The sequence below is a fragment of the Kluyvera sp. genome (genome assembly GCF_965301105.1).
Window position 1 is genome coordinate 1 of the sequence record NZ_CBDKZX010000026.1, and the last position, 47,893, is coordinate 47,893.

The following is a 47,893-nucleotide window of genomic DNA, read 5'->3' on the forward strand; positions in this document are numbered from 1 at the left end:
ACAACCCGTTCCTGAGCCTGGTGCCGGAACAGGGCGTTAAGCTGACGCCGCGCCATTACGCCTATCTGAAAATATCCGAAGGCTGTAACCACCGCTGCGCGTTCTGCATCATTCCGTCGATGCGTGGCGATCTGGTGAGCCGTCCGATTGGCGAAGTGCTGGCTGAAGCAAAACGTCTGGTCGACGCTGGCGTGAAAGAGCTGCTGGTGATCTCTCAGGACACCTCAGCCTACGGGGTGGACGTGAAGCACCGTACCGGTTTCCACAACGGCGAGCCGGTGAAAACCAGCATGGAAAGCCTGTGTGAACAGCTGGCAAAACTCGGCGTCTGGGTGCGCCTGCACTATGTGTATCCGTATCCGCACGTTGACGACGTGATCCCGCTGATGGCGGAAGGCAAAATTCTGCCGTATCTCGATATTCCGCTACAGCATGCCAGCCCGCGTATCCTGAAGCTAATGAAACGTCCAGGCTCGGTAGACCGTCAGCTTGCGCGCATTAAACAGTGGCGTGAAATCTGCCCGGACCTGACTCTGCGCTCGACCTTTATCGTCGGTTTCCCGGGCGAAACGGAAGAAGATTTCCAGATGCTGCTCGACTTCCTGAAAGAAGCCCGCCTCGACCGCGTCGGCTGCTTCCAGTACAGCCCGGTTGACGGCGCCTCCGCGAACGATCTGCCGGACCAGGTGCCAGACGACGTGAAGGAAGACCGCTGGAACCGCTTCATGCAGCTGCAACAGCAGATTTCCGCCGAACGCCTGCAGGAAAAAGTCGGCCGTGAAATTCTGGTGATGATCGATGAAGTGGACGAAGAAGGCGCCATTGGCCGCAGCATGGCCGATGCCCCGGAAATCGACGGCGCGGTTTACCTGAACGGTGAAACGAAGGTGAAACCGGGCGACGTGGTGCGTGTGAAGGTAGAAAACGCCGACGAATATGACCTGTGGGGTAGCCGGGTTTAATCTCGCATGCCTTTCCCCTGACGGGGAAAGGCATGTTTCATGCGCTACAAAAAATACTTCTGCGACCGCGACATAAACGCGGGATAGCTGGCGCACTGACTCAGTACGTCAATCACGTCATCATCAAGAATGTTGGTTAAATAATCATAAATCAGCATGCTATCGACAAACGCATCCTCGCTAATCGCCAGCATAAAGACCATCTTCACCGTTTTCCCGGCGTCCCATTCAATACCGTTGGGGAATACCGCAACCGTCACCATGGTGCTCAGCGCGACTAAGCCCAGCGGATGGGGGATGGCGATTTTATCATCCAGCAGCGTTGAGGCACGCTCCTCTCGTTCCAGCACTGACGCCAGATAGCGTTCATCCACCCGCCCCTGACGAACCAGTTGAGCGGACAGAAAGTGAATTAACGAAGCTTTATCATGCTGATGCTCGGTAAAAACAAAAAAATGCTCTGGCGAAAAATAGTTCACCATGGCGGTCGGCGTGGTCTCCGCATGCAGAAAGTACTTCATATTTTCCAGTTGCCAGCGCTCGGGCAGCGGCGGCAGATGAATCACCCGCCGGTTTTTCTCCGCCACCGTGACGAAACTAATAACCAGATTCTCATCAATGCTTTCTGCGGCATTGTATTGTTCAACCGAGATGTAACGCGCAATCGCCAGTTGCGGATACATACGGGTTATTTTCTGGCACACCAGTCTTGCCGATGCGCCGCCCTGCTCGCTGACCACCAGCGTGCTCAGAGTCGCCTCCTTAAGATGCGTCTCTTCCAGGATGGCGCCAATATGCATCACCAGATAGCCAATTTCGTCATCGCTGATACGCCCGGAGAAAAAATGTTCCAGTTCGCTGAATGCCGCAAGCGTCATTTCATAAATGAGCGGATAGTGTCGTTTAATCTGTTCTATCAATGGGTTAACGATGGTGATACCGTTGTTAACCCGAATGCGCATCGCTTTAATATGATTGAGCAGGCTGGAACGCGACGCTTCGTCATAGAACACATCGCAAAACCATGAGGCGCTCACATAGCTGAGAAAATGATTCATCACCGCGCACTCGGCGGCGCAGTTTTCCGACAAGTCGTCCCCCGCGTGCGTACAAAACGCAGCAAGGTTCATCGCGATATAGTCGATTTCACTTTGTAGCCCCGACGCGCCCTCACCGCAGAGCAAAGCGAAGATCTCTGCTGCCGCCGTTTTTATCGTCGGTTCGCCGCCGTTGAACGTAAAGTCCAATAGCCAGCTGCCGCGCTGCATGCGTCCGGATGCGATCGCGCAAATCAGCGTAAAAAAGCGCAGGTTCACATCGCTAATTTGTCGCCCATGCGCCACGACATAGCGGCTGAGCGCCTGTTTGATATCCGCCACTTGTCCGCGATTGTCGAACAGCGCGGCGAACTCCTCCTCCGGCTCTCTGGCCCGCAGTAAATGATCGTAGATACAACGACGCAGCGCGATTTCACTGCCCTGTAGCTTATAGCGCTCGGCGCCCTCGCAGTTGACGGCGATATCGTAAAGGGCAAAGTGACGTTTGAGCAGCGTGATGTCGTTGCGCAGCGTATAGAGGCTGATAAACCACGTCGACTCCAGCTGCTCCAGCGAAACATCTTTATCCTGGCGCAACAGCGCCGTGAGCAACGCGCTACGCCGCTCGCGGGTAGAGCGCGTCTCTTTCCATGGTTTTTGCGACTGTTCCAGCAGCCTGCGGTGGCCCGCCGGGTTATCCACCTGAATAGAAAACCCCACTTTACGATCGTAGATGAGACGATTACCGGCTTGCATGATGATTTCGCCCAGCGCCTTCAGATCGCTACGAATAGTGCGGGTAGAAACATGCATCGCGTTTGCCAACGACTGCTGCGTCACCGTCCCCTGGGCTATCTGGATAAAGATATCTCTGACTCGCTTATTGGTGAACAGTCTCATCTTTCCCTCTTCAGGCGATCTCGATATAGAGCGTCTGCACATCGTTTGGCTTCAGCATGCGTCTCTCCGGCGCTGGCGTTTGCTCATCCAGCAGCACGTAATGCGCGTTTTCCAGCGCGGGAATCGCTACCGACGCCGCCAGATTCGGGTTATAGAAACGGCACACCAGCCCATTGCCGTTTTCAGCGCATTTGACCACGCTCAACTGGGCATCCTGCGGACCATCAGGCAGCGCCAGCACGCTGTGCTCCAATGGATAAGTGCGCTTTTCATCACTCAGGCAAAAACGCAGGCGACCGTTGAGGAAATCGCTGTCCTGATACACCGGGAACGCGGTCAGTAGCGCTTTTGAGATCTGCGCGTGCCGGGCATCATCAAACCACCCCTGATAAATACGCCAGCTAAAATTAAAGCGGAGCGTTCCCATCAGTTGGGCATCCGGCGTTGCCACGACCGTTTCACCCGATGCTCGCCCCGGACGATAGAGCAGATTGGTTTTTCCCATGTAACCGAAAGAGCGGAACAGGGTGACGGCAATGGTATCAAAACGATCGCCGACGATTTCATACTCGCGCACGCCGTTGGTGTGCAGAGTAAAACCGTGACTATCATCATGCAGGTTAACGTAGCTCTGCATGGGCTCGATAGCGACAGGCTTCTCGTGCCAGCATTCATCTTCCCATACCCGCAGCGCGTCGCTGAGCTGTACAGGGCGAGTGACCGCGCCAAACAGCTGATCGGCACAGGAGACATGAGCCATAATATCGGTGGCAAAATGCACGCACAGGCGATGACTCCGCACCCGGTTTTCCACCTCGACGGTAAAGTGAATGAGCGTATCCTGTCGCAGCGTAATCTGCACCGTCACAGGCATGACGCCATCAAGCTCGCCACGAGCGCGCGCCTCAAGATCGACGGGTACCGGCATCCGATAGTTAAGGCTCAGCGCCTGCCGTACATCGCTGCATTCCCGCGACACTGCGGTGAGATGTCCTTCCGAGGTCACGGTCAGATCTTCACGCGGCGGCGAATAGTTATAGGAGTCGCCGTCATCACCGTTCTCGACCAACAGCATTTGCCGCGCATAGCGCTTACCGCTGGCTTTATCAGCGATCGTCAGCAGGCCATTTTCTTCAACATCAACACGATAGTGTTCATTTTCAATAAATGGTCGCGTATCGCGCTGCCGCTGGCTCTCTCCGTCGGCGCTAAAATCCAGATGCCAACTTGTGTAACCCAAGGCAGGCAGCTCGCTGCTGTTTACCGTTACCTTGCTGCGGTAAACCTGCTGCGGTTTATGGTACGGTTTGCCCGGGTTAAGCCGGATGGTCTGATTGAGCACATAATCGGTCAGTTCCGTCTGCTCTTCAATCACGTACGGCAGCGCGCGCCCTGTCGCATCACGCAGCGTAAAAGGCACGCCCGGCACCCAGGCTTCAAAGGTTATCTGCGGCGTCGCCGCCACGGTCAGCGGATTAAATACCGTAAAACAATAATCGTGTTCGCGCGGCGTACGCATCGCAATCTGCCGGGTATGAAGCTCCAGCAGGTTGCTGGCGAGATCGCGCGCCTGCTTATAGCGGGCGGCAATATCCCGGTTCGTGTCGTCGCTATTGCAGCCGCCGATGCTGTCATGCGCGGCATTGAAAAACATCAGCTTCCAGATATCGGCCATCACCCGGGCCGGATAGTCATGCCCCAGGCTACGGCCAATCGCCAGCACCGGCTCCAGCGTATTAACCAGCAGCGCTTCGATATCGTTATTCATCTGCTTCAGGTCAGCCCGGCACGAAAAGATGGTTTTATGTACCCTCGAGTGTTTCCCCTCCGTCAACTCTCCCTTCAGGACGCGAACGTCTGCGCCCGCCTCCTGTTCCAGTGCGGTAATAAAGTCGAGCGGGCTACTGATTTGGTAATGACGCTGGTTGTCGCAGGCGTTGAACTGACGCACCAGTTCCGGCAAATTCTCGCGGATCGGCGCCTGGTCAAAACCATGCGGATACAGCAGGTTGGCACGGGCGCTACGCGCTTCAATTGGCGTCATTTTTTCGTTCAAAAATGCCGTAAGGCTATCCGGCATTTCATCCAGCAGGCCACCGTAGTGGTATCCCCAGGGCATCTGCACGGCAAACACCGTATCGCCGTTGTCGCCCTGCCAGCAGAATTCCGTCTCATGCAGCGTATTGTCGGCAATTCCGCGCCAGAACAGCGCATGGTGAATGCCGAACTGGCGGTATATTTGCGGCATATTGCCGCCCTGGCCAAAGCAGTCGGGCACATAACCCAGCGCCATGCAGCCGCCCGCCTCTTTGGCGATTTTCATTCCGTACCACAGGTTACGCACCACCGACTCCTGGTGAATCACCAGTTGATCGGTTTGCGTGTACCACGGCCCGGTCAGCAGACGCTTCGCCGCGATCAGGGCACCGAGACGATCCTTATCTTCCGGCGCCCATTGCAGGTAGCTCTCAATTAAGGCGCTTTGCGCATCGAGGAGGTAACAGGAGAAATCGGGGTTATTCTCCAGCACGCGCAGCACATTCTTCACGTGATTTAACAAATAAATACGCGAACGTGACGAGGTAAAATACCACTCCTGATCCCAGTGAGTATGGCTGTAAACATGCACAACTTTCTCTTTCATCCCACCCTCCCTTCAGCGGCCTGAGCCGATTAATCAAACTTAATGTCAATCTCTTCGCTGACCGCTGGCGCAGCGGCGTTTTCGTCAGCTGATTCGTCGTTAAAATTCACCAGCAGATTGGCGCCGATGGCGATGACTGCGGTTCCTACCAGCGCGCCAAGAAAATAGGCCCACGGATGGCCGACGGTGAAACCACCGTACAGCCCGCCCAGCGGCGGCATGATCGGATAGGCTTTGAACAGCGCCACGGTCATTGCGCCCAGCGCACCGGCCAGTACGTTAATCGGGATAAGCCTTGCGGGGTTACGCAGCGTGAAGGGGATCGCGCCCTCGGAAATACCGAGAATGCCCATAATGACCGCGCCGTTACCGGCTTCTTTCAGCGTCTGGTTAAAGTTATGGGGGCGCAGGAATCGCGCGGCGGCATAGCCGAGCGGCGGGATAATAATGGCCACGTTGACCAGAATCGCAGGCAGGTAGACGCCGCTCAGGAACAGCACGTTGGCGGTACCCCAGGCGGCTTTGTTGACCGGCCCCCCAAGATCAAAACAGATCATTCCCCCGAGTACCGCCGCCAGCATGACGGTGCTGGTGCCATCCTCGGTCATCTGCTGTATCCAGCCCATCAGGGCGGCATTAATCCAGCTCAGCACATCGCCAAGCAACAGCAGCATGATCACCACCTGTAAACCCACGGTGATAAACGGCAGAATAATCAGCGGGACGGAGCTGGACGCCGAGCCGGTAATACGAATTTTGCTCCCGACCCACTCCGACGAATAGCCCGCCAGCAGCCCGCCCAGCACCGCGCCAAGGAAGCCGGAGCCGGTCATCGATGCAATCAGCCCGGCGGTAAAACCGGCTGCCAGCCCTTTTTTCCCGGCGATCGAAAAGGCCACATACGCGCCAAGCACGTAGTTCATCAGGCCGATAATTTTGAAGCCCACATCCTGAGTCAGGTACAGCCAGTTCATTAACCCATCGCTTTTGGCAAAAGCGTCCAGGTTAGGTTCGCCGACAATCAGGCCAATAATCTTGGCCACGGCCACCATCAGTGAACCGGCAATAATGACCGGTAAAGCGTAGGAAATCCCGGTCATTAAATGGTTTTTTATGTCTATCATTATCTTTTTCATGACATCACCATCTCTGTTTTATTGATTGCGACGCGCCTCAACGGCCGAAACGCATTTGGTAATCACGTCGGCCGCATGGCTGACGCATTGCCCAATCTTGACCCGAATAATGGTTTTTCCCGCAAACCGTTCTTCTTCTTCAATGGCGCGGTCGGCGGCAATCAGCACAAAATCAGCGTCGGCAATATCCTGCTCCGAAAGGCGGTCCATAATGCCCAGCGCCCCCTGCTGCTCAATATTGACCCGATGCCCGAGACGCGCCCCCTCTTTTTCCAGCGATTTAGCGGCCATCGGCGTATGGGCCAGACCGGCAATACAGGAAGTCACTCCCACAATATTCATATCTGCTCCTTTATTTCGATGCGTGACTGCATAAAGTGAAACAACTCGTCTTCATCGTTGGCGGCGAATAAATAGGCTCTGAATTCGTCTTCAACAATTTGGCTGGCAAGGCTATTGATGATTTTTAAATGCAAAAACTGCGCGCCGGATTCCGGCACCAGCAGGCCGAAAATAATCTGTACCGGCTGACCGTCGAGGCTTTCCCAGGGAATCGGCTGCTGCAGGCGGATAAAAATCACCCCGGCCCGGGAGACGTTGGCGGTTTTGGCGTGAGGAATGGCTATCTGGTTCTCAAAACCGGTGGAGTATTGCTTCTCTCGCTCCCACAGATCGGCTTCAATTTGCGCTGCGCTTTCGGCCCAGCCCTGCGCCACGGCATGGTGGGCCAAAAAACGGAAAATAGACTGCTTATCGGCGAAAGTCTGGTTGAGAAAAATGTTGTCCCGAGCAATGAGCATTGACCTACCTCTCCATGCGTTTATTCCCGATTAGATTGCGTCAATACTAGGCTTTCTGGTGCACGCAAACTGAGCGCCGTTTTCCGCCCGCAGGAGGAAACGCGTTCTTTATCACGAGGGGAAAAAAGCGAGCGGAGTCAAAAAAATGCCGCGATTTGTGATGGGAAACAGGTTTGCCCGGCATCGCTATGCTCGGCCGGGCTACGGGAAGAAATAGAGAGATTACCCTTTCAGCTTCGGATCCAGCGCGTCGCGCAGCCCATCGCCCAGCAGGTTAAACGCCAGCACTGTCAGGAAAATGGCCAGCGCCGGGAAGACCGCAACGTGCGGTGCAATCACCATATCAGCACGCGCTTCATTGAGCATCGCTCCCCATTCCGGCGTTGGCGGCTGTGCCCCCAGGCCGAGGAACGACAGGCTGGCGGCAGAGATGATCGACACGCCAATACGCATGGTAAAATAGACCACAATCGACGATACGGTGCCCGGCAGAATATGCTGGAAAATGATCGCGCTGTCGCTGGCGCCAATGCTGCGCGCCGACTCGATAAAGGTCTGTTGTTTGAGAACCAGCGTATTGCCGCGCACCAGACGGGCAAATGCCGGGACGGAGAAAATCGCCACGGCGATAATCACGTTGGTCATGCCGCTGCCCATAATCGCCACCACCGCGATGGCCAGCAAAATACCAGGAAAGGCGAACAGCACGTCGCAGATACGCATGATGATGCGATCCCACCAACCTTCGTAGTAGCCCGCCACCAGCCCCAGCACGGTGCCGATAAGCGAACCCATCAGCACCGCGAAGACACCTGCAGTCAGCGAGATCTGCGCACCAACCAGCACGCGACTGAAAATATCGCGCCCCAGCGAATCCACGCCGAACCAGTGAATCAGCGACGGCCCTTGATTTAGCCTGTCGTAGTCAAAATAGTTTTCCGCATCGAAAGGCGCAATCCACGGCGCAACCACCGCCACCACAATCAGCAGCAGCACAAAAATGCCCGAAGCCATCGCCACCGGTTGCTGGCGAAAGCGCCGCCAGAACTCCCGCCACGGCGTGCGCTGCGAGGCTGCCTGCATCACCGGCATGGCGCTCAGAACAGCCTGTCGACGCCAGTTGAATAATCGCACGTTATTTATACCTGATAGCCGGGTTAATGGCGGCGTAAAGCACGTCCACCACTAAGTTGATAAGAATAAACTCCAGCGAAAACAGCAGCACCTCGGCCTGAATCACCGGGTAGTCACGCATTTCCACCGAATCGACCAGCAGGCGTCCCAGCCCCGGCCAGTTAAACACCTTTTCGACCACGATCGAGCCGCCGAGCAGAAAGCCGAACTGCAGCCCCATCATGGTGACCACCGGGATCATCGCGTTACGCAGCCCGTGTTTGAGCACCACCACCTTTTCGCTGACGCCTTTGGCGCGCGCGGTACGCATATAGTCCTCATTCAGCACGTCAACGAACGAGGCGCGGGTGAAGCGTGCCATTACCGAAGCGACTGCGGCGCCCAGCGTTAATGAAGGCAAAATATAGTGTCGCCAGCTGTCGGCGCCCACGGTCGGCAGCCAGCCCAGTTCGACGGAGAAAATCTGCATCAGCAGCATCCCGAGGGCAAAGGCCGGGAACGAAATACCGGTCACCGCCAGCGCCATGCCCAGGCGGTCCGGCCAGCGGTTGCGCCAGACGGCGGCGGCAATGCCCGCGCCCATGCCGAACAATACCGCCCAGCCCATGCTGGCGAGCGTCAGCCACAGCGTGGGGAAAAAGCGGCTGGCAATCTCTTCCGATACCGGACAACGGGAAACCATCGACGTGCCAAAATCGCCCTGCACGGCATGGCTAATGTAATGCCAGAACTGCACGTACAGCGGCTGATCCAACCCCAGCTGTTGGCGTACCATGGCAATCACCTGCGCGTCTGCCTCCGGGCCAGCAATCAGCCGGGCCGGGTCGCCGGGCAGCATGTGGACAAACAAAAACACCAGCACCGCCACGATAAACAGCGTGGGAATCAGGCCGAGCAGGCGTTTAATCACATAGTTGAGCATGACTCTCCTTGCCGATGACTCCCTGCCCCTTCATGAGGCAGGGAAACGTCGCTTACTTCAAATCCGCGTCGTCAAAGCTAAACCCGGTATCCGGCATAATATAGAATCCGGTCAACGACTTGCTGTGCGCTGATACCAGTTTCTCCACCACCAGCGGCACCCACGGCGACTCTTTCCAGATAGTATCCTGAACCGCCTTATACAGCCGCGCTTTTTCGTTGCTGTCGGTGGTTTGCAGCGCGGCGCTGAGGTCTTTATCGACTTGAGGGTTGCCGTAGAACGCGGTGTTAAACTGCGTTGGCGGCCAGTTTGAGGAGGCAAACAGCGGCGACAGCGCCCAGTCGGCTTCACCGGTCGAGGCCGACCAGCCGGTGTAGAACATTCTCACACCGCTCTCTTTCTGCCCCTTGCCTTCCACTTCCGCCGCACGCTGCCCGGCGTCCATCGCGGTGACCTGCGCTTTAATGCCAATTTGCGCCAGCTGCTGCTGGGTAAACTGCAGCACCTTCTGCGCAGTGCTGTGATTATGCGATGACCACAGCGTGGTGCTAAAGCCGTTCGGATAACCCGCCTCTTTCAGCAGTTCACGGGCTTTCGCCGGGTCGTACGGCCACGGTTGATATTGCGTTGCGTAGGCAATCGACGGCGGCACGACGCCGGTAGCCGGTGTCGCGTAACCCGCAAAGGCGACCTTCACCAGCGCCTGACGGTTAATCGCGTAGTTGATGGCCTCGCGTACCTTTGGGTTATCGAACGGTTTTTGCGTCACGTTCATGCTGATGTAGCGCTGCATGATTGACGGGCTGGCCACCAGCTCAAGCTGGCTGTTTTTCGCCAGCAATGCCGCCTGCTCGTAAGGGATCGGGAAGGCAAACTGCGCTTCACCGGTTTGCAGCATTGCCGCGCGGGTATTGTTGTCGACCACCGGACGCCAGGTAATGGAGTCCAGCTTCGGCAGCCCTTTTTGCCAGTAATTGGCGAACTTGCTGACCTTCACGAAGTCGGTCTGATTCCAGGTATCCAGCTGATACGGCCCGGTCCCTACCGGATGGAAGCCAATCTCGTTACCGTATTTTTTCAGCGCCGCTGGCGAGATCATCGCCGTTGCCGGGTGGGCGAGAATATTGATAAACGCCGAGAACGGCTGCTTGAGGGTGATTTTCACCGTCTGCGGGTCGACAACTTCGGTCTTATCAATGTTCTTGTACAGGTTATATCGCTTGAGGTGGCTTTCTGGATTGCTGGCGCGATCGAGGTTGACCTTCACCGCCTCGGCGTTGAAATCAGTGCCATCCTGGAATTTGACGCCCTGGCGCAGCTTGACGGTATAGACCTTACCATCGTCCGACACCGTGTAGCTTTCCGCCAGCACGTTCTTCAGCTTCATCTCTTTATCCAGGCCGAACAGCCCCTGATAGAAGGATTTCGCCACCGCCTGCGACAGCGTGTCGTTAGCGTCATACGGATCGAGGGTGGTGAAGTTGGAGCCTACCGCCACCACCACATCTTTGGCCGCGAACGAGGAAGCGGAGGCCAGCGCTGAAGCCACCCCCAGTGCAACCAGCCATTTACGTGAAACGCGTTGTGTCATGTTGTCCCCTGCCTATGGTTTTATTATCGATTTATCAGCGCACTGCTTGCCGGTTCGCGGGCCACATAGTGTCCCGGCGCCACCTGTTGCAAACTGATCGGTTCTACCTCTTCGCCCCGTCTGTAGATATTGCCCGGCAGCTCATCCGACAACAGCACGCGCTGCGGACGTTTGTGCGCCGGATCGGCCACCGGCACGGCGGCCAGCAGCTTGCGGGTATAAGGATGCTGCGGATTTTCAAAAATTGCGCGTCGCGGGCCAATCTCCACAATTCTCCCGCGGTACATCACCGCCACGCGATGGCTGATGCGTTCCACCACCGCCATATCATGGGAAATAAACAGAAAAGCGATGCCCATCTCCCGCTGCAACGACAGCAGCAGGTTGATAATCTGTGCGCGAATGGAAACATCTAGCGCCGACACCGATTCATCAGCAATCACCACCTTCGGTTGCAAGGCCAGCGCACGGGCAATGCAGATACGCTGGCGCTGGCCGCCAGAAAACTCGTGCGGATACCGCCAGGCGTGTTCCGGCTCTAATCCGACGCGCTGCAAAAGCCATTCAACTCGCTGCTGGAGCGCTTCGCCTTGCAGTACCCCGTGCACGCGCAGCGGCTCCATGATCGAAAAGCCAACCGTATGGCGCGGATCGAGTGAAGCGTAAGGGTCCTGGAAGATTATCTGAATATCGCGGCGCAGCGGCTGAAGCTGGTGAGCGGAGAGCAGATCGATACGCTCGCCGTTGAAGGTAATCGTGCCCTTCTGCGATTCCACTAACCGCAGCAGCGCACGCCCGGTCGTGGATTTGCCACAGCCAGATTCGCCCACCAGCGCCAATGTTTCGCCGCCCCACAGGTCAAAGCTGACATTTTCCACCGCATGCACTTCACGGGTGACGCGGTTAAGCACGCCGCCGCGTAGCGGAAAGCGCGCCACCAGGTTACGCACCTGAAGAATCGGCTTGCCCTCCACCACCGTTTTTTGCTGCTGAGGCTCAATCTCCGGCGCGTTGAGTTCAGGGAAACTGCGCGGATAGTCGCTGCCGCGCATCGCCCCCAGCCGGGGAACCGCCGCCAGCAGACGACGGGTATACGGATGCTGCGGCGCGTTAAAGATAGCCTCAACGCTACCGGTCTCCACCACCTCCCCCTGATGCATCACCAGCACCCGGTCGGCGATTTCCGCGACGACGCCCATATCGTGGGTGATAAAAATCACCCCCATCGACATCTCTTGTTGCAGCACGTTGATAAGCTGGAGAATTTGCGCCTGAATCGTGACGTCCAACGCGGTCGTCGGCTCATCGGCAATCAGCACCGCCGGGCGGCATGACAGCGCCATCGCGATCATCACCCGCTGACGCATACCGCCGGAAAGCTGGTGCGGGTAGCGCGACAGCATGGTCTGCGCCTCAGGAATGCGCACTTTATCGAGCGTTTTTTTCGCCTCAATCAGCGCCTCTTCGCGGCCCAGCCCCTGATGCAGGCGGATAGACTCGGCAATCTGCTCGCCGATGGTAAACACCGGGTTAAGCGACGTCATCGGTTCCTGAAAAATCATCGCGATGTCGGCGCCGCGCACGCTGCGCATCTGCGCGGGCGTTTGTTCCTGCAGTTCGATCACTTCGCGATTGCGCCGCCGCAGCAGCATTTGGTCGCACTGCATCTGGCTGTTGGACTGTTCCAGCAGCCGCATCAGCGCCAGCGCCGTCACGGACTTGCCCGAACCGGACTCACCGACAATCGCCAGCGTCTCTCCCCGGTTCAGATGAAAAGAGAGTTGATGCACGGCGCGCACGGACTGCTTGTCCTGGCGAAACGCGACGTTCAGATTCTGAATACTCAGCACCTGCGTGACATCAAGCTCGTCGGAATGCGGCACGGTGACTCCTTCTATTCGCGATAAATGCCAATCGTAGGCGTATCCCCGGCATAGGCCCAGGCGCGATACATCCCCTCGCTGTTAAACGGCAGCACGACGTTGCCCTCGCGATCGATGGCAATCAGGCCACCGCTGCCGCCCAGCGCGGGCAGTTTTTCCATCACCACCCGTTCGCAGGCTTCCAGCAGGCTGAGATTGCCGTATTCCATTAGCGCGGCAATATCGTAAGCCGCCAGCGTGCGGATAAATACCTCGCCGGTGCCGGTACAGGAGACAGCTACGCTTGCGTTGTTGGCATAGCATCCCGCGCCGACCAGTGGGCTATCGCCCACCCGCCCTGGCAACTTGTTGGTCATGCCGCCGGTCGACGTCGCCGCGGCAAGATTGCCGTTGAGATCTAATGCCACCGCGCCGACGGTGCCCATCTTCTGCCGTTCATCAAGCGGCGCGTCGTGGTCGAGAATAAACTCGCCGTTGCTGCGAGCCTCGATAAGCTGCTGAAAACGCGCGTCGGTGGAGAACAGCGAATTCTCGACCAGCTCGACGCCCTGCGCCTGAGCAAAAGCCTCTGCCCCTTCGCCAATCAACATCACATGCGGGCTATTTTCCAGCACCAGCCTGGCCGCCAGTACCGGGTTACGCAGGCGCTTTACCCCAGCGACGGCGCCCGCCTGCAGCGAATTGCCGTCCATCACGCAGGCGTCAAGTTCATGCGTTTCATCAGCGGTAAACACCGAGCCGATCCCGGCGTTAAACAGCGGGCACTCCTCCAGCTGGCGAACCGCTTCGGTCACCGTATCCAGCGCGCTGGCACCGGACTCCAGCATCCCCTGCGCATGCTCGACAATGCCGGACAGCGCGGTGACATATTCGCGCTCTTTTTCCGCTGACATCTGCTGGCGGCTTATCGCCCCTGCTCCGCCATGAATCGCAATGACTGCCTTACCCATTCGTTATCCCTTACGTCATTTTATTTATAAATATCATTATAGTGACTCTGTTCCTATATCAATTTTGAATATAGAAAGAGCGTCCGGAAATGTCAGGGTACATCACAGGTGGCATACAGTCTGCGGGGGTTTTCTGCCATAATGTGCGGATTCGAACGTTTCCCGCAGGAGTTTACCCATGGATTTTACCGCCGGACTGATACCGCTTGATACCGCGCTCGCCCAGATGCTTGAGCAGATTAGCCCGCTTCGTGAAAGCGAGTCGGTGCCGCTGTTACAGGCCTTTGGCCGTATTACCGCAGGCGATGTCATCTCTCCATTGGACGTGCCGGGTTTTGATAATTCGGCGATGGATGGCTACGCGGTGCGCCTCGCCGACCTCGCGGCGCAAACGCCGTTGACAGTAGCGGGTAAAGCCTTTGCCGGGCAACCGTTCCACGGAGAATGGCCTGCCGGAAGCTGCGTGCGCATTATGACCGGCGCGCCGATTCCCGCAGGCTGTGAAGCGGTAGTGATGCAGGAAGAGACCGAGCAGACCGACGCTGGTATCCGTTTCACCGCGCCGGTGAAGCCGGGGCAGAATATTCGCCGTCGCGGCGAAGACATCGCCAACGGCGCGGTGGTTTTCCCGGCGGGTACCCGCCTCACCGTCGCCGAGCTGCCAGTGCTGGCGTCTCTCGGCATTGCCGAGGTGAACGTGGTGCGTAAAGTGCGCGTCGCCCTGTTCTCCACCGGTGACGAACTCCAGCTACCGGGCCAGCCGTTGGGCGATGGGCAAATCTACGACACCAACCGCCTGGCGGTGCATCTGATGCTCGAACAGTTGGGCTGCGAGGTGATTAACCTCGGGATTATCCGCGATGACCCGGAACAGCTGCGCCAGACCTTTATTCAGGCCGACCAGCAGGCGGACGTGGTCATTAGCTCCGGCGGCGTTTCCGTGGGCGAAGCGGACTACACCAAAACGATTCTCGACGAGCTGGGTGAAATCAGCTTCTGGAAGCTCGCCATCAAACCGGGCAAGCCGTTCGCCTTCGGTAAGTTAAGCCACAGCTGGTTCTGCGGTCTGCCGGGTAACCCGGTCTCCGCGGCGCTCACCTTCTATCAACTGGTGCAGCCGTTGTTGGCCAAACTGAGTGCGGGCAGCAACGCCACGCAGGCTCCGCGCCTGCGCGTGCGAACTACCGATCGGCTGAAAAAATCCCCAGGCCGCCTCGACTTCCAGCGCGGCCTGCTGACCCGCGACGCCAACGGCGACCTTACTGTGTCCACTACCGGTCATCAGGGCTCGCACATTTTTAGCTCCTTCAGCCAGGGCAACTGCTTTATCGTACTGGAGCGTGAGCGCGGCCACGTCGAAGCTGGCGAATGGGTAGAGGTTGAGCCCTTTAACCATCTGCTGGGAGGCCTGTAATGGCCGCCGAACTCAGCGATGCCGAGATGCTGCGCTACAACCGGCAAATCATCCTGCGAGATTTTGATTTTGACGGCCAGGAGCAGTTAAAGGCATCGCGTGTACTGGTTGTCGGTCTGGGTGGGCTGGGCTGCGCGGCGGCGCAATATCTGGCCGCCGCGGGAGTTGGCCAACTCACCCTGCTTGATTTTGACACCGTGGCGCTCTCTAACCTGCAACGCCAGACGCTGCATAGCGACGCCACTATCGGTCAGCCAAAAGTCGACTCCGCCCGCGACGCGCTGGCGCGCATTAACCCACACGTCACGCTGGTGACCCACAACGCATTGCTGGAAGAGGCGGCGCTATGGGCGCTAATTGCGGAACATGATTTAGTGCTCGACTGTACCGATAACGTCACCATTCGTAACCAGCTGAATGTGGGCTGTTTCCGGCATAAAGTCCCGCTGGTTTCCGGCGCGGCGATTCGCATGGAAGGGCAAATTTCGGTGTTTACGTATCAGGAAGGCGAGCCGTGCTACCGCTGCCTGAGCCGTCTGTTCGGCGAGAATGCGCTCACCTGCGTGGAAGCGGGCGTGATGGCCCCGCTGGTTGGGGTGATTGGCGCCATGCAGGCGATGGAAGCGATTAAGGTGCTGACCCACTACGGTACGCCTGCGGCGGGGAAAATCGTGATGTATGACGCGATGCGCTGCCAGTTCCGCGAGATGAAGCTGATGCGTAGCCCGACGTGCGAGGTGTGCGGGGAGGCTTCGGCGTAACCCCCTCACCCTAACCCTCTCCCCGATGGGGAGAGGGAACCGATCGTGCCAATAGAGAAAGTATTACAGCGACGTACGACCAAACGCCGTTTGCCAGTCCTGCTCAAACTTCGCCACTGCGGCATCCACCGCCGGATAGCTGATCAGCTGCTGCGCGACGTCCAGCGGCAGGGTAATCGACTGGCAGCCTGCCAGCAGGCAGTCCAGCGCCTGACGCGGAGTCTTAAAGCTCGCTGCAAGTACCTTCGACTGTGGCGCATGCAGAGTCAGCAGATCCTGTAATTCACACACCGTCTGAATACCATTTCCTCCCTGCGCATCGACGCGGTTAACGTAAGGCGCGACATATTCGGCCCCCGCCAGCGCCGACAGCAGACCCTGCGCTGCGCCGTAAACGGCGGTGCCCAGCGTCGGAATTCCCTCTTCTTTGAGCAATTTAATGGCCGCCAGCCCTTCCGCCGTCACCGGCACTTTGACCACCAGGTCCGGAATAATCGCCCGCAGCTTATGCGCGTCCGCCACCATGCCGTCGGCGGTTGTCGCCATCACCTGGGCAAATAAACGGCCTTTACCGCCCATCGCTTCCAGCAGTTCCGGCAACAGCACATCCAGCGGTTTTTTACCCGCCGCCACAATGCTTGGGTTGGTAGTCACGCCCGCCAGCGGGAAAACACGCGCCAGCTTTTTAACTGCCGCCACGTCAGAGGTGTCGAGATAGAGTTCCATGATGATTCCTTAAACCGTGATGTTTAGCATGGAATAACCTTACCACAGCAAAACCTCTTCTTAAGTTGACGCACATCAAGATAACTTTCATTCGAAAGTATTTTAATCTTTATACGAAAGATGAGGGCAGCATATGATTTTCAACATTCAGCGCTATTCCACCCACGATGGTCCCGGTATCCGTACCGTGGTTTTCCTGAAAGGCTGTTCACTCGGCTGTCGCTGGTGCCAGAACCCGGAGAGCCGCGCGCACAAACAGGATCTGTTATTCGATCCGCGCCTGTGCCTCGACGGTTGCGATCTTTGCCAGCAGGCCGCGCCATCGGTTATTGAACGTGCGCTTAACGGTCTGGTTATTCATCGGGAAAAGCTCGATCAAACGCAGCTTGATGCGCTGACCGACTGCTGCCCGACTCAGGCGCTGACCGTCTGCGGCGAAAAGAAAAGCGCCGAAGAAATTATGGCCACCGTGCTGCGCGATAAACCGTTTTACGATCGCAGCGGCGGCGGTATGACGCTCTCCGGCGGCGAACCGTTTATGAACCCGGAACTGGCGCTGGAACTGTTGAAAAGCGCCCATGATCAGGGCATCCACACGGCGGTAGAAACCTGCCTGCATGTGCCATGGCGCTACCTGGAACCCGCGCTGCCCTATATCGACCTGTTCCTTGCTGACCTGAAGCACGTAGACGAAGCACGCTTCAAGCAGTGGACCGACGGTTCGGCCAAACGCGTGCTCGACAACCTGAAACGTCTCGCCGCCGCCGGAAAACAGATAACCCTGCGCGTACCGCTGATTCAGGGCTTTAATGCCGATGAAAACTCCATCAAAGCGATTGCTGATTTTGCCGCCGACGAGATGCCGGGCGTGCGCGACATTCATTTTCTGCCGTATCACACGTTGGGTATCAACAAATATACCCTGCTCGGCCTTCCCTACTTTGCACCCGACAAGCCGCTGAACGACCCGGCGCTGCTGGATTTTGCCCAGCAGTACGCCCGCGAAAAAGGGTTAACGGCGACACTACGAGGATAAAAACCATGACCACTCTGACTCTCGACAAACTGACCGACCGCATCAAAGCTCACAAAACCGCGCTGGTACATATTGTTAAGCCGCCGGTCTGCACCGAACGCGCACGCCACTATACCGAAGCGTACCAGCAGCATCTGGATAAACCGATTCCGGTACGCCGCGCGCTGGCGCTGGCCCACCATCTGGCGGAACGCACCATCTGGATTAAACATGACGAACTGATTGTCGGTAACCAGGCAAGCGAAGTGCGCGCCGCGCCCATTTTCCCGGAATATACCGTCAGCTGGATTGAAAAAGAGATCGACGACCTGGCCGACCGCCCCGGCGCCGGATTTGCGGTGAGCGAAGAGAACAAACGCGTACTGCATGAAGTGTGCCCATGGTGGCGTGGCCAGACTGTGCAAGACCGCTGCTACGGCATATTTACCGATGAACAGAAAGCGCTGCTGGCCACCGGCATTATTAAAGCCGAAGGTAATATGACCTCCGGCGACGCCCACCTGGCGGTGAACTACCCGCTGCTGCTGGAAAAAGGCCTCGATGGCATGCGCGCCAAAGTCGCCGAGCGTCGTACCCGCATTAACCTGACCGTACTGGAAGACCTGCACGGTGAGCAGTTCCTGAAAGCCATTGATATCGTACTGGAAGCCGTGAGCCTGCACATTGTGCGTTTCGCCGAGCTGGCGCGCAAAATGGCCGCCGAAGAGTCTCGCGAAAACCGCCGCGACGAGTTGCTGGCGATCGCCGAAAACTGCGATGTGATTGCCCATCAGCCGCCGAAAACCTTCTGGCAGGCGCTGCAGCTGTGCTACTTCATCCAGCTGATTCTGCAAATTGAGTCCAACGGTCACTCGGTGTCGTTCGCCCGTATGGACCAATATCTGTATCCGTACTACCGCCGCGACGTTGAGCTGGAACAGTCGTTGGATCGCGAACACGCTATCGAACTGCTGCACAGCTGCTGGCTGAAGCTGCTGGAAGTGAACAAAATTCGCTCCGGCTCGCACTCCAAGGCCTCTGCCGGTAGCCCGCTGTATCAGAACGTGACCATCGGCGGCCAGAAACTGGTCAACGGCGAAGCGCAGGACGCGGTCAACCCGCTCTCTTACGCGATTCTCGAATCCTGCGGCCGCCTGCGTTCCACGCAGCCAAACCTGAGCGTGCGCTATCACGCCGGGATGAGCAACGACTTCCTCGACGCCTGCGTGCAGGTTATTCGCTGCGGCTTCGGCATGCCGGCATTCAACAACGATGAGATCGTGATTCCAGAATTTATCAAACTGGGCGTTGAACCTCAGGATGCCTATGATTATGCGGCCATCGGCTGTATTGAAACCGCCGTTGGCGGTAAATGGGGCTACCGCTGCACCGGGATGAGCTTTATCAACTTTGCCCGCGTGATGCTGGCCGCGATGGAAGGCGGTCGCGATGCCACCAGCGGCCAGGTCTTCCTGCCGCAGGAACACGCGCTGTCGCAGGGTAACTTCGCCAACTTCGAGCAGATGCTGGCCGACTGGGATACCCAGATTCGTTACTACACCCGTAAATCCATTGAGATTGAATACGTGGTCGACACCATGCTGGAAGAGAACGTGCACGATATTCTGTGCTCGGCGCTGGTTGACGACTGCATTGAGCGGGCGAAAAGCATTAAACAGGGCGGCGCGAAGTACGACTGGGTTTCCGGCCTGCAGGTGGGGATCGCCAACCTCGGCAACAGCCTGGCGGCAGTGAAAAAACTGGTCTTCGATCAGGGGCTGATTGGTCAGCAGGAGCTGGCAAAAGCGCTGGCGGAAGACTACGAAGGGCTGACCCACGAGCAGTTACGTCAGCGTTTGATTAACGGCGCGCCGAAGTACGGCAACGATGATGACAGCGTCGACGCCCTGTTGGCCCGCGCCTATCAGACCTATATCGACGAACTGAAGCAGTATCACAACCCACGTTACGGTCGCGGCCCGATCGGCGGCAACTATTACGCGGGTACATCTTCCATTTCAGCGAACGTACCGTTTGGCGCGCAGACCATGGCAACCCCGGACGGCCGTAAAGCGAAAACCCCGCTTGCTGAAGGCGCCAGCCCGGCTTCCGGTACCGACCATCTTGGCCCAACGGCGGTGATTAGCTCCGTCGGGAAGCTGCCGACCTCGGCGATTCTCGGCGGCGTGCTGCTGAACCAGAAGCTGAACCCGGCGACGCTGGAAAACGAAAGCGACAAGCAAAAGCTGATGGCGCTGCTGCGTACCTTCTTCGAAGTGCACAAAGGCTGGCATATTCAGTACAACATCGTGTCGCGCGAAACGCTGCTGGAAGCGAAAAAACATCCGGATCAGTACCGTGATTTGGTGGTGCGCGTAGCGGGGTATTCGGCGTTCTTTACCGCGCTGTCGCCGGATGCGCAGGACGATATTATTGCGCGTACTGAGCATACGCTTTAAGTCGGCGCATTTCCCCCTCACCCTAACCCTCTCCCCTCAGGGGAGAGGGAACCGATCGGTGCCATTGGTCAATCCCCCCTCTCCCTTCCAGGGAGAGGGCCGGGGTGAGGGTCCAACGCGCACAGCGACCCACCGCCTTTCTTTCAAATGAAATAAATTTGTGCTTTATCTCACATTGTAATTAAATTGTTTCTGGCCGAAGTTACACCAGGAGCATCCCGTATGACCGTTAAAGTTATCGTCACCGATATGGACGGAACTTTTCTTAATGACGCCAAGACCTACGACCGTTCGCGGTTTCTGGCGCAGTTTGAACAGCTTCAAGCACGTGGTATTGAGTTCGTTGTCGCCAGCGGCAACCAGTATTACCAGCTGATTACCTTCTTTCCTGAAATTCGGGATCGCATCTCTTATGTCGCGGAAAACGGCGCGCTGGTGTACGAGCACGGGCAGCAGCTTTTCCACGGTGAGCTCACGAAACATGAGTATCAGACGGTGATTGGCGAACTGCTGAAAGATCCGCAGATGTATTTCGTCGCCTGCGGTCTGGAAAGTGCTTATATCAGCGACAGCGCGCCAGATGCGCTGGTCGAACTGATGTCCAAACACTACTACCGCTTAAAGCGCGTGGCGAACTTCCACGACGTCGACGATAAGATGTTCAAATTCTCCCTAAACCTCCCGGACAGCGATATTCCCGATCTGATTGATAAGCTGCACGTCTCCCTCGACGGCATTATGAAGCCCGTCACCAGCGGCTTCGGCTTTGTCGATCTCATCATTCCCGGCCTGCACAAAGCCAACGGCATTAGTCGCCTGCTGAAGCGCTGGCAGCTTTCACCGCAACAGTGCGTGGCAATTGGCGATAGCGGCAACGACGCCGAGATGCTCAAGCTGGTGAAATATTCCTTCGCCATGGGCAACGCGGTCGACAGCATTAAGGCCATTGCGGACTACCGGACCGACGACAACAACCACGACGGTGCGCTGAACGTCATTCAGTCCGTGCTGGACGGCACCGCCCCCTTCTAATTCTCTTCCTTTGCAGGCCTGATAAGCGCAGCGCCATCAGGCGCCTCCGTGCACATTGCCGGATGGCGTCGTTGCCTTATCTGGCCTACGTATTCATCTTCCTTTCCCTTCGTGATCCAACGCAAGAATTTAAACTTGCATTAACTTTATTTTAACTTAAAGTATCACCTGTAATGCATTTTACTTTCGAATGAAAGATTGCGAGGTTGATATGACGATTACCTTTACCCACGAAACCCTCCCAGCCGACCCGAAAGCGGCCATTCGCCAGATGAAACAAACGCTACGCGCGCAGATTGGCGACGTCCAGGCGGTGTTCGACCGTCTGAGCGCCACCATTGAAGCGCGGGTTGCGGAAATTAACGCCCTGAAGGCGCAGGGACAGCCGGTGTGGCCAATCATTCCCTTTGCCGATCTGGCGGCGGGCAACATTAGCGAAGCCACCCGCGCCGAGGTGAAGCGCCGCGGATGTGCGGTGATTAAAGGTCACTTCCCGCGTGAACAAGCGCTGGCGTGGGATCGTTCAATGCTCGACTACCTCGATCGCAACCATTTCGATGACGTTTATAAGGGGCCGGGCGATAGCTTTTTCGGTTCACTTGATGCCTCACGTCCGGAAATCTACCCGATTTACTGGTCGCAGGCGCAAATGCAGGCGCGTCAGAGTGAAGAGATGGCGCAGGCCCAATCGTTCCTCAACCGCCTCTGGAAAGTGGAAAGCGAGGGTAAGCAGTGGTTTAACCCGGATATCAGCGTCATTTATCCGGACCGTATCCGCCGCCGCCCACCGGGCACCACCTCCAAAGGGCTCGGAGCACATACCGATTCTGGCGCGCTGGAACGCTGGCTGCTGCCAGCCTATCAGCAGGTCTTCGCCAGCGTCTTTAACGGGAACGTTGAGCAGTACGACCCGTGGAACGCGGCGCACCGCACCGAGGTGGAAGAGTACACCGTCGATAACACCACCAAATGCTCGGTGTTCCGCACCTTCCAGGGCTGGACGGCGCTGTCGGACATGATCCCGGATCAGGGGCTGCTGCACGTGGTGCCGATTCCGGAAGCGATGGCCTATGTGCTGCTGCGCCCGCTGCTCGATGACGCACCAGAAGATGAACTGTGCGGCGTAGCGCCAGGGAAAGTGCTGCCGATCTCCGAGAAATGGCACCCGTTGCTGATAAGCGCACTGACCTCTATTCCGGCGCTGGAGGCCGGTGATTCGGTGTGGTGGCACTGCGACGTGATCCACTCGGTGGCGCCGGTGGAGAATCAGCAGGGCTGGGGGAACGTGATGTACATCCCCGCCGCGCCAATGTGCGAAAAAAACCTCGCTTACGCCCACAAGGTGAAAGCGGCATTAGAACGCGGCGCATCGCCGGGCGACTTCCCGCGTGAAGACTACGAAGCCGACTGGCAGGGCCGCTTTACGCTCGCGGACCTCAATATTCACGGTAAACGTGCGCTGGGCATCGACGTCTGATTATCGTACAACCCCTCCCGTTCAACGGCGGTGTGCCCTTTTCCGGGGCGCACCCGCCGCACCGATTCCCGAACCGCCAGCCGCCCGTGCAGCAGTAGCGATCCTACCGGCGCGTCGGGGCGAATCAGCCGCTGTTGCAGCATCTGCACCGCCTCAACGCCCAGTTCGTCGCGAGGCACGTGAACCGCGGTGAGCGGCACGTCCTCAATGGCCGCCAGGTTGAAGCCGTCGATACTCATGACCGAAACATCATGCGGCACCCGCAGCCCGCGCTGGCGCAGGGCGTTAACGGTCCCTGCCGCCATAAAATCACCGCCCACCAGGAAGGCCGTCGGCAATGGCCGGCCATCGAGCGCATCCAGCCACGCGCCAACCTTTTCCTCGGCAACTTTGGCGCTAAAGCTGCTGATATTCAGCAGGTCGCGCTCGTGCTGAAACTCAAGGTTGTGCTGACGCCACGCCTCCTTAATGCCAGCCAGTCGCTGTTCCATGGTGTAACGGCGCAGACACATGACATTCATGACCTCCCGATGGCCCATTTCAAACAGGTAACGCGCGGCGAAAGCGCCAATCATCCGATGATCCGGCGCAATGGCCGGCAGACGCATGCGTTCATCGCGGCAGTTAATCAACACACAGGGCTTCGCGAGATCGGCAGCAAGATCGTGAATATGCGGATCGTCAATGCCCAGCAGAATGGCCGCCTGCGTCTCCGCTTCGTTCATGCGCGACAAAAACAGCGTAGGATCGCTGTCGTTCTCTTCCAGCGCGCAGTAGCGCAAACGCACCTCGTGTGGCGAGAGCGCTTTACTGATGCTCTGGATCACACGGTAGTAAAAGATGTCGGACCGCTCATCGAACGCCCGCGGTGGTGCAAAGACAATCAGGCTATTGAGCAGCATCCTTCCTGCCGCCATACCGTCCATCACCCCAAGCTCACGCGCGCAGGTCAACACCTGCTCGCGGGCGCGAGCGCTGGTATTCGCTTTACCCGCCAGCACGCGCGAAACGGTGCTGGCAGACAGCCCGGTTCGGGCAGCAATCTCGGCGATTTTCAGCTTCTTTTCCATTTTGTGATCTGTCTCTAATTCGAAAATGAAAGAATTTTCATGACAAAAATGCCTTATTTGGCAAGGCATGAAAGACATATACGTAATGTATATCAGTCATTCATGAAAAAACGTGCACAAAACCCGCTTTTCCCAACCTTTCATGTCTTCTAAGGTGAATTGGTAGAACAACTTCCATACAAGAACGGTGGAAGTGAATAACAACAAAATTGATAAATATCAAAATCTTACCAAAAGTGGTGTGACAACTCCCCACGTAGTTGCCCACCGTTTCTGACATCATCCTGTGGAGATCCCTATGAGTCAGGGCATCAATAATGAAATAACAACCAGCAAAACTCGCCGCGTTGTCAAAAATCTGCGCTGGTGGATGCTGGTGCTTTTTTTACTCGGCGTCACCGTCAACTACATCACCCGTAACTCGCTGGGGATCCTGGCACCAGAGCTGAAAGACAGCCTCGGGATCACTACTGAGCAATATTCCTGGATCGTCGGCGCTTTCCAGATCGCCTATACCCTCTTCCAGCCATTGTGCGGCTGGCTGATTGACGTTATTGGCCTGAAGCTGGGCTTTATGATCTGCGCCAGCCTGTGGGCACTGGCCTGTTTACTGCACGCCGGTGCCGGTAACTGGCTGCATCTGGCGCTGCTGCGCTTCTTTATGGGCGGCGCGGAAGCGGCGGCTACCCCGGCCAACGCCAAAACCATCGGTGAGTGGTTCCCGAAATCGGAACGCCCGGTCGCAGCGGGTTGGGCTGGCGTAGGTTTCTCGATTGGCGCGATGCTGGCACCGCCAATCATCTATTTTGCCCACGCCTCTTTTGGCTGGCAGGGCGCGTTCATGTTTACCGGTATTCTGGCCCTCGCATGGGTCGTACTGTGGTGGGCGTTCTACCACAACCCGGATAAACACCCGAACCTGGGCAAAGCCGAGCTGGACTATATCCGTCAGGACAACGAAGCGCCGCCGGTGAAGCTGCCATTCCTGACCGCGCTGAAAACCGTGGGCAAAAACAAACGCTTCTACGGTATCGCTATCCCGGCCTTTATGGCGGAACCGGCATGGGCCGTGTTTAGCTTCTGGATGCCGCTCTATTTTGCCAAGCAGTACAACATGGATCTCAAGCAGATCGCCCTGTTCGCCTGGCTGCCCTTCCTGGCTGCCGACCTCGGCAGCGTCGCGAGCGGCTATTTAACCCGCCTCTATGTACGCCTGTTCGGCTGCTCACGCGTCAACTCGACCGTGGCCAGTTCCGTCACCGGGGCATTCCTGATGGTGTCGCTTGCCGTCGTGGCGGTGACGAAAGATCCGATCATCGCCGTGGTGCTGATGTCGATTGGCGGCTTTGGCCACCAGATCATCTCCTGCATGCTGAGCGCACTGGTTGTTGAATCGTTCGATAAAGGCCAGATGGCGACCGTTAACGGCATGCGTGGTTCCGCCGCATGGATTGCGAGCTTCCTGTTCTCACTGATTATTGGGGTGACTGCCGACAAAATCGGTTTCAACCCGCTGTTTGTCGCCATGGGTTTCTTTGACCTGATTGGCGCCGTCTTCCTGGTCGCATTTATTGCTGAACGCCGCGCGAAACGCGCCTGATAGTGGATGTAAATATGAAAACGCTGAAAAACTGGACTCTACAAAAACAGTCTTCCCACCACGTCGAGCTGCTGGTCGACGGCCAGCACACGCTGTGTCTGTATGTGCTGGAGGAGAATCTGTTCCGCGTACTGTTGAAACGCAAAGGCGAACTGGCGCTGGACCGCACCTGGAGTATCGCCCCCGAGCAGGACGTCCCCTGGGAGGGCCGCAGCCGTGAAGATCTCAGCGGTTTTAGCCTGCCTGCCTGGACGCTAAACCAACAGGACGATAGCGTGATTATCGCCACTCAGTCGCTGCGCGTCACCGTCCACCAGCCGCTGTGGCTGGAGTGGCACTACCGCAACGCCGAAGGCGAGTGGCAGCCGCTGGTCAATGATCGTCCGACCAGCGCCTATCTGGTGAATGCCCACGGCGATGGCGTGGCGCACTACCAGAGCCGCCGTAAGGACGAGCGTTTTTATGGCCTGGGGGATAAAGCCGGTGATTTGCAGCGTAACGGCAAGCGCTACGAGATGCGTAACCTGGATGCGATGGGCTACAACGCGGCCAGCACTGACCCGCTGTACAAACACATTCCGTTCACCATTACCCGCCGTGATGACATCAGCTTCGGGCTGTTTTACGACAACCTCAGCAGCTGCTGGCTGGATTTAGGCAACGAGATCGACAACTACCACACCGCTTATCGCCGCTGGCAGGCAGAAGCCGGTGATATCGATTACTACCTGTTTACCGGCGAGCGCGTGCTGGATGTCACCAAAGCCTTCGTACGCCTGACCGGTAAAACGCTGTTCGGGCCGAAATGGAGCCTGGGCTACAGCGGCTCGACCATGCACTACACCGACGCGCCGGACGCGCAAAATCAGCTGATGAACTTTATTCGTCTGTGCGACGAGCATGCTATCCCATGCGATTCGTTCCAGCTCTCTTCCGGCTATACCTCCATTAACGGCAAGCGCTACGTCTTCAACTGGAACTACGACAAAGTGCCGCAGCCAAAGGTCATGAGCCAGGCGTTCCATGATGCCGGTCTACATCTGGCGGCTAACATCAAGCCATGCTTGTTGCAGGATCACCCGCGTTACAACGAGGTGGCGGAGAAAGCGCTGTTTATTCGCGACTCGGAAAGCGACGGTCCGGAGCGTTCCAGCTTCTGGGACGATGAAGGTTCGCACCTCGATTTTACCAATCCGCAAACCGTGGCCTGGTGGCAGGAGGGCGTCACTACACAGCTGCTGGAGATGGGTATCGATTCCACCTGGAACGATAACAACGAGTTTGAAGTATGGGACGGTGAAGCGCGCTGTCACGGCTTTGGCGATGAGATTGCGATTAAGCATATTCGCCCGGTGATGCCGCTGCTGATGATCCGCGCATCAATGGAAGCGCAGGAGCGCTTTGCGCCGAACAAGCGCCCGTATCTGATCTCCCGTTCCGGCTGCGCCGGGATGCAGCGCTACGTGCAGACCTGGAGCGGCGATAACCGCACTAACTGGGACACGCTGCGCTACAACATCCGCATGGGGCTGGGGATGAGCCTGTCCGGTCTGTACAACCTGGGCCATGATGTCGGCGGCTTCTCCGGCGACAAACCGGACCCGGAGCTGTTTGTCCGCTGGGTACAGAACGGTGTAATGCATCCGCGCTTTACCATCCACTCATGGAACGACGACCACACGGTGAACGAACCCTGGATGTATCCTGGCGTGACCCCGGCGATTCGCAGCGCGATTGAGCTGCGCTACCGTCTGCTGCCGTATCTCTACACGCTGCTATGGCAGGCGCATGCCGACGACGAGCCGATGCTGCGTCCGACTTTCCTTGATCACGAACACGATGCGCAGACGTTTGAAGAGTGCGATGACTTCCTGCTGGGCCGCGATATTCTGGTCGCCAGCGTGGTGGAAGCCGGCGAGCGCGAACGCCGCGTCTGGCTGCCGGACAACGAAACCGGCTGGTACGATTTCTACACCGGCGCGTGGTACAGCGGCGGACAGTCGATTGTCGTCGATGCGCCGCTGGAGAAACTGCCGCTGCTGGTCCGCGCGGGCGCAGGCCTACCGCTGAGCGAACGTATTACCTACGTGAAAGCAGAAGAAGATACCTTGCGTGAGCTGAAGCTGTTCCCGGTTAAAGGAATCGGCCGCTCTTCGGGCCTGCTGTTTGAGGATGACGGCGAGTCGTGGGGCTACAAAGAAGGTAACGCGCTGTGGCTGGAGTGGGAGATGGTCTGCACCGCCAGGACGATTGACCTGAAGGTGAACGCACGCGGCGATTATCGCCCGGCATGGGAAGCGTTAAAAGTGACGCTGCCAGAAGGAGAAAAACGTCAGCTGTTGATTAACGGCGAAGAGAAAAGCGAGTGGGTACGAGGATAACCCCTCACCCCGACCCTCTCCCCACTGGGGAGAGGGAGCAAACCGCATTGTGCGGCTTGCAGGAGCAAGGTGTTTTAATTTGCACCTGACGGTTCCCTCTCCCTTTGGGAGAGGGCCAGGCTGAGGGAAATTACTCCACCCCTTTGCTACGCAGGTAATCTTCGTAGTTACCGCTGAAGTCCACCACGCGTTCCGGCGTAATCTCAATCACGCGAGTCGCCAGCGAGCTCACGAACTCACGGTCGTGAGAAACGAAGATCAGGGTACCCTGATACATTTCCAGCGCCATGTTCAGTGATTCGATCGATTCCATATCCAGGTGGTTGGTAGGTTCATCCATCACCAGAATGTTCGGTTTCTGCATCATCAGCTTACCAAACAGCATACGGCCCTTCTCACCACCGGAAAGTACCTTCGCCGGCTTCTTGATATCGTCCTGGCTGAACAGCAGACGACCAAGGAAACCGCGCACTACCTGCTCGTCATCGCCTTCCTGCTTCCACTGGCTCATCCAGTCGAACACGCTCAGGTCGTTATCGAAATCTTCGGCGTGATCCTGCGCGTAGTAACCGATGCTGGCATTTTCGGACCATTTCACGGTGCCGTTATCCGGCGTCAGTTCACCGACCAGGGTTTTCAGCATGGTGGATTTACCCACGCCGTTGGCGCCGATGATGGCAATCTTCTCGCCAACTTCCATCATCAGGTTGAAGTTTTTAAACAGCGGGCCGTTTTCAAAACCTTTGGCCAGCGCTTCCACTTCCAGCGCATTACGGAACAGTTTCTTATCCTGCTCGAAGCGGATGAACGGGTTCTGACGGCTGGATGCCTTCACTTCGTCGAGCTTGATCTTGTCAATCTGACGGGCGCGGGAAGTCGCCTGGCGTGATTTAGAAGCGTTGGCGCTAAAGCGGCTGACGAAGGATTGCAGGTCGGCAATTTGCGCTTTCTTCTTGGCGTTATCGGCCAGCAGACGTTCACGAGCCTGGGTAGCTGCTGTCATGTATTCGTCGTAGTTACCGGCGTAGACGCGCAGTTCGCCATAGTCGAGATCCGCCATGTGGGTACAAACCATGTTCAGGAAGTGACGGTCGTGCGAGATGATGATCATGGTGCTGTCGCGTTCGTTCAGCGTCTGCTCCAGCCAGCGAATGGTGTCGATGTCCAGGTTGTTCGTCGGTTCATCGAGCAGCAGGATGTCCGGGTTAGAGAACAGCGCCTGCGCCAACAGCACACGCAGTTTCCAGCCCGGCGCAACTTCGCTCATCGGGCCGTAGTGCTGATCCAGCGGAATGCCGACACCCAGCAGCAGTTCACCGGCGCGCGCTTCAGCGGAGTAGCCGTCCATTTCGCCGTAGAGCACTTCGAGATCGGCCACTTTATAGCCGTCTTCTTCGCTCATTTCAGCCAGACTATAGATACGGTCGCGCTCTTGCTTCACTTCCCACAGCTCGCTGTGGCCCATGATCACCGTATCAAGTACGGTGAACTCTTCAAAGGCGAACTGATCCTGACGCAGCTTACCGATACGCTCATTGGGATCGAGAGACACGTTGCCCAGCGTTGGCTCTAAGTCGCCGCCGAGGATTTTCATAAAGGTGGATTTACCGCTCCCGTTGGCGCCAATCAGGCCGTAACGGTTGCCGCCGCCAAATTTGACGGAGATATTTTCGAACAGCGGCTTACTGCCAAACTGCATGGTGACGTTGCTGGTAACTAACACGGGAGTATCCTGAAGAATGTGACAAACTCCCTATTATGCCACACTTGCGAATAAAAAGCGCCCGCCTTCGCCAACGGCTAAACTGTAACGCAAGTGAAAAAAATGTGATTTCGTACACATCCGAATTCCCAGTCGCATCGAATGCACATATAATGCGCTGCAACCAACAGTCTGAATTCTCAAACAACCGCCGTAATGGCACTGATACCTCGCACAACATGAACATGAAATTAACAACGCTTTTCGCTGCGGCGCTCGCTGTCGTAGGTTTCTGCAATTCGGCCTCTGCGGTGACGTATCCGCTGCCGACCGACGGCAGCCGTATTATCGGACAGAATCAGGTCATCACGATTCCTGACGATAACAAACAGCCGCTGGAATACTTCGCCGCCCAGTACCAGATGGGGCTTTCCAACCTCCTGGAGGCTAACCCAGGCGTCGACACCTACCTGCCGAAAGGCGGCAGCGTGCTGAATATTCCTCAGCAGCTGATCCTGCCGGACACCGTACATGAAGGTATTATCATCAACAGCGCGGAAATGCGTCTGTACTACTACCCGAAAGGCACCAACACGGTGATCGTGCTGCCAATCGGTATCGGTCAGCTGGGTAAAGATACCCCAATCAACTGGACCACCAAGGTAGAACGTAAGAAAGCCGGCCCGACCTGGACGCCGACGGCGAAAATGCACGCTGAATATGCCGCAGCAGGCAACCCGCTGCCGGCAGTGGTTCCGGCTGGCCCGGACAACCCGATGGGTCTGTACGCTCTGTATATTGGTCGTCTGTATGCCATTCACGGCACCAATGCCAACTTCGGTATCGGCCTGCGCGTGAGCCACGGTTGCGTGCGTCTGCGTAACGAAGACATCAAATTCCTGTTCGAGAACGTGCCGGTCGGCACCCGCGTACAGTTTATCGATGAACCGGTCAAAGCGACCACGGAGCCAGACGGCAGCCGCTTCATTGAAGTGCACAACCCGCTGTCTACCACTGAAGCGCAGTTCGAAGGCGGTGAAACTGTTCCGGTTGTCCTGACCAAAGCAGTACAGGCGGTGACCAGCCAGTCCGACGTTGACCAGAGCATCGTTGACCAGGCGGTGAAAAACCGTTCCGGTATGCCGGTTCGTCTGAACTAAGTCAACCAGACGATCAAAAAGGGCGGGTTAATCACCCGCCCTTTTTTTATCCGTTATTGACGATCACAATCCCCCCGTGATCGTAGCGATAGTGGCAGTGCGCATACTCCAGCGGCGTGCCGTCATCCAGATAAATCACCTGCTCCACTTCCAGAATCGGGTCACTCGCGTCACAGTTCAAATGCTGCTGATCCAGCTCGCTGGGCTTCAGCGCGCGCACCACGCGATAAGACCCCATCATCTTCAGACCAAGATTGTCCTGCACGTAGCGAAAGACCGAGTTTTCGAGATGTGATTTACTCAACCCCGGCACCAGCGACACCGGCATGACCGTAATATCCAGCGACAGCGGCTCGCCGTTAAGCAGACGCAGGCGCACAAAATCGTACACCGGTGAATCGGCGTCAATCAGCAGCGATGCCTGCTCTTTCTCGCTGGGAAAACGGAGCTCAAAGCGAATCACCTGGCTTTCCACCTTGCCCAGATGTCCCCAGGTTTCCGTCGCCCCGGCGTAGTCGCTGCCGTGAATGTCCCACTGTGAGAGCTGGAGGAAGTTCTTGCGAATAAATGTCCCCTGCCCCTGGCGGGTATAAACCAGCCCTTCAACAATCAGCTGGCGCATCGCCTGCTGAATGGTCATCCGGCTGGTACCAAATTCGGCGGCCAGCGCAAACTGGTCGGGCAATGGCTCAGCGGCGGGATACTGCCCACTGATAATCCGTTTTTTAATTTCCCGCGCTATCGCGATGTACTTCGCTGCCATCACCCGCTCCTGTTGTTACATCTCTTCGCCATTGCTATGAATGGCCCGTTTCAGCCAGTCATAGCTTTTCTTCGGCACACGTTTGAGGTCTTTTAAATCGTGGTTTTCACGGTTGACGTAGACCACGCCATAACGCTTACGCATGTCGCCCTGCGAGCTGAGAATATCAATGAGCCCCCAGCCCAGATAACCAATGACCTGCGCGCCATCTTCAAAAATCGCCTCTTTCATGGCGTTAATATGGTCGCGATGATAGGCGATACGGTAATCGTCGGCGATCGGATTTTCTCCATCCCAGTGTTCTATCACCCCAATACCGTTCTCAATCGGGAACACCGGCAGACGCCAGTCATTGTAATAGCGGGTAATGATACTGCGAAAACCGAGCGGGTCTATCTGCCAGTTCCATTCGGTGGCCTTCAGGTGCGGGTTTGGTTTATCGCCGAACAGCATATAGTTGTTCACCGGCGTACCTTCCGGGATAGGATCACTGTCGAGGGTACGGCTGGCGTAGTAGCTGAAGGCCATATAGTCGTTCTTCATCGTCGCCAGCACCGCCAGGTCTTCCTCGCGATAAATATCGTCAAAGCCGGACTGCTTAACGAAGTGCATCACTTCCGGGCTGTAGCCCTCACCCGCAAAGACGCGCAGCAAATTCTGATTGAAGAATTCGTCCAGTTGCTGCGCACAGAACACATCGCGCGGCTTGCAGGTAGCCGGATAGACCTGGGCGTGCGCCAGCATGCCCCCCATCAATTTACCCGGTTTGGTTTCATGCAGATAATTCGTCAGATGCGCGTGCGCCATCATCACGTGATGCTGAATTTCATACAGCTCACGTAGGGTTTTCTCACCGCGCATATAGCCGGAAATCAGGAACGTTTCCGGCATATGGTAGAGGTTCTGCTCGTTAAAGGTCAGCCACCATGTCACCTTGTCGCCGAAGCAGTCGATCACTTTTTTACCGTAGCGGATAAAGGCTTCCATCACGCGGCGGTCGGTAAAGCCGTTGTATTTTTCCGCCAGCGCCAGCGGCATATCAAAGTGGTACAGGCAGATCATAGGCTCAATGCCGCGTGCAATCAGGGCATCGATAAAGCGATCGTAGAAGGCGATGCCCTCTTCGTTAAACTCGCCATCACCGGTTGGGCACACGCGGCTCCAGGCGATCTGGAAACGGTAGCAGTTCATCCCCAGATCTTTCATCAGATCAAAATCTTCTTCGTAGCGATGGTAGGAGTCAGTCGCGACCTTCCAGTCGGAAGCAAACTCTTTTGGCTCGCGGATATCGTATACCGACATCCCTTTGCCGCCTTCATTCCAGGCACCTTCGGTCTGCATGCTGGAGACGGAATTCCCCCACAGGAAGTTGGCGGGCAGTGATGGTTTCATGATTCGACTCCTATATGACTAGTCATTTAAATTTCATGACTAGTCATATACCTCAAAGTCGAAAAAGTGCGCAACCCTGAAGATCGTTTTTTGTGAGATGAGTGAGAGTGTGGGCACAGAGGAGGGGGTGATGTAGGCCGGATAAGGCAGCGCCGCCATCCGGCGATGGTACATGGCGCTGCGCTTATCAGGCCTACACGCGGTTGACGAGCAGGAAGAGCCCATACCCCGCCGCCGCCGCCCACAGCAGCATTGGGATCGAATAGAGATGGAAACGCCACCAGATACGTCGGTCTGCGGCCATACGCAGGGCAATCAGGTTGGCCAACGACCCCGGCAGCAAGCCAAATCCGCCGACGTTCACCGCCCACGCCAGCAGCATCGACGGCGGGACATAGTTAATCAGCAGGATGGTTGACGGCACGTTGCTAATCACCTGCGACAGGCCAATGGCCGTTAACCACAGCGGCACGCCGGACAGCGTACTGACGCCGCCGAGAGCGTGTTGCAACACCGGCAGTTGAGTCAACAAATGCACGTCGATAAACATCGCCATAAAGACCAGCAGCAGCGCCCAATCGACGCTGAGCACCACGCGACGCGCAAGCAGCAGGAAGCCCGCTGCGACAATTGCCAGCCCCCACAACTCTTGCTTCATCTCCAGCGCGGTCAGGAAAATCAGATAAAACGCCAGGCAACTCCACACCAGCAGCGGCTGCCATTCAGGTGTGCGATCGCTGCTTTGAAACACCAACTTTTTCGCCGGGAAGCAGCACCAGCACAGCACCAGCAGGGTGGCCATCATCGCCAGCGCCAGCGGCAACATCTGCAGAGTAAACGCAGGGAAAGACAGCCCCGAACGCCCCCACAGCAGAATGTTTTGCGGGTTACCGATCGGCGTAAGCAGCGAACCGGCGTTAACCGCCAGCGCCTCGAAGATAATCAGTCGATTAATTGGTAGTGCGCACCACTTTTTCAACGTCAGGGTGAGCGGCACGACGATAAACAGCGCCACATCATTGGTCAAAAAGGTCGAAAGCAACGCCGCCGCCAGCACCATAAAGAGGGCCAGCTGACGCTCGGTGACAAAACGGCGCGCCATTTTTCGCCCCAGAACATCAAAATAGCCGCTCTGCTCAACCCCTTTGGTTAGCAGCATTAGCCCGCTTAGGGTAATGATGGTGTGCCAGTCAATCGCCGCAGGCCAACTTGCGGGGGCGAAAGGAACAAAAAAGCTCAGCAGGATGCCGACGAGAATGAGCAAATGCAGAAAACGGTCGTGCGCCAGCGAGCGTATAAAAGGAAGGTTCATTCCACGAATTGCCCGTGCTTCAGGGTAAACTGACGGAACATGTCCAGCGTCTCTTCGCTAACATGGTGCTCAATACCTTCAGCGTCACGACGGGCGGTATCCGCGCTGACGCCAAGTACCAATAGAAAGTTTTCGACCACCTGATGGCGTTCACGGCTCTCCTGAGCCAGCTTTTCCCCTTCCGGCGTCAAAAATACGCCGCGCCAGGGGATCTGTTCGATCAGCCCAACGCCAGCCAGACGCTTCAGCATTTTCGCCACCGTTGGCTGAGAAACGCCCAGACGCGCTGCCATATCGACCTGACGCGCCTCACCCACTTCACGAATTAAATCGGAAATCAGCTCAACGTAGTCGTCAATCAGCTCGCGGCGATGCGCTTCACGCACCTGGCGAAACCCTTCCACGTGCTCTTCAACGTTAACCAGTTGCGTCACTTTTTTTGTGATTGGCGTACCTGCGCGACGGCCCATAAAGCTTCCTCATCTGTGCGACGCCTGAACGCGTCATATCAAGTCCGCTCATTGTAATGGATTGTGACCCAAGCACAAAAATTTAACGTTTTAGCCATAGCTATAAAATATAGCCTGTGCTATATCTGTATGTAATGCGAACGCTCATCACGGATTGACGGGCCAGAAGGCAGGAGGAACCATGAACGAATTCAAGAGGTGTATCAGCGTGTTTAGCCACTCTCCTTTTAAAGTACGCTTGATGTTGATCGGTATGCTGTGCGACCTGTTCAACAACAAATCCAAACAGGACACTCCGTCCCGCTAAGCGGCGTCGCGACGCCGCTTCATCATGCTGTCATCATGTGCTGGCAACCTACCCGTTTGCGCCCAAAAACCGCGTTTATTTTCTGGTTTTGTAAGCGCCCTCCCAAAACAATTCGTTATCAGTAGTTGACCCAATAATAAGCTCGCTTTATCTTCTTGCAGCCCTGTACTTTGCATCCCCCTCTTCACGCATCGTCTGGCCAATAAAGACCCCTTGACGCCAGGGGACGCACATGGCGTTTTGATAGTTGTAATCTATGAATCTAACCCTGAAAGAAACCCTTGCTGCACGTGGGCTGGCCGTTAGCCCGTGGACGGGACTTTATTTTTTACAGTCGATCCTGATAAACCTGGCGCTGGGCTACCCGTTTAGCCTGCTGTACGCGGTGGCATTTACCTGCGTGCTACATCTGCTGTGGCGCACGCTGCCTAAAGTGCAGAAGGTGGTGCTGGGGGTTTATTCGCTCGTGGCCGCGCTCTATTTCCCCTTCAGTCAGGCCTATGGCGCGCCGAATTTCAACACGCTGCTGGCGCTACACTCCACGAATGTGGAAGAGTCGACGGAAATCTTCACTATTTTCCCGTGGTATAGCTACCTCGTGGGCCTGTTTATTTTCGTGCTCGGCGTGATTGCCGTTCGCCGTAAAGCCACAGATAAAAAACGCTGGGGCGTGATAGAGACGCTGTGTCTGCTATTCAGCATCGGCGTGTTCTTCGTTCAGCCGATTCAAAACAAGATTGATGGCTGGGGGTTTAAGCTGAAAGATAGCGGCTACCCGGCCTTCCGCTTCGTGAAAGACATCATCGTTAATAATAACGAGGTGATTGACGAACAGCAGCGCATGGCGCAGCTTTCCGGGCTGAAAGACACCTGGAACGTGGTGGCCGTGAAGCCGAAATACCATACTTACGTGGTGGTGATCGGTGAAAGCGCGCGACGCGACGCGCTGGGCGCATTCGGCGGTCACTGGGATAACACGCCGTTCGCCAGCTCGGTCAATGGCTATCTGTTTACTAATTATATTGCCGCCAGCGGCTCTACGCAGAAATCGCTGGGGCTGACGTTGAACCGTGTCGTGGATGGCAAACCGCTGTATCAGGATAACTTCGTAACTCTCGCCAACCGCGCCGGTTTCCAGACCTGGTGGTTCTCCAACCAGGGGCAGATTGGCGAGTACGACACGGCTATCGCCAGCATCGCCAAACGCGCCGATGAAGCACACTTCCTGAAAAGCGGCGACTTCGAAGCGGATAAAAATACCCGCGATGAAGATCTGCTGAAAATGACCGCTCAGGTACTGTCGACGACGCGTAGCCAGCCTCAGCTGATTGTGCTGCATATTATGGGCTCGCATCCGCAGGCCTGTGACCGCACCCAGGGCAAGTATGCGCAGTTCGTGCAGTCAAAGGAAACGTCATGCTATCTGTATACCATGACCCAAACCGACAGCCTGCTAAACCAGCTTTACGATCAGCTACGACGTAACACCGACAGCTTCTCGCTGGTTTACTTCTCCGATCACGGGCTGGCGTTTAAAGAGCGCGGCAAAGCGGTACAGTATCTGGCGCACGATGATAAATATCAGCAGAATTTCCAGGTACCGTTTATGGTGCTGTCCAGCGATGACAAAGCGCACAAGATTATCAAGGCACGTCGTTCCGCCAACGATTTCCTGAGCTTCTTCTCGCAGTGGACCGGGATCCAAACCAAAGAGATTACGCCGAAGTATCGCTTTATCTCCTCGCAAAAAGCCGGCAAGGTCTACATCACCAACTTCCAGTTACAAAAAGTGGATTACGATACGCTGAAGACCGATCTATTTGATCCCAAAAGCTAATTTCGCCCCTCCTCCGTCGCTATCCGTTTGCCTTTCACGCCGGTAAACGGATAGCGAATCGCCCCGGCGTTGGATGACTATACTTGCTGCTTGCCATAGTTCCGGACACGGTAAATTCACCGTCGCCACTTACCTGGGCAGCAGGAGATATTCGGGAGCATTTCGGAAGGCGCTGGTTAGCGGTATTGCGGCGGGCGGTTGAATCTGGCGGGAAATAGGTTTACAAAGGGCATTAAAAAAGGGGCCATAAAGACCCCTTTTTTGTATCACCGAAGTGATTAGAAGCGGTAACCTGCACCTACGATCCAGGTACCTACGTCAACGCTACGAATACGAGACTGTTCGTAAGATACGTCCAGTGCTACGTTTTCGATCGGGTTGAACTGCAGACCGGCACCGTAGGAGAAACCGTAGTCGCTGGTGCTGTCATTGTTCGGGAACTGGTTGCCCTGTGCTTTACCGTAACCAACACCGACTACACCGTAGATGCTTGCCCAGTCGTTGATGCGGTAAGCAGGACCCGCAGTGATGCCGTAGTACTGACCTTTGGTGTAGACATCGTTCTGAGTGTCGCTCTTAGACGTGTAGGTGAATGAGCTGATCACACCCAGCGGGCTGTTGTCTGCTTCGTAGCGATATTTCAGGTTGAAGCCGCCAGCTTTGTTAGCGACGCCCTGCATATCACTCTGTGCGTAACCACCGGTAACAGTGGAGGTTGCAGCTACGGCAGTACCTGCGGAAATAGCCAGAACAGCGGCCAGTGCTGAAAGACATGCAATTTTTTTCATAACCACCTCAAATGTGCTTCTAATAAGTCCGTAAGTTTTAAATATATCAAAATTTGTTAAGAAACTCTTTGGAACTGATGATGTCTAAGGTCATCTTTGATGTAACAAAACTTTTCCACCAAGACCTATGCCATTCATATTAAACGATTTTCTACGTTAAATCTTATGTTCATTACGGTAAAATTAACGTTTAATTTTCCAGATAATTCCTAATTTGACAGACGAAATTTTCATCGACTCAGCAAATTCTACTCGTTCCGGGACGATTTTTTTTCAACAATTCCTCAACCGTGGGCGACTATTTCCATTACACTGCCGCTTTTACCTCTTTTGACAAATATTGACAGGAAAAAGATGTCCACCACGCCCCGCAAGCTACCCTCATGGTTACCCATCCTCGTCCTCTTGATCTCTATGATCTCCATCCAGAGTGGCGCATCGTTGGCTAAGTCGTTGTTCCCATTGATTGGCGCGCCAGGCGTTACTGCGCTGCGCCTGGCGCTCGGCACGCTGATTCTGGTGGTGGTGTTTAAGCCCTGGCGACTGCGTTTTTCTAAAGAGCAGCGTCTACCGTTGCTGTTCTATGGTCTGTCACTGGGCGCGATGAACTATCTCTTTTACCTGTCACTACAGCGTATTCCGTTGGGTATTGCAGTGGCACTGGAGTTCACCGGGCCGCTGGCGGTGGCGCTGTTCTCTTCACGCCGCCCGGTAGACTTTATCTGGGTGGTTCTGGCGGTGATGGGTCTGTGGTTCCTGCTGCCACTGGGGCAGGATGTTGCGCATGTCGATCTCACCGGCGCGCTGCTGGCGCTCGGTGCTGGCGCGGGTTGGGCGGTCTATATACTGAGCGGCCGTCGTGCCGGTGAAGACCATGGCCCGGCTACGGTGGCGATGGGGTCCTTGATTGCCGCGGTCGTTTTTGTGCCACTGGGCGCCATGCAGGCCGCCGATACCCTGTTGCACTGGTCGCTGTTGCCGCTGGGCTTAGCCATTGCCGTGCTCTCTACCGCACTGCCCTACTCGTTGGAGATGATTGCTCTGACGCGTTTACCTACACGTACCTTTGGAACATTAATGAGTATGGAGCCTGCTCTGGCAGCCATGTCCGGCATGGTTTTCCTCGGTGAGACGCTGACCTTTAGCCAGTCTATGGCGCTGGGGGCCATTATTATGGCGTCAATGGGTTCAACGCTCACAATGCGTCAGGAAAGTAAAATAAAACAAGTCGACGTTGGTTGATTTTTCTTATTTATGCATAGTGCACGCCACTATGCATAATATCGAAAACAAACTGCATAAATTCTTATTTTACATCAATAAAAATAATTTAATAAAAATACCCACCATCCCAAAACACCAGTAACCACCTGTTTTAATTGAATTTAAAAAACAAAATTACGCTCTCTATCAAACCTATAGGTAGAATCAGAAAATACCGTCCCGCTCACGGTGCTATACTTGTTTTCGTTAATTCATGAGGACGCAGATACACATGCTTTTATAAGTGTATCGGATCAAGAGGATATATGATTATGAGTACTGCAAAACTGGTTAAAACGAAAAACGCCCAACTTCTCTATACGCGTAACGACGTTCCGGAAAGCGAAAAACAGGCCACCGTTGCGTTACTCAACCGTCAGGTTCTTCAGTTTATCGATCTGTCGCTGATTACAAAGCAGGCGCACTGGAACATGCGCGGTGCGAACTTTATCGCGGTGCATGAAATGCTTGATGGCTTCCGCACGGCGCTCACCGACCATCTGGATACCATGGCTGAGCGCGCCGTTCAGCTCGGCGGGATTGCGCTAGGGACCACTCAGGTCATCAACGCCCAGACGCCGCTGAAAAGCTATCCGCTGGATATCACTAGCGTGCAGGATCACCTGAAAGCGCTGGCTGAGCGTTATGCGATTGTTGCTAACGACGTACGTAAAGCGATCGGTGAAGCCAAAGATGAAGATACCGCCGATATCTTCACCGCCGCTTCCCGTGACCTGGATAAATTCCTGTGGTTCATCGAGGCAAACATCGAATAACACATAGGAAAATCTTATCTCCCTCCGGTCCCTCCACCGGAGGGATTTGCACCAGAAAAGTGCACCCAATCGGACAGAAACCCCGCCAAAGTAAATCATTTGTAATAATCACCTCACACAATCGTTAATAAAAGATTGTTTTCTCCTCTGCGTTTGCGCTAAAAAACGCCATACTTAACAACACGATTTTCGCGCACCACTTTGGTGCCCTTATTTGGTGCAAAGCGGTCGTTATTTTTCCGCTTTTGTGCAATGAAAAACGCATTATTTGTTAAGAAACAACCGATTGTAAAGTTGGCACGTTTTTTTCATAAGCCGTTTGTTATCGCAGGGGATCGCCCCGTGGATATAAAAGGAAATGCTATGAAGTCAATGTTTAAAGTTTCACTGGCTGCACTCACCCTGGCGTTTGCGGTCTCTTCTCAGGCTGCCGAGAAACAGCTGGTTGTGGCAACGGATACCGCGTTCGTCCCGTTCGAGTTCAAGCAGGGTAATCAGTATGTCGGCTTTGACATCGACCTGTGGGCAGCAATTGCGAAAGAGCTGAAGCTGGATTACACCCTGAAGCCGATGGACTTCAGCGGCATTATCCCGGCACTGCAGACCAAAAACGTCGATCTGGCGCTGGCTGGCATTACCATTACCGACGAGCGTAAAAAAGCGGTCGACTTCTCCGACGGCTACTATAAAAGCGGCCTGCTGGTGATGGTGAAAACCAACAACAATGACATCAAGAGCGTGAAAGATCTGGATGGCAAAGTGGTGGCGGTGAAGAGCGGAACAGGCTCCGTTGATTATGCAAAAGCGAATATCAAAACCAAAGACCTGCGCCAGTTCCCGAACATCGATAATGCGTACATGGAATTGGGCACCAACCGCGCCGACGCGGTGCTGCACGATACCCCGAATATTCTCTACTTTATCAAGACTGCCGGTAACGGTCAGTTCAAAGCGGTAGGCGAATCGCTGGAAGCTCAGCAGTACGGTATTGCGTTCTCGAAAGGCAACGACGAGCTGCGTGAAAAAGTGAATGGCGCGCTGAAAACGCTGCGTGAAAACGGCACTTATAACGAAATTTACAAAAAATGGTTCGGTACCGAACCTAAATAATTATTCCAAAATCTGATGCAAACTCAGGGGCGGCCTTTCGCCCCTGCTATTTTTGAACCACGGTAACAGGATTATCATCATGCAGTTTGACTGGAGCGTCATCTGGCCTGCCATTCCTATTCTTCTGGACGGCGCCAAAATGACTCTGTGGATTTCGATCCTCGGCCTCGCGGGCGGCATCATTATCGGTCTGGTGGCTGGCTTAGCCCGTACTTACGGTGGCTGGATTGCAAACCATATCGCCCTCGTATTTATTGAAGTGATCCGCGGTACGCCTATCGTTGTACAGGTCATGTACATCTACTTCGCGCTGCCAATGGCTTTCCCGGACATTCGTATCGATACCTTCACTGCGGCAGTTGTCACCATCATGATCAACTCCGGTGCTTATATTGCAGAAATCACTCGTGGCTCAGTGTTGTCCATCCACAAAGGCTTTAGCGAAGCGGGTCTGGCACTCGGCCTGTCGCGCCGCGAAACCATTCGCCATGTGATTATGCCGCTGGCCGTTCGCCGTATGCTGCCTGCGCTGGGTAACCAGTTGATCATCAGTATCAAAGACACCTCTCTGTTTATTGTTATCGGTGCCGCTGAGCTGACCCGCAGCGGTCAGGAAATTATCGCCGGAAACTTCCGCGCGCTGGAAATCTGGACCGCCGTTGGCGTTATCTACCTGATCATCACCCAGGTACTGAATATCGTGCTCCGCATTCTTGAAAGAAGGATGAAAATCCTGTGATTGAATTTAAAAACGTCTCCAAGCACTTTGGTCAAACCCAGGTGCTGCACAATATCGACCTGAAGGTCAAACAGGGCGAAGTGGTCGTGATAATCGGGCCTTCCGGCTCGGGTAAATCGACGCTGCTGCGCTGCATTAATAAACTCGAAGAGATAACCAGCGGCGACCTGATTGTCGATGGTCTCAAGGTAAACGACCCGAATGTTGACGAGCGCCTGATCCGTCAGGAAGCCGGTATGGTGTTCCAGCAGTTCTATCTGTTCCCACACCTGACGGCGCTGGAAAACGTGATGTTCGGGCCGATCCGCGTCCGCGGTCTGAAAAAAGAGGCGGCGGAAAAGCTGGCCAAAGATCTGCTGGCCAAAGTGGGCCTGGCGGAACGCGCGCACCACTACCCTTCCGAGCTTTCCGGCGGACAGCAGCAGCGCGTGGCGATTGCCCGAGCGCTGGCGGTAAAGCCGAAAATGATGCTGTTCGATGAACCAACCTCGGCGCTGGACCCGGAATTGCGCCACGAAGTGCTGAAAGTGATGCAGGATCTGGCGGAAGAAGGGATGACGATGGTGATTGTCACCCACGAAATCGGCTTTGCTGAGAAAGTCGCGTCTCGCCTGATCTTTATTGATAAAGGCCGGATTGCCGAAGATGGCAATCCGCAGGAGCTGGTGAAGAACCCACCAAGCCAGCGTCTGCAAGAGTTCCTGCAGCACGTCTCCTGATAAGTACGCCGTTTATCCCTCGGGGTAAACGGCGTTTTCTCTTAGCGTTTGCGCGCCAGGAAACGACGACGCTGCTCATCATCCATAAACGACCAGGCGATAAAGCGGCTCTGCTTCTGCCCCTGAGCCATCTCTTTTTTCACCACTTTAACGGCCCCCACCTCGGTTAACGCGCGATACAGCGGCGGCAGATTTTCCCCTTTTGACACCAGCGACGTAAACCACATTACCTGACGGGCAAAGCCTTTGCTCTCGGCGATCATCTGTTTAATAAAGGCCACTTCCCCGCCTTCACACCACAGTTCCTGCTGCTGGCCGCCAAAGTTCAGCGCATCATCGCGATCCTGTCCCAGATTACGGCGTTTGCGCTCACTGCCAGCGCGAGCCGCGGCGGCAGAATCATGGAACGGCGGGTTGCACAGCGTGGCATCGTATTGTTCGTTTTTATGGATCACGCCGTTGAACATCGCTGACGTGTCTTTCTGGCGGCGCAGACGGATCATCCGGTTCAGCGAGGGGTTAGCGCTGAGAATGGCCTGCGCGCTGGCAAACGCCTGCGGGTGCGTTTCGCTGCCGGTAAAGCGCCAGCCATATTCATGCGCGCCAATCAGCGGATAAATACAGTTTGCGCCAACGCCGATATCCAGAATATTTGCCCCCTTCACCACGTTGCCGTTTTCATCGCTTAACAGGTCGCTCAGATGATGGATATAGTCCGCACGGCCTGGAACGGGTGGGCAGAGGAAACCTTCCGGAATGTCCCACTCTTTTACCGCATAAAAATGCGCCAGCAAGGCTTTGTTCAGGGTCTTCACCGCCAGCGGATCGGCAAAATTAATGGTTTGCTCGCCAACCGGGTTGAGGGTAATAAAATCGCTCAGCGCGGGGCAGGCCTGACGCAGCGCGTCCAGGTCGTAGCGGCTGTGATGACGGTTACGCGGGTGCAACCCCGGTTTTTGGGTACTCATGACTTTCTCCTGTCGTAATGCGGCGTAAGATACCCGTTGACGACGATGCGGTAAATAAGGGAGTCTGAATAACTGCTTATTGATAACAGGTGCGCTATGTATTTTTATCAACCTTCCCAGGGCCATGGGCTACCACACGACCCGCTTAACGCCATCGTAGGGCCGCGACCGATTGGCTGGATTTCATCTGTCGATGCCGAAGGGCGACATAACCTGGCCCCCTACAGCTTCTTTAACTGCTTTAACTATCACCCGCCGATCATCGGTTTTGCCAGCAGCGGCTGGAAAGATAGCGTGCAGAATATCGTCGAGACCAAAGAATTTGTCTGGAACCTGACGACCCGCAGCCTGGCGGTGGCTATGAATGAAACCTCTGCCACCCTGCCCCACGGTGATGATGAGTTTACCCGCGCCGGGCTCACCGCTGCTCCAGCCCAGATCGTCAACGCGCCACGCGTCGCGGAAAGCCCGGTGAACTTTGAGTGTCGGCTGTCGCAATGTATTCAACTCACCGGTGCCGACGGCACCCCGGTGGATACCTGGCTGGTGCTTGGCGAGGTGGTTGGCATTCATATTGATGAGTCGCTGCTGGAAAACGGCATCTACCAGACCGCGCGAGCCCAGCCGGTGCTGCGCGCAGGCGGGCCTTCTGCCTACTACACCATTGACGAGAGTCATCGTTTTGATTTAATTCGCCCGGACGCCCGCCGCTCCTGATGAAAAACAGCCACCCCGGTGGCAGTTTTTTTCCATCAACGACCTACAATTAAGGTATTCCCTGTTGCCATCAGGAGGGGATACCATGAACACCTTTCATCGCTTTTCTCTCGCTCTGCTACTCGCTACAACAACCGCCTGCGCCCAGCCCACACCGCCTCCTGGCGTGCCGTTTCGCCCGGTCGGTACCGTGACGGTCAGCGGCGCCAGCAACCTTGACGATCTTCAGCAGCAGCTTGCCAGCAAAGCGCACAAAGCCGGCGCGATAGCCTTTGTGGTCGACGTTGCCGGTGGGAAAAACAAGCTTTTTGGTTCGGCAACGCTGTATGAGTGAGCGGTAATCTCCCTCAGAAACGTAATCTTTATGTATAAAAAATGAAGAAACTGTAAACCAGTGTATTTATTTTTAAGCCAATGAGTGATAAAAAATACGCCGATTTGATAATGATTATCACAATCATTATCAACATCATTTAATAAAAAAGAAATCACCTGCAGTGGCAAAAGGGACGAAACACGCCCGATTGTCATTTTTAAATGGCTTTTAAAAATTATAAGACGCTCATTGATATGGAAAAAAATCGCACCATCCCGTTCAGCAGCTTTAGTTCTCTCACCTTCTTTACCGGTCTTTGTCTCGGCCTGACACCTGCCGCCCAGGCCGATGAGGGCAAAGAAAAAAGCACCGGCGATACGCTGGTTGTGGAAGCGCAGGCTCCTTCACTGTATGCCCCAACCCAGTCGGCCGACCCCAAATTTAGTCGCCCGATTGCCGATACCACGCGTACCGTGACCGTCATTTCCGAGCAGGTCCTCAAAGATCAGGGGGCCACCAACCTGACCGACGCACTGAAAAACGTGCCGGGCGTTGGCGCCTTCTTTGCCGGGGAAAACGGGAGCTCATCGACGGGCGACACCATCTATATGCGTGGTGCCGATACCTCGAATAGCATCTATATCGATGGCATCCGCGATATTGGCAGCGTAACCCGCGATACGTTCAATACCGAGCAGGTCGAGGTGATCAAGGGGCCGTCGGGATCCGACTATGGTCGCAGCGCGCCAACGGGATCGATCAACATGATCAGCAAGCAGCCGCGCCTGGATTCAGGCATTGATGCCTCCGCCAGCGTGGGTAGCGCATGGTATCGACGCGGTACGCTGGATCTCAACGAAGCGATCGGTGAAACCAGCGCGGTGCGTTTAAACCTGATGGGTGAAAAAACACATGATGCCGGGCGTGATAACGTGAAAAACGAGCGCTACGGCATTGCCCCCTCCATCGCGTTTGGCCTGGGTACCGAGAATCGTCTGTACCTCAACTATCTGCACGTCACCCAGAATAATACTCCGGATGGCGGCGTACCTACCGTGGGGCTGCCGGGCTACTCCGCGCCCAACGCAGCAACTTCGGCGTTGAACAGCTCCGGAAAAGTCGATACCCACAATTTCTACGGCACCCACTCCGACTACGACGACTCCACCACCGATACAGTGACGATGCGCTTCGAGCATGATTTTAACGACACCACCACTGTCCGCAACACCACCCGCTGGTCGCAGATCAAGCAAGATTACATGATGACGGCGATAATGGGCGGCGCGAGCAATATTGGCCGACCGGACCCGAGTAACGTTAATACCTGGACCTGGACGCGCAACATCAATACCAAAGATGTCAGCAACAAGATCCTCACTAACCAGACCAACCTGACCTCGAAGTTCTACACCGGCGCCGTTGGCCACGATATCAGCACCGGCGTGGAATTTACCCACGAGCAGCAAACCAACTACGGCGTGTATCCGTTTACCGCGCCGCCGGTAAACCTGTATCACCCGGATAGCAGCGTTTCGTTAGGCAGCCTGCAACGCAGCGGAGCGAATGCAAACGGCCAGACCGATACCTTTGGGATTTACGCCTTCGATACGCTACAGATTACCCGCGATTTCGAACTCAACGGCGGTATTCGCCTAGATAGCTATCATACTGAGTACGACAGCGCATCGCTGTGCGGCGGCACCGGGCGCGGCGCCATCGCCTGCCCGGCAGGCGTCGTCAAAAATACCCCGGTCACCACCGTGGATGCCGCCAAGTCGGGCAACCTGGTGAACTGGAAGGCCGGCGCGCTATACCACTTGACGCAGAACGGCAACGTTTACGTCAACTATGCCATCTCCCAGCAGCCTCCTGGCGGCAGCAACTTTGCGCTGGCGGCGGGCGGCTCCGGCAGCAGCGCCAACCGTACCGACTTCAAACCGCAGAAGGCGAAAACCAGCGAAGCGGGGACCAAATGGGAAGTGCTGGATAAGCGTCTGCTGCTGTCCGCCGCCGTTTTCCGCACCGACATTGAAAACGATGTCGAAGCGAACGATGACGGCACTTACTCCCAGTACGGTACCAAACGTGTAGAGGGCTACGAGCTGTCTATTGCGGGCAACATTACCCCGGAATGGCAGGTCATTGGCGGCTTTACCCAACAGCGCGCGACGGTGCGTAACGGTGCCGACGTAGCGCAGGATCAAAGCGATTCTCTGCCCTACACGCCGGAACATGCCTTTACATTGTGGAGCCAATACCAAGCGACCGACGCCCTGTCCATTGGCGCGGGCGCACGCTATATCGGCAGTATGCATCGCGGCAAAGATGGCGCGGTGGGTACACCAGACTCCACCGACAGCTACTGGGTCGCCGACGCCAAACTGGGCTACCGCGTCAATCGCAATCTGGACCTGCAACTGAACGTTTATAACCTGTTCGATACCGATTATGTTGCCTCTATTAACAAGAGCGGCTATCGCTATCATCCGGGTGAACCGCGCACCTTCGTGTTAACGGCAAACGTTCACTTCTAAGTGATTGTGTGGGGCGAAAGCCCCACTTTTTTCAGGAGACACTGCCATGATGTATCGAATTCCCGGCGTGCTGAGCGCGGACGAGGTACGCGATCTGGTTGCGGAACTCAACCAGGCGCAATGGGTCGACGGCCGAGCCACCGTCGGGGCGCAAGGTGCCCAGGTGAAGAACAATCAACAGGTTGATACACGCAGCGAACGCTACATGGCGCTACAGGCCCGCGTGCTGGAAGCGGTGAATCGTCACTCGCTGTTTTTTGCCGCCGCGCTGCCAAAAACCCTTTCCAGCCCGCTTTTCAACCGTTATCAGCAGCAGGAGACCTATGGCTTTCATGTGGATGGCGCTGTACGCCAGCATCCCCATAGCGGCTGGATGCGTACCGACCTGTCGGCCACCTTATTTCTGTCTGACCCGGAAAGTTACGACGGCGGCGAACTGACCATTAACGACACCTACGGACAGCACACGGTCAAACTCCCGGCGGGCGACCTGGTGCTCTACCCTTCCAGTAGCCTGCATTGCGTCACGCCGGTGACGCACGGTGTTCGGGTGGCGTCATTTATGTGGATTCAGTCGATGGTCCGCGATGATAAACGCCGCGCGATGCTGTTTGAACTCGACCGGAATATCCAGTCGCTCAACAGTCGGCACGGTGAGTCGGAGGAGGCGCTTTCGCTGCTCAATCTCTACCACAACCTGCTGCGCGAATGGTCTGAGATCTGAAACTCGCCAATATTTCTCAAAATATATGAAGAAGATGGGCGCTTAAAAACTGACGAAACGGCAGCGCCAGCCGCTTCGCCAGCGCCCCACAAAAAGACAATATAAAAACTTACAGCGAAAACAATAATCAGGATATAATCTTAATCAACCGCTAAATACACAGGTTTTATTACAAATCCATACCGCAACATACAGAGCAATCGATTATCTTTACGAGTACGCTTTTTGGCAAAAAAAGTAGCAAATCGTGCCTTCGTTGCTCTGTCTTTCGGTTGATTCACGCCAAACGCATTCATACCGTGAATATTTTATTAATAATCAATAAATTAATAATCATTCAATATTTTTGATTATGGTCATCTATTCTCTTCGATTTATTACACCAAATAAAAACGTGAT

The 47,893-nt window shown here is 55.7% G+C and carries 40 protein-coding genes; 21 read left to right on the top strand and 19 right to left on the bottom strand.

Going from position 1 to position 47,893, the window contains the following annotated elements; translation table 11 throughout:
* A partial coding sequence (gene rimO, locus ACW14G_RS11330; protein ID WP_455648598.1) for a 30S ribosomal protein S12 methylthiotransferase RimO occupies positions 1-962 on the top strand: 962 nt, incomplete at its 5' end.
* Positions 963-1,006: 44 nt separating this feature from the next.
* Here rimO and ACW14G_RS11335 read toward each other — a convergent pair.
* The 10 genes from ACW14G_RS11335 to iaaA form a co-directional block, all read right to left on the bottom strand.
* Positions 1,007-2,899, bottom strand: coding sequence for a BglG family transcription antiterminator (locus ACW14G_RS11335; RefSeq protein ID WP_249022117.1), 1,893 nt, complete (start codon positions 2,897-2,899; stop codon positions 1,007-1,009).
* 10 nt (positions 2,900-2,909) lie between these two features.
* Positions 2,910-5,543, bottom strand: a complete 2,634-nt coding sequence (mngB, locus tag ACW14G_RS11340; protein WP_249022118.1) for a mannosylglycerate hydrolase — start codon at positions 5,541-5,543, stop codon at positions 2,910-2,912.
* Positions 5,544-5,572: 29 nt separating this feature from the next.
* On the bottom strand, positions 5,573-6,667 hold the full coding sequence (locus ACW14G_RS11345) for a PTS fructose transporter subunit IIC (RefSeq protein WP_249022119.1): 1,095 nt from the start codon (positions 6,665-6,667) through the stop codon (positions 5,573-5,575).
* Between the two features lie 30 nt (positions 6,668-6,697).
* Positions 6,698-7,021, bottom strand: a complete 324-nt coding sequence (locus tag ACW14G_RS11350) for a PTS fructose transporter subunit IIB (protein WP_064548527.1) — start codon at positions 7,019-7,021, stop codon at positions 6,698-6,700.
* Entirely contained in the window at positions 7,018-7,479 is a 462-nt protein-coding gene (locus ACW14G_RS11355) for a PTS sugar transporter subunit IIA (protein WP_064548525.1), read from the bottom strand. The genes ACW14G_RS11350 and ACW14G_RS11355 overlap by 4 nt, the downstream gene beginning before the upstream one ends.
* 222 nt (positions 7,480-7,701) lie before the next feature.
* Positions 7,702-8,613, bottom strand: coding sequence for a glutathione ABC transporter permease GsiD (gene gsiD, locus ACW14G_RS11360; RefSeq protein ID WP_065355603.1), 912 nt, complete (start codon positions 8,611-8,613; stop codon positions 7,702-7,704).
* Position 8,614: 1 nt separating this feature from the next.
* Positions 8,615-9,535: a glutathione ABC transporter permease GsiC gene (gsiC, locus tag ACW14G_RS11365; protein ID WP_249022120.1), complete on the bottom strand. Its 921-nt coding sequence runs from the start codon at positions 9,533-9,535 to the stop codon at positions 8,615-8,617.
* 52 nt (positions 9,536-9,587) lie between these two features.
* Positions 9,588-11,126: a glutathione ABC transporter substrate-binding protein GsiB gene (gene gsiB, locus ACW14G_RS11370; RefSeq protein WP_163447023.1), complete on the bottom strand. Its 1,539-nt coding sequence runs from the start codon at positions 11,124-11,126 to the stop codon at positions 9,588-9,590.
* 23 nt (positions 11,127-11,149) lie between these two features.
* On the bottom strand, positions 11,150-13,009 hold the full coding sequence (gene gsiA, locus ACW14G_RS11375; RefSeq protein ID WP_163447025.1) for a glutathione ABC transporter ATP-binding protein GsiA: 1,860 nt from the start codon (positions 13,007-13,009) through the stop codon (positions 11,150-11,152).
* 11 nt (positions 13,010-13,020) lie between these two features.
* On the bottom strand, positions 13,021-13,959 hold the full coding sequence (iaaA, locus tag ACW14G_RS11380) for a beta-aspartyl-peptidase (protein ID WP_163447027.1): 939 nt from the start codon (positions 13,957-13,959) through the stop codon (positions 13,021-13,023).
* 178 nt (positions 13,960-14,137) lie between these two features.
* On the opposite strand from iaaA, the gene moeA reads away from it, so the two are divergent.
* Entirely contained in the window at positions 14,138-15,373 is a 1,236-nt protein-coding gene (gene moeA / locus ACW14G_RS11385) for a molybdopterin molybdotransferase MoeA (RefSeq protein ID WP_167576333.1), read from the top strand.
* Complete coding sequence (moeB, locus tag ACW14G_RS11390) at positions 15,373-16,134, top strand: molybdopterin-synthase adenylyltransferase MoeB (RefSeq protein ID WP_167576334.1); 762 nt, start codon at positions 15,373-15,375, stop codon at positions 16,132-16,134. Before moeA ends, moeB begins: the two co-directional genes overlap by 1 nt.
* A 63-nt stretch (positions 16,135-16,197) precedes the next feature.
* On the opposite strand, the gene fsa is transcribed toward moeB, so the two are convergent.
* Positions 16,198-16,860, bottom strand: a complete 663-nt coding sequence (fsa, locus tag ACW14G_RS11395; protein ID WP_167576335.1) for a fructose-6-phosphate aldolase — start codon at positions 16,858-16,860, stop codon at positions 16,198-16,200.
* 133 nt (positions 16,861-16,993) lie between these two features.
* On the opposite strand from fsa, the gene ACW14G_RS11400 reads away from it, so the two are divergent.
* The 4 genes from ACW14G_RS11400 to ACW14G_RS11415 all read left to right on the top strand — a co-directional run bounded on the left by ACW14G_RS11400 (position 16,994) and on the right by ACW14G_RS11415 (position 22,843).
* Positions 16,994-17,896, top strand: a complete 903-nt coding sequence (locus ACW14G_RS11400; protein WP_167576336.1) for a glycyl-radical enzyme activating protein — start codon at positions 16,994-16,996, stop codon at positions 17,894-17,896.
* Between the two features lie 5 nt (positions 17,897-17,901).
* Entirely contained in the window at positions 17,902-20,334 is a 2,433-nt protein-coding gene (locus ACW14G_RS11405) for a formate C-acetyltransferase/glycerol dehydratase family glycyl radical enzyme (protein WP_249022122.1), read from the top strand.
* A gap of 222 nt (positions 20,335-20,556) precedes the next feature.
* Positions 20,557-21,366, top strand: a complete 810-nt coding sequence (locus ACW14G_RS11410; protein ID WP_167576338.1) for a Cof-type HAD-IIB family hydrolase — start codon at positions 20,557-20,559, stop codon at positions 21,364-21,366.
* 211 nt (positions 21,367-21,577) lie between these two features.
* Entirely contained in the window at positions 21,578-22,843 is a 1,266-nt protein-coding gene (locus tag ACW14G_RS11415) for a DUF1479 domain-containing protein (RefSeq protein WP_249022123.1), read from the top strand.
* Here ACW14G_RS11415 and ACW14G_RS11420 read toward each other — a convergent pair.
* Positions 22,810-23,913, bottom strand: a complete 1,104-nt coding sequence (locus tag ACW14G_RS11420; protein ID WP_249022124.1) for a LacI family DNA-binding transcriptional regulator — start codon at positions 23,911-23,913, stop codon at positions 22,810-22,812. The genes ACW14G_RS11415 and ACW14G_RS11420 overlap by 34 nt on opposite strands.
* Before the next feature lie 298 nt (positions 23,914-24,211).
* Between ACW14G_RS11420 and ACW14G_RS11425 the strand changes: the two genes are divergently transcribed.
* Entirely contained in the window at positions 24,212-25,513 is a 1,302-nt protein-coding gene (locus tag ACW14G_RS11425; RefSeq protein ID WP_167576341.1) for an MFS transporter, read from the top strand.
* A gap of 14 nt (positions 25,514-25,527) precedes the next feature.
* Positions 25,528-27,894, top strand: a complete 2,367-nt coding sequence (locus ACW14G_RS11430) for a glycoside hydrolase family 31 protein (RefSeq protein WP_223802206.1) — start codon at positions 25,528-25,530, stop codon at positions 27,892-27,894.
* 130 nt (positions 27,895-28,024) lie between these two features.
* On the opposite strand, the gene ACW14G_RS11435 is transcribed toward ACW14G_RS11430, so the two are convergent.
* Complete coding sequence (locus ACW14G_RS11435; protein ID WP_167576343.1) at positions 28,025-29,617, bottom strand: ABC-F family ATPase; 1,593 nt, start codon at positions 29,615-29,617, stop codon at positions 28,025-28,027.
* 218 nt (positions 29,618-29,835) lie between these two features.
* Between ACW14G_RS11435 and ldtB the strand changes: the two genes are divergently transcribed.
* The gene (gene ldtB / locus ACW14G_RS11440; RefSeq protein WP_163447123.1) at positions 29,836-30,756 is read left to right on the top strand and encodes a L,D-transpeptidase; all 921 of its coding nucleotides are present in this window, start codon (positions 29,836-29,838) and stop codon (positions 30,754-30,756) included.
* A 46-nt stretch (positions 30,757-30,802) separates the two neighbouring features.
* Here the strand turns inward: ldtB and ACW14G_RS11445 are convergent, their stop codons facing one another.
* The 4 genes from ACW14G_RS11445 to mntR all read right to left on the bottom strand — a co-directional run bounded on the left by ACW14G_RS11445 (position 30,803) and on the right by mntR (position 34,693).
* A complete protein-coding gene (locus tag ACW14G_RS11445) occupies positions 30,803-31,519 on the bottom strand; it encodes a GntR family transcriptional regulator (RefSeq protein ID WP_163447047.1) in 717 nt (238 codons plus the stop codon).
* A 15-nt stretch (positions 31,520-31,534) separates the two neighbouring features.
* Positions 31,535-32,911, bottom strand: a complete 1,377-nt coding sequence (locus ACW14G_RS11450) for a glycoside hydrolase family 1 protein (protein WP_167576345.1) — start codon at positions 32,909-32,911, stop codon at positions 31,535-31,537.
* A 193-nt stretch (positions 32,912-33,104) separates the two neighbouring features.
* On the bottom strand, positions 33,105-34,223 hold the full coding sequence (locus tag ACW14G_RS11455) for an anion transporter (protein WP_249022126.1): 1,119 nt from the start codon (positions 34,221-34,223) through the stop codon (positions 33,105-33,107).
* Positions 34,220-34,693 (bottom strand): manganese-binding transcriptional regulator MntR, encoded by a 474-nt coding sequence (gene mntR / locus ACW14G_RS11460; RefSeq protein ID WP_065355588.1) that lies wholly within the window; start codon positions 34,691-34,693, stop codon positions 34,220-34,222. Before mntR ends, ACW14G_RS11455 begins: the two co-directional genes overlap by 4 nt.
* Positions 34,694-34,874: 181 nt before the next feature.
* Between mntR and mntS the strand changes: the two genes are divergently transcribed.
* Both mntS and ACW14G_RS11470 read left to right on the top strand, forming a co-directional pair.
* The gene (gene mntS, locus ACW14G_RS11465; protein WP_065355587.1) at positions 34,875-35,000 is read left to right on the top strand and encodes a manganase accumulation protein MntS; all 126 of its coding nucleotides are present in this window, start codon (positions 34,875-34,877) and stop codon (positions 34,998-35,000) included.
* 256 nt (positions 35,001-35,256) lie between these two features.
* Positions 35,257-36,837, top strand: a complete 1,581-nt coding sequence (locus tag ACW14G_RS11470) for a phosphoethanolamine transferase (RefSeq protein ID WP_065355586.1) — start codon at positions 35,257-35,259, stop codon at positions 36,835-36,837.
* 278 nt (positions 36,838-37,115) lie between these two features.
* Here the strand turns inward: ACW14G_RS11470 and ompX are convergent, their stop codons facing one another.
* On the bottom strand, positions 37,116-37,625 hold the full coding sequence (gene ompX / locus ACW14G_RS11475; protein ID WP_223802204.1) for an outer membrane protein OmpX: 510 nt from the start codon (positions 37,623-37,625) through the stop codon (positions 37,116-37,118).
* A gap of 354 nt (positions 37,626-37,979) precedes the next feature.
* Between ompX and rhtA the strand changes: the two genes are divergently transcribed.
* The 5 genes from rhtA to glnQ all read left to right on the top strand — a co-directional run bounded on the left by rhtA (position 37,980) and on the right by glnQ (position 42,232).
* Positions 37,980-38,867, top strand: coding sequence for a threonine/homoserine exporter RhtA (gene rhtA, locus ACW14G_RS11480; protein ID WP_065355585.1), 888 nt, complete (start codon positions 37,980-37,982; stop codon positions 38,865-38,867).
* 293 nt (positions 38,868-39,160) lie between these two features.
* On the top strand, positions 39,161-39,664 hold the full coding sequence (gene dps / locus ACW14G_RS11485) for a DNA starvation/stationary phase protection protein Dps (protein WP_163447058.1): 504 nt from the start codon (positions 39,161-39,163) through the stop codon (positions 39,662-39,664).
* Positions 39,665-40,027: 363 nt separating this feature from the next.
* On the top strand, positions 40,028-40,774 hold the full coding sequence (gene glnH, locus ACW14G_RS11490; RefSeq protein WP_065355584.1) for a glutamine ABC transporter substrate-binding protein GlnH: 747 nt from the start codon (positions 40,028-40,030) through the stop codon (positions 40,772-40,774).
* A gap of 79 nt (positions 40,775-40,853) precedes the next feature.
* Positions 40,854-41,513 (top strand): glutamine ABC transporter permease GlnP, encoded by a 660-nt coding sequence (gene glnP, locus ACW14G_RS11495; RefSeq protein WP_065355583.1) that lies wholly within the window; start codon positions 40,854-40,856, stop codon positions 41,511-41,513.
* Positions 41,510-42,232 (top strand): glutamine ABC transporter ATP-binding protein GlnQ, encoded by a 723-nt coding sequence (gene glnQ, locus ACW14G_RS11500; protein ID WP_065355582.1) that lies wholly within the window; start codon positions 41,510-41,512, stop codon positions 42,230-42,232. Before glnP ends, glnQ begins: the two co-directional genes overlap by 4 nt.
* A 41-nt stretch (positions 42,233-42,273) precedes the next feature.
* Here glnQ and rlmF read toward each other — a convergent pair whose 3' ends face one another.
* The gene (gene rlmF / locus ACW14G_RS11505) at positions 42,274-43,200 is read right to left on the bottom strand and encodes a 23S rRNA (adenine(1618)-N(6))-methyltransferase RlmF (protein ID WP_223802202.1); all 927 of its coding nucleotides are present in this window, start codon (positions 43,198-43,200) and stop codon (positions 42,274-42,276) included.
* 96 nt (positions 43,201-43,296) lie between these two features.
* On the opposite strand from rlmF, the gene ACW14G_RS11510 reads away from it, so the two are divergent.
* The 4 genes from ACW14G_RS11510 to ybiX all read left to right on the top strand — a co-directional run bounded on the left by ACW14G_RS11510 (position 43,297) and on the right by ybiX (position 47,494).
* Complete coding sequence (locus ACW14G_RS11510; protein ID WP_163447062.1) at positions 43,297-43,917, top strand: flavin reductase family protein; 621 nt, start codon at positions 43,297-43,299, stop codon at positions 43,915-43,917.
* An 85-nt stretch (positions 43,918-44,002) separates the two neighbouring features.
* On the top strand, positions 44,003-44,251 hold the full coding sequence (locus ACW14G_RS11515; RefSeq protein ID WP_163447064.1) for a YdgH/BhsA/McbA family protein: 249 nt from the start codon (positions 44,003-44,005) through the stop codon (positions 44,249-44,251).
* A gap of 236 nt (positions 44,252-44,487) precedes the next feature.
* Entirely contained in the window at positions 44,488-46,770 is a 2,283-nt protein-coding gene (locus tag ACW14G_RS11520; protein WP_249022128.1) for a catecholate siderophore receptor Fiu, read from the top strand.
* A 46-nt stretch (positions 46,771-46,816) separates the two neighbouring features.
* Complete coding sequence (gene ybiX / locus ACW14G_RS11525) at positions 46,817-47,494, top strand: PKHD-type hydroxylase YbiX (RefSeq protein ID WP_223802199.1); 678 nt, start codon at positions 46,817-46,819, stop codon at positions 47,492-47,494.
* The last annotated feature ends 399 nt before the right edge of the window (positions 47,495-47,893 follow it).

Excerpts from the sequence above, each read along its gene's own strand:
- ACW14G_RS11335 (WP_249022117.1), bottom strand. The coding sequence starts at position 2,899 with ATGAGACTGTTCACCAATAAGCGAGTCAGAGATATCTTTATCCAGATA.
- mngB (WP_249022118.1), bottom strand. The coding sequence starts at position 5,543 with ATGAAAGAGAAAGTTGTGCATGTTTACAGCCATACTCACTGGGATCAG.
- ACW14G_RS11345 (WP_249022119.1), bottom strand. The coding sequence starts at position 6,667 with ATGATAGACATAAAAAACCATTTAATGACCGGGATTTCCTACGCTTTA.
- ACW14G_RS11350 (WP_064548527.1), bottom strand. The coding sequence starts at position 7,021 with ATGAATATTGTGGGAGTGACTTCCTGTATTGCCGGTCTGGCCCATACG.
- ACW14G_RS11355 (WP_064548525.1), bottom strand. The coding sequence starts at position 7,479 with ATGCTCATTGCTCGGGACAACATTTTTCTCAACCAGACTTTCGCCGAT.
- gsiC (WP_249022120.1), bottom strand. The coding sequence starts at position 9,535 with ATGCTCAACTATGTGATTAAACGCCTGCTCGGCCTGATTCCCACGCTG.
- gsiB (WP_163447023.1), bottom strand. The coding sequence starts at position 11,126 with ATGACACAACGCGTTTCACGTAAATGGCTGGTTGCACTGGGGGTGGCT.
- iaaA (WP_163447027.1), bottom strand. The coding sequence starts at position 13,959 with ATGGGTAAGGCAGTCATTGCGATTCATGGCGGAGCAGGGGCGATAAGC.
- moeA (WP_167576333.1), top strand. The coding sequence starts at position 14,138 with ATGGATTTTACCGCCGGACTGATACCGCTTGATACCGCGCTCGCCCAG.
- moeB (WP_167576334.1), top strand. The coding sequence starts at position 15,373 with ATGGCCGCCGAACTCAGCGATGCCGAGATGCTGCGCTACAACCGGCAA.
- fsa (WP_167576335.1), bottom strand. The coding sequence starts at position 16,860 with ATGGAACTCTATCTCGACACCTCTGACGTGGCGGCAGTTAAAAAGCTG.
- ACW14G_RS11400 (WP_167576336.1), top strand. The coding sequence starts at position 16,994 with ATGATTTTCAACATTCAGCGCTATTCCACCCACGATGGTCCCGGTATC.
- ACW14G_RS11405 (WP_249022122.1), top strand. The coding sequence starts at position 17,902 with ATGACCACTCTGACTCTCGACAAACTGACCGACCGCATCAAAGCTCAC.
- ACW14G_RS11410 (WP_167576338.1), top strand. The coding sequence starts at position 20,557 with ATGACCGTTAAAGTTATCGTCACCGATATGGACGGAACTTTTCTTAAT.
- ACW14G_RS11415 (WP_249022123.1), top strand. The coding sequence starts at position 21,578 with ATGACGATTACCTTTACCCACGAAACCCTCCCAGCCGACCCGAAAGCG.
- ACW14G_RS11420 (WP_249022124.1), bottom strand. The coding sequence starts at position 23,913 with ATGGAAAAGAAGCTGAAAATCGCCGAGATTGCTGCCCGAACCGGGCTG.
- ACW14G_RS11425 (WP_167576341.1), top strand. The coding sequence starts at position 24,212 with ATGAGTCAGGGCATCAATAATGAAATAACAACCAGCAAAACTCGCCGC.
- ACW14G_RS11430 (WP_223802206.1), top strand. The coding sequence starts at position 25,528 with ATGAAAACGCTGAAAAACTGGACTCTACAAAAACAGTCTTCCCACCAC.
- ldtB (WP_163447123.1), top strand. The coding sequence starts at position 29,836 with ATGAACATGAAATTAACAACGCTTTTCGCTGCGGCGCTCGCTGTCGTA.
- ACW14G_RS11445 (WP_163447047.1), bottom strand. The coding sequence starts at position 31,519 with ATGGCAGCGAAGTACATCGCGATAGCGCGGGAAATTAAAAAACGGATT.
- ACW14G_RS11450 (WP_167576345.1), bottom strand. The coding sequence starts at position 32,911 with ATGAAACCATCACTGCCCGCCAACTTCCTGTGGGGGAATTCCGTCTCC.
- ACW14G_RS11455 (WP_249022126.1), bottom strand. The coding sequence starts at position 34,223 with ATGAACCTTCCTTTTATACGCTCGCTGGCGCACGACCGTTTTCTGCAT.
- mntR (WP_065355588.1), bottom strand. The coding sequence starts at position 34,693 with ATGGGCCGTCGCGCAGGTACGCCAATCACAAAAAAAGTGACGCAACTG.
- mntS (WP_065355587.1), top strand. The coding sequence starts at position 34,875 with ATGAACGAATTCAAGAGGTGTATCAGCGTGTTTAGCCACTCTCCTTTT.
- ACW14G_RS11470 (WP_065355586.1), top strand. The coding sequence starts at position 35,257 with ATGAATCTAACCCTGAAAGAAACCCTTGCTGCACGTGGGCTGGCCGTT.
- ompX (WP_223802204.1), bottom strand. The coding sequence starts at position 37,625 with ATGAAAAAAATTGCATGTCTTTCAGCACTGGCCGCTGTTCTGGCTATT.
- rhtA (WP_065355585.1), top strand. The coding sequence starts at position 37,980 with ATGTCCACCACGCCCCGCAAGCTACCCTCATGGTTACCCATCCTCGTC.
- dps (WP_163447058.1), top strand. The coding sequence starts at position 39,161 with ATGAGTACTGCAAAACTGGTTAAAACGAAAAACGCCCAACTTCTCTAT.
- glnH (WP_065355584.1), top strand. The coding sequence starts at position 40,028 with ATGAAGTCAATGTTTAAAGTTTCACTGGCTGCACTCACCCTGGCGTTT.
- glnP (WP_065355583.1), top strand. The coding sequence starts at position 40,854 with ATGCAGTTTGACTGGAGCGTCATCTGGCCTGCCATTCCTATTCTTCTG.
- rlmF (WP_223802202.1), bottom strand. The coding sequence starts at position 43,200 with ATGAGTACCCAAAAACCGGGGTTGCACCCGCGTAACCGTCATCACAGC.
- ACW14G_RS11510 (WP_163447062.1), top strand. The coding sequence starts at position 43,297 with ATGTATTTTTATCAACCTTCCCAGGGCCATGGGCTACCACACGACCCG.
- ACW14G_RS11515 (WP_163447064.1), top strand. The coding sequence starts at position 44,003 with ATGAACACCTTTCATCGCTTTTCTCTCGCTCTGCTACTCGCTACAACA.
- ACW14G_RS11520 (WP_249022128.1), top strand. The coding sequence starts at position 44,488 with ATGGAAAAAAATCGCACCATCCCGTTCAGCAGCTTTAGTTCTCTCACC.
- ybiX (WP_223802199.1), top strand. The coding sequence starts at position 46,817 with ATGATGTATCGAATTCCCGGCGTGCTGAGCGCGGACGAGGTACGCGAT.